Origin of the sequence: uncultured Desulfovibrio sp., from assembly GCF_944324525.1 — a bacterium.
In the GTDB taxonomy this organism is placed as follows: domain Bacteria; phylum Desulfobacterota; class Desulfovibrionia; order Desulfovibrionales; family Desulfovibrionaceae; genus Desulfovibrio.
Map to the genome: position 1 here is coordinate 1 of NZ_CALUWS010000015.1, position 54,142 is coordinate 54,142.

At 63.5% G+C, this 54,142-nt stretch carries 50 protein-coding genes and 3 tRNA genes; 33 read left to right on the forward strand and 20 right to left on the reverse strand.

Annotated features, from left to right (window positions below; genetic code table 11):
- Positions 1–162: 162 nt before the first annotated feature.
- A complete protein-coding gene (locus Q0K12_RS05515) occupies positions 163–1,683 on the reverse strand; it encodes a lytic transglycosylase domain-containing protein (protein WP_297260815.1) in 1,521 nt (506 codons plus the stop codon).
- Positions 1,684–1,904: 221 nt separating this feature from the next.
- On the opposite strand from Q0K12_RS05515, the gene Q0K12_RS05520 reads away from it, so the two are divergent.
- Entirely contained in the window at positions 1,905–2,687 is a 783-nt protein-coding gene (locus tag Q0K12_RS05520) for an RNA methyltransferase (RefSeq protein ID WP_297260818.1), read from the forward strand.
- A gap of 464 nt (positions 2,688–3,151) precedes the next feature.
- Here Q0K12_RS05520 and Q0K12_RS05525 read toward each other — a convergent pair whose 3' ends face one another.
- The 4 genes from Q0K12_RS05525 to flgF all read right to left on the reverse strand — a co-directional run bounded on the left by Q0K12_RS05525 (position 3,152) and on the right by flgF (position 6,890).
- Positions 3,152–3,850, reverse strand: coding sequence for a flagellar basal body L-ring protein FlgH (locus tag Q0K12_RS05525; RefSeq protein WP_297260820.1), 699 nt, complete (start codon positions 3,848–3,850; stop codon positions 3,152–3,154).
- Between the two features lie 13 nt (positions 3,851–3,863).
- Positions 3,864–5,087: a flagellar basal body P-ring formation chaperone FlgA gene (gene flgA / locus Q0K12_RS05530; RefSeq protein WP_297260822.1), complete on the reverse strand. Its 1,224-nt coding sequence runs from the start codon at positions 5,085–5,087 to the stop codon at positions 3,864–3,866.
- Positions 5,088–5,167: 80 nt separating this feature from the next.
- Complete coding sequence (gene flgG, locus Q0K12_RS05535; protein ID WP_297260824.1) at positions 5,168–5,953, reverse strand: flagellar basal-body rod protein FlgG; 786 nt, start codon at positions 5,951–5,953, stop codon at positions 5,168–5,170.
- A gap of 142 nt (positions 5,954–6,095) precedes the next feature.
- Positions 6,096–6,890 (reverse strand): flagellar basal-body rod protein FlgF, encoded by a 795-nt coding sequence (gene flgF, locus Q0K12_RS05540; protein WP_297260826.1) that lies wholly within the window; start codon positions 6,888–6,890, stop codon positions 6,096–6,098.
- 274 nt (positions 6,891–7,164) lie between these two features.
- On the opposite strand from flgF, the gene Q0K12_RS05545 reads away from it, so the two are divergent.
- Positions 7,165–8,532: a sodium:alanine symporter family protein gene (locus Q0K12_RS05545; RefSeq protein ID WP_297260828.1), complete on the forward strand. Its 1,368-nt coding sequence runs from the start codon at positions 7,165–7,167 to the stop codon at positions 8,530–8,532.
- 73 nt (positions 8,533–8,605) lie between these two features.
- Here Q0K12_RS05545 and Q0K12_RS05550 read toward each other — a convergent pair whose 3' ends face one another.
- The 4 genes from Q0K12_RS05550 to Q0K12_RS05565 all read right to left on the reverse strand — a co-directional run bounded on the left by Q0K12_RS05550 (position 8,606) and on the right by Q0K12_RS05565 (position 13,674).
- Positions 8,606–10,153, reverse strand: coding sequence for a hypothetical protein (locus Q0K12_RS05550; protein WP_297260830.1), 1,548 nt, complete (start codon positions 10,151–10,153; stop codon positions 8,606–8,608).
- A gap of 275 nt (positions 10,154–10,428) precedes the next feature.
- Positions 10,429–11,010: an indolepyruvate oxidoreductase subunit beta gene (locus tag Q0K12_RS05555; RefSeq protein ID WP_297260832.1), complete on the reverse strand. Its 582-nt coding sequence runs from the start codon at positions 11,008–11,010 to the stop codon at positions 10,429–10,431.
- A gap of 53 nt (positions 11,011–11,063) precedes the next feature.
- A complete protein-coding gene (iorA, locus tag Q0K12_RS05560; RefSeq protein WP_297260834.1) occupies positions 11,064–12,920 on the reverse strand; it encodes an indolepyruvate ferredoxin oxidoreductase subunit alpha in 1,857 nt (618 codons plus the stop codon).
- 40 nt (positions 12,921–12,960) lie between these two features.
- Positions 12,961–13,674, reverse strand: a complete 714-nt coding sequence (locus tag Q0K12_RS05565) for a hypothetical protein (RefSeq protein WP_297260836.1) — start codon at positions 13,672–13,674, stop codon at positions 12,961–12,963.
- A gap of 185 nt (positions 13,675–13,859) precedes the next feature.
- On the opposite strand from Q0K12_RS05565, the gene Q0K12_RS05570 reads away from it, so the two are divergent.
- From Q0K12_RS05570 to Q0K12_RS05635, 14 genes are all read left to right on the forward strand, one after another.
- On the forward strand, positions 13,860–15,119 hold the full coding sequence (locus tag Q0K12_RS05570) for a glutamate-5-semialdehyde dehydrogenase (protein ID WP_297260839.1): 1,260 nt from the start codon (positions 13,860–13,862) through the stop codon (positions 15,117–15,119).
- Position 15,120: 1 nt separating this feature from the next.
- Positions 15,121–15,837 (forward strand): nicotinate (nicotinamide) nucleotide adenylyltransferase, encoded by a 717-nt coding sequence (gene nadD / locus Q0K12_RS05575; protein ID WP_297260841.1) that lies wholly within the window; start codon positions 15,121–15,123, stop codon positions 15,835–15,837.
- The gene (locus Q0K12_RS05580) at positions 15,831–16,646 is read left to right on the forward strand and encodes a hypothetical protein (RefSeq protein WP_297260843.1); all 816 of its coding nucleotides are present in this window, start codon (positions 15,831–15,833) and stop codon (positions 16,644–16,646) included. The genes nadD and Q0K12_RS05580 overlap by 7 nt, the downstream gene beginning before the upstream one ends.
- A gap of 93 nt (positions 16,647–16,739) precedes the next feature.
- Positions 16,740–16,834, forward strand: a tRNA-Ser gene (locus tag Q0K12_RS05585).
- Positions 16,835–17,023: 189 nt separating this feature from the next.
- Positions 17,024–18,166 (forward strand): tyrosine-type recombinase/integrase, encoded by a 1,143-nt coding sequence (locus Q0K12_RS05590; RefSeq protein ID WP_297260845.1) that lies wholly within the window; start codon positions 17,024–17,026, stop codon positions 18,164–18,166.
- A 456-nt stretch (positions 18,167–18,622) separates the two neighbouring features.
- Positions 18,623–18,841 carry an AlpA family phage regulatory protein gene (locus tag Q0K12_RS05595; protein ID WP_297260846.1) on the forward strand — a complete coding sequence of 73 codons (219 nt, stop codon included), beginning with the start codon at positions 18,623–18,625 and terminating at the stop codon, positions 18,839–18,841.
- Positions 18,834–19,235, forward strand: coding sequence for a hypothetical protein (locus Q0K12_RS05600; protein ID WP_297260849.1), 402 nt, complete (start codon positions 18,834–18,836; stop codon positions 19,233–19,235). Before Q0K12_RS05595 ends, Q0K12_RS05600 begins: the two co-directional genes overlap by 8 nt.
- Positions 19,228–19,548 carry a hypothetical protein gene (locus Q0K12_RS05605; protein WP_297260852.1) on the forward strand — a complete coding sequence of 107 codons (321 nt, stop codon included), beginning with the start codon at positions 19,228–19,230 and terminating at the stop codon, positions 19,546–19,548. The genes Q0K12_RS05600 and Q0K12_RS05605 overlap by 8 nt, the downstream gene beginning before the upstream one ends.
- Positions 19,541–22,147, forward strand: coding sequence for a DUF927 domain-containing protein (locus Q0K12_RS05610; RefSeq protein WP_297260854.1), 2,607 nt, complete (start codon positions 19,541–19,543; stop codon positions 22,145–22,147). The genes Q0K12_RS05605 and Q0K12_RS05610 overlap by 8 nt, the downstream gene beginning before the upstream one ends.
- Before the next feature lie 500 nt (positions 22,148–22,647).
- A complete protein-coding gene (locus Q0K12_RS05615) occupies positions 22,648–23,001 on the forward strand; it encodes a hypothetical protein (RefSeq protein ID WP_297260856.1) in 354 nt (117 codons plus the stop codon).
- Positions 22,998–23,474: an ERCC4 domain-containing protein gene (locus Q0K12_RS05620; RefSeq protein WP_297260858.1), complete on the forward strand. Its 477-nt coding sequence runs from the start codon at positions 22,998–23,000 to the stop codon at positions 23,472–23,474. Before Q0K12_RS05615 ends, Q0K12_RS05620 begins: the two co-directional genes overlap by 4 nt.
- A 21-nt stretch (positions 23,475–23,495) precedes the next feature.
- Positions 23,496–23,762 (forward strand): hypothetical protein, encoded by a 267-nt coding sequence (locus Q0K12_RS05625; RefSeq protein WP_297260860.1) that lies wholly within the window; start codon positions 23,496–23,498, stop codon positions 23,760–23,762.
- Between the two features lie 624 nt (positions 23,763–24,386).
- Complete coding sequence (locus Q0K12_RS05630) at positions 24,387–24,584, forward strand: type II toxin-antitoxin system HicA family toxin (RefSeq protein WP_297260862.1); 198 nt, start codon at positions 24,387–24,389, stop codon at positions 24,582–24,584.
- Positions 24,581–24,991, forward strand: a complete 411-nt coding sequence (locus Q0K12_RS05635; protein ID WP_297260864.1) for a type II toxin-antitoxin system HicB family antitoxin — start codon at positions 24,581–24,583, stop codon at positions 24,989–24,991. The genes Q0K12_RS05630 and Q0K12_RS05635 overlap by 4 nt, the downstream gene beginning before the upstream one ends.
- A gap of 549 nt (positions 24,992–25,540) precedes the next feature.
- On the opposite strand, the gene tnpA is transcribed toward Q0K12_RS05635, so the two are convergent.
- The 3 genes from tnpA to Q0K12_RS05650 all read right to left on the reverse strand — a co-directional run bounded on the left by tnpA (position 25,541) and on the right by Q0K12_RS05650 (position 28,027).
- Positions 25,541–25,999 (reverse strand): IS200/IS605 family transposase, encoded by a 459-nt coding sequence (gene tnpA, locus Q0K12_RS05640; protein ID WP_297260867.1) that lies wholly within the window; start codon positions 25,997–25,999, stop codon positions 25,541–25,543.
- Positions 26,000–26,180: 181 nt separating this feature from the next.
- A tRNA-Lys gene (locus Q0K12_RS05645) sits at positions 26,181–26,256 on the reverse strand.
- Between the two features lie 52 nt (positions 26,257–26,308).
- A complete protein-coding gene (locus tag Q0K12_RS05650) occupies positions 26,309–28,027 on the reverse strand; it encodes a glutamine--tRNA ligase/YqeY domain fusion protein (protein ID WP_297260869.1) in 1,719 nt (572 codons plus the stop codon).
- A gap of 161 nt (positions 28,028–28,188) precedes the next feature.
- Between Q0K12_RS05650 and Q0K12_RS05655 the strand changes: the two genes are divergently transcribed.
- Positions 28,189–28,283: transfer RNA gene (locus tag Q0K12_RS05655), tRNA-Ser, on the forward strand.
- Here Q0K12_RS05655 and Q0K12_RS05660 read toward each other — a convergent pair.
- From Q0K12_RS05660 to modA, 7 genes are all read right to left on the reverse strand, one after another.
- Positions 28,262–28,477, reverse strand: coding sequence for a hypothetical protein (locus tag Q0K12_RS05660; protein ID WP_297260871.1), 216 nt, complete (start codon positions 28,475–28,477; stop codon positions 28,262–28,264). The two genes, Q0K12_RS05655 and Q0K12_RS05660, sit on opposite strands and share 22 nt — an antisense overlap.
- Before the next feature lie 105 nt (positions 28,478–28,582).
- A complete protein-coding gene (locus Q0K12_RS05665; RefSeq protein WP_297260873.1) occupies positions 28,583–29,881 on the reverse strand; it encodes a hypothetical protein in 1,299 nt (432 codons plus the stop codon).
- Positions 29,882–30,123: 242 nt separating this feature from the next.
- On the reverse strand, positions 30,124–30,960 hold the full coding sequence (gene phnX / locus Q0K12_RS05670; RefSeq protein WP_297260875.1) for a phosphonoacetaldehyde hydrolase: 837 nt from the start codon (positions 30,958–30,960) through the stop codon (positions 30,124–30,126).
- Between the two features lie 312 nt (positions 30,961–31,272).
- A complete protein-coding gene (gene xsc, locus Q0K12_RS05675) occupies positions 31,273–33,015 on the reverse strand; it encodes a sulfoacetaldehyde acetyltransferase (RefSeq protein ID WP_297260878.1) in 1,743 nt (580 codons plus the stop codon).
- 306 nt (positions 33,016–33,321) lie between these two features.
- A complete protein-coding gene (locus Q0K12_RS05680) occupies positions 33,322–34,083 on the reverse strand; it encodes an ATP-binding cassette domain-containing protein (protein ID WP_297260880.1) in 762 nt (253 codons plus the stop codon).
- On the reverse strand, positions 34,077–34,853 hold the full coding sequence (gene modB / locus Q0K12_RS05685) for a molybdate ABC transporter permease subunit (RefSeq protein ID WP_297260882.1): 777 nt from the start codon (positions 34,851–34,853) through the stop codon (positions 34,077–34,079). Before modB ends, Q0K12_RS05680 begins: the two co-directional genes overlap by 7 nt.
- Before the next feature lie 88 nt (positions 34,854–34,941).
- Positions 34,942–35,682, reverse strand: coding sequence for a molybdate ABC transporter substrate-binding protein (gene modA, locus Q0K12_RS05690; RefSeq protein ID WP_297260917.1), 741 nt, complete (start codon positions 35,680–35,682; stop codon positions 34,942–34,944).
- A gap of 190 nt (positions 35,683–35,872) precedes the next feature.
- On the opposite strand from modA, the gene Q0K12_RS05695 reads away from it, so the two are divergent.
- Complete coding sequence (locus tag Q0K12_RS05695) at positions 35,873–36,958, forward strand: TOBE domain-containing protein (protein ID WP_297260884.1); 1,086 nt, start codon at positions 35,873–35,875, stop codon at positions 36,956–36,958.
- A 408-nt stretch (positions 36,959–37,366) separates the two neighbouring features.
- Positions 37,367–39,061, forward strand: coding sequence for a 3-phosphoshikimate 1-carboxyvinyltransferase (locus tag Q0K12_RS05700; RefSeq protein ID WP_297260887.1), 1,695 nt, complete (start codon positions 37,367–37,369; stop codon positions 39,059–39,061).
- Positions 39,062–39,610: 549 nt separating this feature from the next.
- Here Q0K12_RS05700 and Q0K12_RS05705 read toward each other — a convergent pair.
- Entirely contained in the window at positions 39,611–40,051 is a 441-nt protein-coding gene (locus tag Q0K12_RS05705; protein ID WP_297260889.1) for an MbtF, read from the reverse strand.
- 90 nt (positions 40,052–40,141) lie between these two features.
- Here Q0K12_RS05705 and Q0K12_RS05710 point away from each other — a divergent pair, with 90 nt between their 5' ends.
- The 14 genes from Q0K12_RS05710 to Q0K12_RS05775 all read left to right on the forward strand — a co-directional run bounded on the left by Q0K12_RS05710 (position 40,142) and on the right by Q0K12_RS05775 (position 54,070).
- Complete coding sequence (locus Q0K12_RS05710) at positions 40,142–41,329, forward strand: pyridoxal phosphate-dependent aminotransferase (RefSeq protein ID WP_297260891.1); 1,188 nt, start codon at positions 40,142–40,144, stop codon at positions 41,327–41,329.
- Between the two features lie 8 nt (positions 41,330–41,337).
- Positions 41,338–41,754: a rhodanese-like domain-containing protein gene (locus Q0K12_RS05715; protein ID WP_297260893.1), complete on the forward strand. Its 417-nt coding sequence runs from the start codon at positions 41,338–41,340 to the stop codon at positions 41,752–41,754.
- A gap of 118 nt (positions 41,755–41,872) precedes the next feature.
- Entirely contained in the window at positions 41,873–43,420 is a 1,548-nt protein-coding gene (locus tag Q0K12_RS05720) for a flagellar hook-basal body complex protein (protein WP_297260895.1), read from the forward strand.
- A 201-nt stretch (positions 43,421–43,621) separates the two neighbouring features.
- Positions 43,622–44,476 (forward strand): shikimate dehydrogenase, encoded by an 855-nt coding sequence (gene aroE / locus Q0K12_RS05725; protein ID WP_297260897.1) that lies wholly within the window; start codon positions 43,622–43,624, stop codon positions 44,474–44,476.
- A 5-nt stretch (positions 44,477–44,481) separates the two neighbouring features.
- Positions 44,482–44,925: a type II 3-dehydroquinate dehydratase gene (gene aroQ / locus Q0K12_RS05730; RefSeq protein ID WP_297260899.1), complete on the forward strand. Its 444-nt coding sequence runs from the start codon at positions 44,482–44,484 to the stop codon at positions 44,923–44,925.
- Between the two features lie 142 nt (positions 44,926–45,067).
- Positions 45,068–45,652, forward strand: coding sequence for a 4Fe-4S dicluster domain-containing protein (locus tag Q0K12_RS05735; protein ID WP_297260901.1), 585 nt, complete (start codon positions 45,068–45,070; stop codon positions 45,650–45,652).
- Positions 45,649–46,557 (forward strand): CoB--CoM heterodisulfide reductase iron-sulfur subunit B family protein, encoded by a 909-nt coding sequence (locus tag Q0K12_RS05740; protein ID WP_297260903.1) that lies wholly within the window; start codon positions 45,649–45,651, stop codon positions 46,555–46,557. The genes Q0K12_RS05735 and Q0K12_RS05740 overlap by 4 nt, the downstream gene beginning before the upstream one ends.
- Positions 46,554–48,515, forward strand: a complete 1,962-nt coding sequence (locus Q0K12_RS05745) for a CoB--CoM heterodisulfide reductase iron-sulfur subunit A family protein (RefSeq protein ID WP_297260905.1) — start codon at positions 46,554–46,556, stop codon at positions 48,513–48,515. The genes Q0K12_RS05740 and Q0K12_RS05745 overlap by 4 nt, the downstream gene beginning before the upstream one ends.
- Entirely contained in the window at positions 48,503–49,951 is a 1,449-nt protein-coding gene (locus tag Q0K12_RS05750) for a hydrogenase iron-sulfur subunit (protein WP_297260907.1), read from the forward strand. The genes Q0K12_RS05745 and Q0K12_RS05750 overlap by 13 nt, the downstream gene beginning before the upstream one ends.
- On the forward strand, positions 49,948–51,015 hold the full coding sequence (locus Q0K12_RS05755) for a 4Fe-4S dicluster domain-containing protein (RefSeq protein ID WP_297260910.1): 1,068 nt from the start codon (positions 49,948–49,950) through the stop codon (positions 51,013–51,015). The genes Q0K12_RS05750 and Q0K12_RS05755 overlap by 4 nt, the downstream gene beginning before the upstream one ends.
- 37 nt (positions 51,016–51,052) lie before the next feature.
- On the forward strand, positions 51,053–51,913 hold the full coding sequence (locus tag Q0K12_RS05760; RefSeq protein WP_297227615.1) for an FAD/NAD(P)-binding protein: 861 nt from the start codon (positions 51,053–51,055) through the stop codon (positions 51,911–51,913).
- Positions 51,914–52,237: 324 nt separating this feature from the next.
- The gene (locus Q0K12_RS05765) at positions 52,238–52,528 is read left to right on the forward strand and encodes a DUF503 domain-containing protein (RefSeq protein WP_297260919.1); all 291 of its coding nucleotides are present in this window, start codon (positions 52,238–52,240) and stop codon (positions 52,526–52,528) included.
- Positions 52,515–53,513 carry a bifunctional oligoribonuclease/PAP phosphatase NrnA gene (locus Q0K12_RS05770; protein WP_297260912.1) on the forward strand — a complete coding sequence of 333 codons (999 nt, stop codon included), beginning with the start codon at positions 52,515–52,517 and terminating at the stop codon, positions 53,511–53,513. Before Q0K12_RS05765 ends, Q0K12_RS05770 begins: the two co-directional genes overlap by 14 nt.
- A 50-nt stretch (positions 53,514–53,563) precedes the next feature.
- A complete protein-coding gene (locus Q0K12_RS05775) occupies positions 53,564–54,070 on the forward strand; it encodes a hypothetical protein (protein ID WP_297260914.1) in 507 nt (168 codons plus the stop codon).
- The last annotated feature ends 72 nt before the right edge of the window (positions 54,071–54,142 follow it).

Here is a 54,142-nt window from a genome sequence, read left to right on the forward strand (position 1 = left end):
CGGCGTTCGCTTTCTGCAACCGCCCGGCGCGAGAAGCGTTTATGGACTCTTTCCCGACAAAGGTCAAGAAGTTTTTTTTCAAAATGTGACAAAAAAAGAAGCAGCCCTGTGGAAAGAGGGCTGCTTCTTTTTTGTTTCAGGAAGTTACGAGATCAGCTCATGTTAGCGTGAGCTGACCACCAGCGTGTCGCCTACCCGCAGGCTGCGCTCATCCACGTCGTTCCAGCGCTTGAGGTCATCCACGCTGACGTTGTGGCGGCGGGCGATGTTCCACAGGCTGTCGTTGGCTTTGACGACATAGGTGGACGTGCCGCCCCCCTTGCGCTTGCCGATGCTGCCGCTGGGATTCTTGCCGCCCGCGGCCTGCGCCACCACACGGCCCCCGGCCTGCTGCCCGCCGGGGATGCGCAGCTTCTGCCCCACACGGATCTTGCCCGGATCATCGATGTCATTGGCGGCCTGCAGCTCACCGACGCTGACGCCGTATTTGCGCGCCACGCCATAGAGCGTTTCGCCGGAGGCCAGCACATGCACGCCGGCCGGAGCGCCCTGGCCGCCACGGCTCCCGCGGACAGGCTTTTCGGACGAGCGGGACGAGCTTCGGCCGTTGGCGGCCGCCACCGCACGCTCGCTCATATCCGCACTGCGGGGCACGAGCACGGTCTCCCCACGATAGATCTTCGACTTGCCGCCATTGGCCGCGCGGAGCTGGGCCACGCTCACGCCGCTACGACGGGCGATCTTGTCCCAGCTGTCGGCGCTGGTGGCCACCTTGGCGGGCCGCCAGTTGGCGTACGTCCCGCTGGAGCGCTGCAGGAAGGCCTGGGCCTTGGCCGACTGCAACCGGGGAACATAGACGAAGGTCGAGCGCTCGGTGGAGGAAATGGGCTGGAGGTGGTGCATGTTGTAGGACTGGAAGTCCGACCAGCTCATGCCGGAGGCTTTGCTGAGGGCCATGAGATCCGTCCCGGGACGTGCGGTCAGGCGTTCCACCTGGGGCATGGCGTCATGATTGACCGGGGCAAAGCCCAAGGTGCCGAGATTGCGCATGATCTTGCTGATGGCCACGAAGCGCGGCACATACTGCATGGTCTCGGGGCGAAGCTGCGCCTTGTCGTCAAGGCGGGCATTCCGCTCGCAGACCTCGTAAAAGTTGCGGGCGCCCGTCCCCTCCTTGGCACGGCGCATTTTGCCTTCGCCGGCATTATAGGCGGCGATGGCGGTCGGCCAGTCGCGGAAATCGCCATAGAGCTTTTGCAGATAGTCGGCGGCGGCTTCGGTGGCCTTGTAGGGATCGAGGCGTTCGTCCATCCACCAGTCCTGGGTAAGGCCGTACTTCATGCCGGTGTAGGGCATGAACTGCCACGCCCCCGCCGCACCGGCGCGGGATTTGGCGTCAGCGCGATAGCCGCTTTCCACGATGGCGAGATAAGCCAGCTCTTCCGGCATGCCGCGCGAACGGAAGACGCGCCGGGCGTAACCAAGATAATTGCCGGACCGCTGCGAGAAGATCTCCATGGTCCGGCGGCCCTTGTGCAGGAAGTGCTTGTACTGGGCCGTCACGGCGGGCATGGCCGAAGCAGGCACGTTGCGGTCGATCTGGCCGGTGCTTTTGAGCGCGGCCATCTCCGATGCGGTGAGCGGTTCGCTGTCCTCGTTTTCGGGAATGAGCAGCGTCGGCATATCGGACTGTCCGCTCCCCTGGCGCGAAGAGCACGCGCTCAAAAGCAGCGTTGCCAGCAGCGCGCATAGCAGCAAGATATGTCCCGAAACCTTTTTCCCGCACAAAACCTTCATGGATGCCTCCCCGATACCGCAGCTTGCCTTTGCCCGTGAAGCTGCGTAGACACGAATTTCTACGGCTTGGACGCCGTCTCACCTTCAGCCGCCTGTCGGAGGCCGTAATGAAAGATGCCGTTTCCGCCCCGCTCCTGCCGGGCATCAAACCTGTTCTGGAGCTTCTGCGCGATGCGCCGCAGCGCATCGATCTCGTTTACTGCCGCAAAGGACTGCGCAGCCGCGAGGCGCAGCAGATCCAGGAGCTTTGCCGGGCGAACCACCTGCGCTACTCCCTGGTGGAGGGAGCCGCTCTTGACCGGCTGTGCCGCGGCGCGCAGCAGGGACAGACGGAACATGTCAACCATCAGGGGGTGGTCGCCCGCCTTGCCGTCGCGGAATTCCAGCCGCTGGAAGCGGTGTTCGATGCCGTGCGAGAAGCGCCCCTGCCCCTGATCCTTGCCCTTGACCAGGTACAGGATCCGGGCAATCTCGGGACGCTCTGCCGCAGCCTCTACGCGCTGGGGGGAGCCGGGGTGCTGCTGCCGCGCCATAACAGCGCCTATCTCGGGCCTGCCGCGCAGCGTGCGGCGGCGGGAGCGCTGGAGCGGCTCCCCATCGCCCGCGTGGACAATCTGGGCCATGCGCTGGATAGTGCGGAAGAAGCGGGGCTGACCATCTACGGCGCGGGCTGCGGCGGCGCCTCCTCTGTCAGCGCCTTTGACGAAAGCCTGCGCCTGCCCGCCGTGCTGGTGCTCGGCAATGAAGACAAGGGCCTTCGTCCCGGAGTGGCCAAGCGCTGCTCGCGCATGCTGCATATCCCGCTGGCCCGTCCCTTTGACTCGCTCAATGTGGCGCAGGCCGGAGCCATCCTGCTGGGACTGGCGGCGCAACAGTTGCGCCGGGCCTGAAGAATGCATGCCTGCCGCGCCCCCTACCGGCTTCCCGGCAGAGCTGCCGCTCCCGGCGGACAGCGCAGACATGACGTTCGGCAATGACAGCATCCCACCTTCTCTCCATTTCCTTTCACCATAGCTGAAATTTTTCTTTTGGCGAGAAAAATAAGTCTAGAAAAAGATTAGCAAATCATTATATAAAATGTATAAGGGCGCATCTTGATTGAAGATGCGCCCTTATTTCATATAAAGACAATGGACAGCCAAAAAATGTTTTTGAATTTTATATGTGTTTTGTCTGCAAAAAATTTTAATATCATGAAAATAACATTCATGATACAGTAAAAATATATTCTACTCCCTGCAGAAGAAGAAAGCTTCTTCCTCTTCTCCGCGCAACAAAAAAGGGGCGGGAAGATCCCGCCCCTTGCATGTCCGTTTGCCGTCAGCCCATTAGAGCATTTTCCGGTTGAAACGCTTTAGAAGGGCCAGATATTGTCCATGAGCCGCGTGAACCAGCCGGGCTTCTGCTTGTCGGAGAGCACGCCCTTGCCGTAGTACTCGATGCTCGCGTCCGCGATCTGCGTGGAGAGGACGCTGTTGTCGGCATCCACATCCTTGGTCCGGATAAGCCCGCGCACCACCATGTACTCCGTTTCTTCGTTGACGCGGATCTCGCGCGCGCCTTCGATCTGGAGCATGCCGCCCGGCAGCACGCGGATGACGCGGGCCGCCATGGAGGTGGTCACATAGTTCTCACGCTTGGTCTTGCCCGTGCCGGTAAGGTCGCTGACGGAATTGGTATTCAGCGTAGGCGTCCCCACGGGGATGACGCCGGCGATCTTGGGCACATTGAAGAAGGCGTTGACGGCGTAATTGTTGTTGCTGTCCTTGTCGGCCGTCGTTTCGACCTTGTTCTGGGCCTTGGTGTTTTCCACCAGTTTGACGACCACGATATCCCCCACGCGGCGCGCGCGGGCATCGGAAAAGAGCGTGTCGCCGTCACTGGCGGCAAACAGGGAGCCGGGATTGTTGGCCCCGCTGGTTTCCTGCGGATATTCCTGCGGCGGACCGACAGGATTCTGCAACCCCGGACGGCGATGCGCACCGCCGTTGCCGCAGGCGCTGCAGAACATGAAGACGAGCCCCAGGGCCAGAATGCCAAAACGAGTCTTCATACCGTGTTCTCCTCTACTCGATGATCACAGTGCCGCCGTCCTTGACCTTGGCGTACACCTGTTTCTTGGATTGCAAATTCCGCACCGCGATGGTGGCGCCGGGCTCGCCATCGCTCAGGGCCTCCGCCTGCGTGGTCATGCGCAGGTTGCCGCGGGCGTAGATGAGGGTGACCACATCGCCGCGCCGCACCATGAGCTGACTTTGCAGATCGCTCTGCAAAATGGGTTCCCCGGCGGAAAGACCTCTGGCCAGCCGCCACGGCCCGCCCTGTCCATCCCACGGCATGTCCTTGAGCGTGGCCGCATTGACCCGCATGAAGGTGACCGCGTCGGGGGTCAGGTTCTCCCCCTTGCTCATGATGCGCATGGCGGCGGGCACCGTGACCCAGAGCTGCAGATTGACCGTCCCCGCCACACGCCGCAGGATGGCGCCGTCCGCCTCCTTGACCGCGAAACGCAGGGTGATGCGGCCAGGGGCCAGTTTGCCGGGTTCCAGCTGGATCTGCTGCTGGGCATGCTCCAGAAAAATGTATTCCGGCAACCGGAACTCCGTCAGCTGCGCCTCGCCCGGCATGGCCGACAGCTGCGGCGTCAAACTCTTGACCACATAATCCCGCAGCACATCCTCCCGAAAGACCAGCCCGCCCCGCTGGATGACCAGCGATGTCGGCAGGATGCAGCGCCCGGCCACATCCTTGCCCAAGGCCTGCCGCAGGGCCTGCGAAAGGCGCGAGCGGTTGACCTGCATGGGTTTGCCCTCCTGTTCGGGCGCCGCCCAGAGGGCCCGGCGGCTCAGATCCTGCCAGAGGGCCTCGTCCATATGCCCCAGCGGCGTGGCGATATCCCCCAGAAAGACGGAATCATTGAGCGCCACCGCCGCGCTTTCGATCTTCAGCCGCCAGTCGTTCTGCCCCAGCATCCGCAGATCCGAGGCCTCGGCCGGCGGAGCCGGGGCCTGGGCGATCTGCGAACGGACGCGGGCAGCCCGTGCGGTCTGTTCCCCGTCAAGGGAAGCCTCCTCGGCCCCGCTGCCGACCCGGCCCGTCTCGGCCAGCGGCAGGCGGGCCGCCCGCACCTCGGGCGAACGCAGCTGGCGCATGATCTGGCTGGGCGACCGGCGATGGTTTCGGTCGTTATCCTGCCAGACGGCTTCGGGAAGGCCAGCGGCAAGGCATACGGAGCCAAGGACGATATGCCAGACGAACACGAGGCAGAGGGCTCCCGCCAGTGCGGCCATGCCGCCCCGCAACGCCTTGCCCCTTCCGCCAGGCCATTTCCCTGACCACCAGCTCACGCGCGTCATCCCTCCGAAAAACCTTAGCTACGCTTGAGCTGCACCGCCGTTCCCAGCATGGAGTCGGAGGTCTGGATGGCCTTGGAGTTCACTTCATAGGCGCGCTGGCCCACGATCATGTTCACCATTTCGTCCACCACTTCCACGTTGGACATTTCGAGGAAGCCCTGCGCCAGAGTCCCGACGTTGTCCGTGCCGGGCACGCCTTCCACTTCGTCGCCGGAAGCTTCCGTGGGGGTGTAGAGGTTGCGGCCGCGCGCATCCAGACCCGCCGGGTTGATGAAGGTATAGAGCGGGATTTCCGCCGCGGCGATCTCCTGGCCTTCGGCGTCCAGGGCCGCGATGTGCCCGGAAGCGGAGATGGAGATGTTCTTGGTCTCCGCCGGGACGGCAAATTCCGGCTGCAGGATGTAGCCGTTGGCCGTCACCACGGTACCGTCCTGATTGAGCTTGAAGGAGCCGGCGCGGGTGTACATGAGCTCGCCGTTGACGTCCACCTGGAAGAAGCCGTCGCCTTCGATGGCCACGTCCAGCGCGTTGCCGGTGTTCTGGAAGTCCCCCTGGGTGAAGAACTTGTGCACGGCCGTGGGCCGGACGCCCATACCCACCTGGATGCCCACGGGCAGGGTGTTGTCCCCTTCCGTGATGGAGCCGGCGATCTTCATGTTCTGATACATGAGGTCTTCAAACTCGGCGCGGCTCTTCTTGAAGCCCGTGGTGTTCACGTTGGCGAGGTTGTTGGAAATGACGTCGATATTCAGCTGCTGCGCCACCATACCGCTGGCGCCCGTCCACAATGAACGCATCATAAGGCCATCGCTCCTTTCGCACGCATGCGTGTTGTTGTCTTCATCATCAGTACGCCTGCCCGCACGGGGAGCCCTCCCCGGCAGGGCGCAGCCCCGGAGCCCATCCGCCCCGCGGCCGGCGCTTCATCAGTCCCGAGCGGGCTTAGCCGTTACGCTTGCCCACCTGCTGGTAGGCCTGTCTGTCCAGGGCATCCGTGGACTGCATGACCTTCTGGTAGGCTTCAAACTGCCGCTGCACTTCGATCATGTTCACCATTTCGGTGACCACGTCCACGTTGGCGGCCTCGATGTAGCCCTGCTCCACCGTTGCGCCCTGCGCGTAGGCATCCTGCTCCTGCACCTGCACGTTTTCGTACGGCTGGTAGAGGTTTCGCCCCAGCTTCTGCAGATTCTGCGGATTGTCCACCTGGACCAGCGCGATCTGGCCCACCACGTCGCCGTCGGCGGAGACCGTGCCGTCACTGGCAATGGCGATATTGCGCGTCCCTTCCGGGATGACGATGTTCCCCCCGATGCCCTGCAAGGGCCAGCCCTGGGGCGTCATGATCGTCCCGTCGCCGGACAGGACGAAGTGGCCGCTGCGCGTCAAATTGTTGCCATTGGGGGTCGCCACACGGAAAAAGGCATTTTCGCCGGCGATGCCCAGGTCGAGCGGATCCCCGGTAAAGCGCATGGACCCCTGCGTAAAGTCGATCTTCGACACGGCGATACGCGGCCGCACCATATTCTTGGGCTCGGGAAAGAGCGGATCGCTTTTGAGATTCATGAGCGGCTCACGGATCTCATCATGCGCGAAGGACGCCATGGTATCCTTGAACGCCAGCTTGGTCTGCTTGTAACCCGAGGTATTCACGTTCGCCAAATTATTGGCGATGAAACTCATGCGGTGCTCGGTGGTCAGCGCCCCGAAAAGGCTGCTAAACATTGCATCTTGCATGACAACTCCTTGGTTGACGTCTCCTGTCGCCCGCATGCCGGGCAAGCCCCCGACGATCGGACAACACTATCGGGAGGGGGATAGCAAAAAGCGGGCCAAGCTCTGCTCCCCCTCCTTCGTCATGCGAAAAGGACATTTCGGCATCTTTTCAGCGCGCACGCCTTGCGTTACAAAAAACCACCCGTCCGCTGCACGGCCCTTCGCCGCCCGGCGGGCCATGTCGTCAACCTTCAACGGGAACGGCGCTGCGCCGTCGCCCTTCTGCGAGAACCTCATGGATGCACTCACCCAGTTGGTCAAAGACATCAATTCCTTTCTCTGGGGGCCGTACTGTCTCATCCCCCTGCTCTGCGGCACCGGCCTCTATTATACCTTGCGCCTGCGGGCCGTGCAGGTGCGCAAGTTCGGCGCCTGCGTGCGGCATGTCTGCGGCGGTTTCTCCCTGCGCGGCGAAAAAGCCTCCGGTCAGGGCATGAGCTCCTTCCAGGCGTTGGCCACGGCCGTTGCCGCCCAGGTAGGCACCGGCAACATGGTCGGCATGGCCACCGCTCTGGTGATGGGCGGGCCGGGAGCCGTCTTCTGGATGTGGGTCGCGGCCTTTTTCGGCATGGCGACCATCTTCGCTGAGGCGATCCTTGCCATCACCTTCAAGGACCGCGACGAAGCCGACCACGTGGTGGGCGGGCCCGCCTACTACATCCGCAAGGGCATCGGCAGCAAGACGCTGGCCGCCTTCTTTGCCGTGGCCATCATCATCGCGCTGGGCTGCGTGGGGAACATGGTGCAGGCCAACTCCATCGCGGGCGCCTTCGCGACGGCCTTTTCCGTCCCCGCGCCCGTGGTGGGCGCCGTGGTGGCCGTGCTGGCCGGGACCGTCTTTTTCGGTGGGATAGGACGGCTGGCGGCCGTCACCGAAAAGCTCGTGCCGGTCATGGCCGCCCTGTATCTTGTGGGGGGCGTCTATATCCTGGCCACGCACGGCGGGGCCTTCCTCCAGTGCCTCAAGGATATTTTCCATTATGCCTTTTCGGCTGAAGCCGCTGTGGGCGGGGTGGCGGGAGCCACCGTGCAGGAGGCCATGCGCTACGGCATAGCCCGCGGCCTCTTCTCCAATGAGGCGGGCATGGGCTCCACACCGCACGCCCACGCCGTGAGCAAGGTGCTCCATCCGGTCATGCAGGGCTTTGCCGCCATCATGGGCGTGTTCATCACGGTCATCATCTGTTCGCTGTCGGCCTTTGTGGTGCTGTCCACCGGCGTCATGAGCGGCGGGGAGAACGGCGTGGTGCTGACGCAGCGGGCCTTCAGTGCCGCACTGGGCGGCTTCGGTAATGCCTATGTGGCCATCATCCTCTTTTTCTTCGCCTTCTCCACCATCATCGGGTGGTATTTCTTCGGTGAACAGAACATCAAGTATCTGTTCGGGCGCAAGGCGCTGACGCCGTACCGTCTGGTGGTCATGGGCTTCATCGTGCTCGGCGCGACGCTCAAGGTCACCCTGGTCTGGGAGCTGGCCGACATGTTCAACGGCCTCATGGTGCTGCCCAACCTCGTCGCCCTCATCGGACTGGCCAAGGTCGTCTCCAGGTCGCTGGACGATTACGAAAACCGCTTCATCAAGCGCTATCCCGAACTGGAATGAGGCGCACGCATCGCCAAGGAGACATGCTGCACGATCGCATAAAAAAAGGGGCCCTTTTTACGGGCCCCTTTTTTCATGCAGGAGGACATCCCCCCTCGCAGTAACGCGCATACATTTTCTCTAATGCAATCATGCCCCGCAAGTTTCTGCTCCGCAAGCTTTCCAGGAAAGCCGTCTTCACGATGCCGACGCAATACGCCTTCAAATCAGAAAGATTCTTTACTTCGCCCTTGCCCGTACGGCGGGCGAGATCCTCCCAGAAAGGCGCGTCAAGCGGCCCGTCCCCTGCTTCCTCCAGGCGTTTCAGACAGCATACCGCTTTCAAGAGGCTGCTTTCCGTATGGATATCCCGGGCAAACGTCATCAGCGTTTGCCAGGAGGCCTGATCGCACGCAAGCAGCTTGTAGATGGCATGCGCCTCCCCGTCCTTTTCTTCTTCAAGATTTCTGGGGATGCACACCCATGTGTTCCGATCATCCAGGGGCGCATTGTCCATAAACCTCTCCAGAAGGAGCCCGAAGTCGGAAAAAGCCGTTTCAGGCGGGAATACCACCCTGTCCCTGGCCGCCCGTATCCTTGCCGACCATGCGCTCTCCTCGTTGAGCATTTGCCGAATGCTTGTGACCAGACTGGTGAAATCCGTTATGAGAGCCCCGTATGGAGCCTTGGCGACAGACTTCTCCCTTATCCAGGGACGGAAGGAAATGGCGGGCCTGAGCGTTGTGAAGGCAAAGGAAAAAAGGACATGACTGACGTCCGAGACCAGTACGGCGCTGCGCGCAAACGTCTGCAGCCGTTCAAGCGAGGTATCGACATGGAAATTGGGGAAGGCGGCAAACGAGGCGGAGAGCTCCCGGATATCTTCATCCACTTCCGCATACGGGGCCGGCCGAAAGATGATCTGATGATCCGGGAAATTCGTCAGCAGGGTACGCAGGATCTTCTTTGCGTACAATGCTATCCTGTCCCCGCCCTGCTCTTTTGCCAGGCCCCGCGCCATCGGCGCATAGCAGATGGCGTCTCGCCGGGCGCGCAATTCCCGCATATTTTCCTGCAATGCGGCGGACCTGAGATAACCGCACGCCAGGATGTCGAAACGATCTCCCTTCCTCCGGAACATCTTCCGGGGGAGAAGGCCTGTCCACAGTTCCCTGATTTGCTGTGCGCTGTTCCCCAGACGGCAGTTCACGAGATACCCGTCAAATTTCGTCTGATGGCCGGCCGCATGCAGAAATACTGAGGAATCATTATACATGAAGGCATGCGCCACAGCCAGCACCCGGCAGCTCTCGGGAAAATCCCCCTCGTCGTCATCCGTCGCCGCCACAAGACAGTCGAGGGATTCCAACCGCCGCAACTGATCCGCCGCAATGACAAAATGCGGGATATATATATATATATCGAGCTTGCAATATCCGTCGAGAGGATATGCGGAAAGAAAGATCGGGAAGTGCGCGCCCACGCCAAGGCTTCGTACAAAAGGAACGATCCATTCCCAGGGGGAGAATCTGGGCGATGAGCTCCAAAAGGCTATGGTGCGCTTGTTTTCGGTCTTGGCTTTTTTAAGGACGGCATTGATCTGTTCATGCACAGGAGAACCCGTCATATCGCTTTCACTCACTCCTCACGCCTCCCATCGCACAAGGGCCCTCGTAAAGACTCGCCCAACGGACAACAGTCTCTCCGGCAGGCGCCGGCATGTCATACAAAAGCGGCCCATTCAGAAAAACGCACACCACGCCCCAAGCCGGAAAACCGACAGCCCGCAGGGGCGAAACATATGGCTCCGCGGCCGCGGGCCTTCTCAACAAAAAAGGAGAGAACTTCCCTGCAGAGAAGATCTCTCCTTCGGCATGTTCACAAACGACATTCCTTGCCAGGCACACAGGCCTTCGGCTAGATCCGCAGCGCCGCCATGCCCAGCTCCAGGGCCTTCAGGTTGGAGGCCTGCAGCTTGGGCGGCAGATATTTGCCGATGGCCGCCTCCAGCGCGTCCACCCCGAAGGGCAGGATGCCGGAAGCGCAGGCCACGCTGAGCAGCACCGTATTGCCCGCCTGCGCGGAACCGGCCTTGAGCCCCAGCTCACGGCAGGGCACGAAATGACACTGACCGGCCACCCGGCGCGTCTGGGCCTCCACTTCTTCCATGGAAGGATATTGCGCGCCCCCCAGGGAAACGCTCAGGGGCGGCAGGGGATCGGCGCTGGAAAAGACGGCGCCGCCGGCCCGCAGATAGGGCAGCCCGCGCAGCGTCTCCAGCGGTTCAAAGCCCAGCAGCACGTCCGCCTCGCCAAAATCCAGCTTGGGGGAACGCCAGCCGCCGAGCAGGAGGACGGACTCCACCACGCCGCCACGCTGGGCCATGCCGTGCACCTCGCCGGCCACCACGTCAAGACCGGCATCCATCGCCGTGCGCGCCAGCAGCGTCGTGGCCGTCAGCGTACCCTGTCCGCCCACACCGGTAAAATAGATGCGCATTCTTTTCTGCTTGTCTGTACTCATGGGAAACCTCGCGTTGGACAAGGGCGGGACTAGACGTCGCGACGTCTGGCCTTGAAGGACTTGGGGCCGACCTGCAGGCAGACCATGCAGCCGGTGCAGAGACTTTCATCAACGGCAAGCGCCTCGCCGTCCCGATAGAAGGCGGGACAGGCCAGCGTTTCCAGACAGTGCGCGGCATCCGGGCCCTGTTCCTTCACCATGGCCACCTGCGGCTGCGTCTTCTTGAGCTGACGGCGGGCATAGAGGGCGCAAGGCTCCTCGGCGATGAGCACACGCACGCCCGTCTGCGCGCGCATCTCCTCCAGCGCCGAAGTGACGGCCTTGAGGTTGAAGGCCCTGACCTTGCGGCAGGAGCTCACGCCCATGGCGCGCACGATGGCCTCGATGTCCAGATGGGCGGCGTTCTCGCCCAGCATGTCCTGCACCATGCCCGGATTGGGCTGATGCCCGGTCATGGCGGTCGTGCCGTTATCAAGGATGACCACGATGATGTCGTGCCGGTTGAAGACCGCATTGGCCAGACCGGTCATGCCGGAGTGGAAGAACGTGGAGTCCCCGATGAAGGCCACCACCGTCTTGCCCGAGGCCCGGGCAAAACCGCTGCCCGCCGAGATGGAGGAGCCCATGCAGACCAGGAAGTCCGCGCACTTGAGCGGCGGCAGCATGCCAAGCGTGTAGCAGCCGATATCGCTGGAATAGTAGGCGTCGTCGCCGAAGAGCTGACGCACGGCATGGAAGACCGCCCGGTGCGAGCAGCCCGCGCAGAGGTTCGGCGGACGGCCGGGCAGCTCCAGAGCCTGCGCGTTGCCGCCCTTGACCGGGCAGGGGCAGTCCAGGAACTCGGCCAGACGACGCAGCAGCAATGTGGTGGAGAGCTCGCCCAGTTCCGTAAGGCTGTCGGTCTTGCCCTCCAGGCGGGTCTTGCAGCCTTCGCGCTGGGCAAGGGCGCGCACGTCGCGCTCCAGCAGGGCAGGCCCCTCTTCCAGCACCAGCACGCGGTCACACTGCTCAAGGAAGGCCACGAGACGCTTTTCCGGCAGAGGCCAGGTCATGCCGAGCTCCAGCACCCGCACCTTGTCATCCCAGCCGCCGGCCGTCAGGGCGTCGGCAAGGTAATTGCGCGCCACGCCGCTGGCGATGATCCCCAGTCGCGTGGCGGCATTGCCGGCGCGCTCGGTGTTGAAGCGGCTGCTTTCGGCCAGGGCGCGGGCCTGCTCCATGATGTCCAGCACGGCGGCGTGCCGCTTGCGGGCCACGGCGGGGACAGGCACGAAGCGTCCCGGGTTGCGCTCGAACGGCACCAGCGGCTGCGCCGCGGGCAAATCGTCGAATTCCACCGGCCCGCGCATATGGTTGACGCGGGTGGTCGTCCGCAGCAGCACGGGCTGCTGCAGTTCCCGCGCCAGCCGGAAGGCCTCGCGGGTCATGTCGTGCGCCTCCTGTGCGGAGACCGGCTCCAGACAGGGCAGCATGGCGGCACGGGCATAGGCGCGGTTGTCCTGCTCGTTCTGGCTGGAGTGACAGCCCGGGTCGTCGGCGCTCAGCACCACCAGCCCGCCCGGCATGCCGGTATAGGCCGCGGTGAACAGCGGGTCCGCCGCCACGTTGAGCCCCACATGCTTCATGGTCACAAGGCTCATGGCGCCGCCCAGCGCGCCGCCGGCCGCCACCTCGAAGGCGACCTTCTCGTTGACGGAATATTCCAGACGATAACGCCCCTCGCCGCCAAGGCGGCGGAAGGTGTCCGGCACCTCGGACGAGGGCGTGCCCGGATAACAGGAAATCATGTGCACGCCGGCTTCCAGCGCGCCACGGACAATGGCCTCATTGCCAAGCAACAAATGCCGCTCGCCGCGGCGCCCGTCCAGCAAGGGATTTTTGCTCATGGCCTCTCCTTGAAAGGAATGATGTCGGAAATGGGTACGGCTAGTCCGCCGCCCCGGGGGCAGCCGCGGCTTCCGTCCCGCGCAGCTGACCGGCGCGGAAGCTGTAATAGGCCTGATCGTCCTTGTCCCCGTCCTGGGCCAGCGTGTCGAAAGCGGCGGCGGCCACATCCTTGCGCCCGGCGGCCAGAGCGGCTTCAGCCTGCATGCGCAGAAGCGCCCCCTGCTGGGAGGCCTCCACGCGGCCGGTCAGGGCCTGCAGCACGGCCAGCGCCTCGGAGGCGCTTTCGGGCGTGCCGGCATTCATGAGCGCACCGCACTGGGCGAACAGGGCCGCCTGCCCCAGGCTGCCTTCACTGTCCAGCCGGGCCGCGTCGCCGTAAAGGCGGGCCGCCTGCGCCCAGTCCTGCGATTCCACGGCGCTCTGGGCCTGCGCGAGCAGCACGGCAAAGCGCATGCCTTCGGGCGCCCGAGCGGCCAGCTCGCTCAGAGCCTTGGTGCGCTCTTCCCCCTTGAGGGTCAGGGAAAGACGCGCAAGCTCGGCCTGCGCCTCTTCCCGGGCGACATCATTACGCCAGCTCCAGATGCCGGCGCCGGCCAGCACGAGCACGAACAGCCCGACGCCGCAGGCGATGAGGCCGGCATGCCGCAGGATGAACTGCAGCAGCGGGGCGCTCTCGGCGCCGACTTCGGCACGCAGATCGGTAAGCAGGGTCGGGGAAGGCGTGGGACCGGGCTTGGTGAGAGTAGGTTGCATCAACGGGCTCCTTTGGCGCAAAATACAGGCGTGCCGGCTCCTGCGGGGCGGACGCCAAGGAATTGAAGATAGGTCACAAGGCCTGACCTGTCAAAATAATTTGCGCGTGCGCAATGACTTGCCCTTGGTTCGCGCTACGAGTATATTGAACAAATTCGTTCGTTACCGATGCAAGGGAGATGACGATGACGCTTGCGGAAGAAATGGCCCGGTTGGGCGAACGGGCCCGCGCGGCCTCGCGAGTGGTGGGCAGCGCCGCCCCCGCCGCCAAGGTGGCGGCCCTGGAGGAGCTTGCCCGCCTGCTGGAAGAGCGGGCAGACACCCTGCTGGCCGCCAATGCCCGTGATGTGGAAGCGGCCCGCGCCAGAGGCCTGGACGCTCCGCGCCTGGACCGCCTGACGCTGACGCCCGCCATCCTTGCCGACATGGCCCACGCCTGCCGCCATGTGGCCGCCCTGCCGGATCCGGTGGGCGCGCTGGACAGCCAGTGGCAGCGCCCCAACGGGCTGCTGGTCGGCAAGATGCGCGTGCCGCTGGGCGTCATCGCCATGATCTACGAAGCCCGCCCCAACGTCACCATCGATGCGGCCATCCTCTGCCTCAAGGCGGGGAATGCCGTCATCCTGCGGGGAGGCAGCGAGGCCATCCATTCCAACACCGCTTTGGCGCAGATCTTGCAAGAATCTTTGGCGGCAGCCGGATTGCCGCCGGACGCCGCCCAGCTGGTCACCAGCACGGATCATGCCGCCGTAACGGCCTTGTGCAAGCTTGACCGCTATATAGACGTCATGATCCCGCGTGGCGGGGAAAATCTGGTCCGTGCCGTCACCGAGGCCGCCACCATGCCGGTGCTCAAGCACTTCAAAGGGGTGTGCCATGTTTTTGTCGATGCCTCGGCCTCGCTTGACGCGGCGGAGGATATCGTCTTCAACGGCAAGGTGCAGCGGCCCGGCGTCTGCAATGCGCTGGAGTGTCTGTTGGTGCACAAGGATGTGGCGGAGTCTTTCCTGCCGCGCATCGCCCGGCGTCTGGGCGGCGCCGGCGTGGAATTTCGCGCCTGTCCGCAGTCCCTCCCCTTGCTCGGGCCCACGGCGGTCCCCCAGCGGGAAGAGGATCTGGGACAGGAATTCCATGCGCTGGTGCTGGCGGTACGGGTGGTGGACTCGCTGGATGCGGCCCTTGACCATATCGCCCGCTATGGTTCGCAGCACACGGAAGTGATTTGCACCAACGACCATGCCCATGCCATGCGCTTCGTGCGGGAGGCGGACGCTTCCATGGTCGGCGTCAATGCGTCGACACGCTTCAACGACGGCGGCCAGCTGGGACTGGGGGCGGAGATCGGCATTTCCACGTCCAAACTGCACGCGTACGGCCCCATGGGCGTGCAGGAACTGACGACGACGAAATTCATGGTGCTGGGGCAGGGACAGGTACGCGCATAGCATGCTCGACAGCCCGGAACAGCGTCCGCCGGGACGTGCGCTGCTGGGCGGCAGCTTCAATCCGCCGCACATCGGGCACTTGCGCCTTGCCATAGAAGTGCGCGAAGCGCTCGGCGAGCTGGTGGACTCGCTGGTGCTCATACCGTGCGGCAATCCGCCGCACAAGCGGGCGGGCAGCCTCCTGCCCTTTGCCCTGCGCGCGGAGATGACCCGCGCCGCCGTACGCGGATTGCCCGGTATCAGCGTCAGCGAGGAAGAAGGCGAACGGCAGGGATATTCCTACACCTGGGATACCCTGTCCCGCTACCGGGAGCGTCTGCCGGGACGCGAACTGTATTTTGTCATCGGGACGCCGGACTTCGCCCTGCTGCACACCTGGCACCGGGGCCCCGAGCTGCCGAAGCTCTGTCAGTTTGTCGTCGTGGCCCGCGGCGAGCAGACGGAAGAGCCCTTCGTGGAGGCGGCCCGCCGCCTCTGGCCGGGCGTCCGCGGCGTCGCCCCCGTGCTGCCGGACAGTCTCTGCATGGAGCTGCCCGGCGGCGGTCGCGTCCACTACCTGCCCCTGCCGTGGCTGGCGGTGAGCGCATCCCGTATCCGGGAACGCTGGCTCAGGCAGCGGAATGTGGATTTTCTGATTCCCCGCGCGGTGGACGAACTGCTGCGCGTCCGTCACGCGGAAGTGGCGGAACATTGGAAAGGTGATGGTATGTCATGCTGAACACGCCCCCAAAGGAACTGCGCGAAAATATCGCCCGCGCCAAGGGCTATCTGCGTCGCGATGAGCTGCCCCGCTCCCTGCAGGCCATGGCCACAGCCATGCGCCAGTATTCAGAGGTCAGGCTCACGCGTTCCGCACGCGCCGAGATCGACATTCAGCTGGGGGAATTCCTCAATACGCTCATTCGACATCAGGGCATGCAGCACCTCCTTGATCCTAATCACACGGGGAAACCACGCAAGATCCCCTACCAGCAGGGCAAGGAACTCATGCTCGCCACGGTGCTCGAAGGGCTGGCGCGCATCCTGCGTCAGGAAGTGGAAGACAAGAGTAGGCAGGAAAAGGAAGCCCGCCTGGAGCGCAAGAAATCCCTGCTCAACAGCGGGGTCAAACTCTTGCAGGAAGGCCAGTTCGGCAAGGGCCGCGCCTATCTCAAGCGGGCCGCCGAAGAATTCAGCGAGGACCCCGACATCCTCGTCCAGGTGGGGCAGCTCCTCCAGACCGCCAAGCAGTATGCGGATGCCGGCGAAATATTCGAGGAATCCATCGCCAAGCATCCCCGGGACGTGCGGGCCTATGTGGGGGCCGTCAACAGCTATACGGCCATCAACGAATTCGAGAAGTGCGAGCTTATCTACAATACCATCCTGCGCACGTTCGGCGGCCACCCCAACACCTTCGGACGCATGGCCCTCATGTACCTGCGCTGGGGGAAACGCCTCAAGGCCGAAGAGATGGCCACCCGGGCCCTGCAAGGCAACGCCAAGCAGCCCGAAGCCCTGCAGGTCATGGAAGTCATCGGGCACTGATGCCGGGAGGCAGTCCAAAACAGCACTTGTCAACATTGCCGATTTAGGCTAAAGAATATCTTCGGCCTGTGGCTCTGCCACATACATACGAGCGGAGAGGTAGCGAAGTTGGCCGTAACGCGCTCGACTCGAAATCGAGTTATCGGTTAATAGCCGGTACGTGGGTTCGAATCCCACCCTCTCCGCCACAAAGCACTTTTCACACCTTCTCAAAACGCCTCAAAAGCCCTCTAAGAAGCCGAAAACACAGGTATTCTCAGAGGGCTTTCTTGTTTCATATCTTCTCACAAGTGCTTTTGCCTTCTCCCGCTTTTGCGGGTATGTTTCCGGGAACGGCGCAATGGGCGTCGGGAATCATACCCACAAAGGGCGAAAACATGGCCTTGACTGACACCAAGATTCGCAACCTGAAGGCCCCGCAAGCGGGCGTTGCCAAGTATGCCGACGGGCACGGTCTTACCCTGCTGGTCACGCATACCGGAACCAAGACCTTTTACCTGCGGACTCGCGTCGGCGGGCGGGAACAAATGTTCCGGGTGGGGGCCTATGGCGAAATTTCCCTTGCCGAAGCCCGACGCCTTGCCGAAGAGATGCGCCAGCGCCTGCGGCGGGGCCAGCCTGCAAAGGCGGAGAACGTGCCTTCCCTTGCCGAAGTCGCCAAGGACTGGTTGACCGTGCGCCAAAGCGAGATCACGCCCACCCATGCGGCGGACATCGGCAGGCGGCTGGAAAAGGACGTGTTCCCCCGGCTGGGGAATCTGCCCCTGCCGGACATCACGGCCCCCATGATTCTGGAAACGCTGCGGCCCGTTTCGGATCGTGCGCCGGAGACCGCCAAGCGTCTTCGCCAATACCTGTCCGCCATTTTCCGCCACGGGGCCGCCTGCGGTATCGTCACGGCTGACCCTGCCGCCTTTGTGGGGCAGGCGCTGCGCCGCCCCGCCAGAAAGCACTTTCCCGCCATTGTCGAACCCGCCGCCTTTGCCGGGCTGATGGAGTCCATCCGGGGATACTGGGGAGCGCCGGACGTGCGCCGCGCCCTGCTCTTTCTGGTCGCTACGGCTGCCCGGCCCGGGAATGTGCGGGCGGCAACATGGGAAGAAATCGACCTGCAAAACAGGACGTGGACGATACCCGCCGCCAAGATGAAGAGCAGGCGGCAGCACGTTGTGCCCCTGAACAGCGTTGCGTGTGCCGTGCTAGCGGAAATCGAGCGGGAACGCCCCGAAAAGGCGGGATTCCTCTTCCCCGGGCGCACGGGCCGCCCCCTGAGTGAAAACACGCTCAACGCGGCACTGAAGAGCCTTGGCTATGCCGGACGGCACACAAGCCACGGCTTCCGCAGCACCCTTTCCAGCCTGGCCAATGAAGCCGGGATTGCCCGGCCTGACGTGATCGAGGCGGCCCTTGCCCACGCGGAAAAGGATGAAGTGCGCGCGGCCTACAACCGGGCGGACTATGAAAAGGAAAAGCGCCTGCTGTTTGACTGGTGGGGAGAGATATTGCGGGGTTTCGGATAGTTTTGGCAGGTTTTTGGGGGAGTTTTGGCAGGGTTTTGAGCATTTTTGACAAATGTCAAATTATTCAAGCGAAATAGATAGTTAGCGTTCTTTTTTGTGAACACTCAAAAATATAAATTTAAAAATTACAAGATGATATGGCATTGGCATTTTTTTTATCTATTGACAATCTGTGAGAAAAAAAATTTTAGGATAAAAAAAACGGGGACGCCCCTTTGGCGAGAGGCAGCCCCGAAGGAAAACGGCCCGGCCCTGTTGGCGCAGGGCGGCCCAAATGTCAGCGCCATTTCGTGTGTGGTTTTTCCCTCACCCCATACCTCGGCGCCAACCCCAAACCAGCCCGCACGGATGCGGGAAGGAATACTCTTGTACTATTCTCACTCCCTCCCAAAATCAAGAGTCAAGAGGTTGGACAAGGTATTTCCCCCCGACGCCGTGGGCTGAAAGGAGGACTCCATGTCCAATCAATTCTCCCAATCCCCCGATCGTCTTGTCCGCCTGCCGGAACTGAAAGCCTTGTTGGGCGGCGTCAGCACGGCCAGCATTTACCGTTGGTTGTCGCGCGGCATTCTGCCCAAGCCGCAGCGTATCGGCGTTCGCGGCGTCGGCTGGCGGCTCTCCGAAATTGAGCAATTGATACGAAACGGCTTCCCGAAGGGGGGCCGTCATGCGTAGTCAGCTTGAACCCCTCTCCCCCTGCCCCGCGCTGAATACCGCCGGCACTACCGCCGCCGCCTGCCGCCGCGTCTTCCGGCGCAAGAACGCCCTGCATGCCGATGCCCTGGCCGCGCGTGATGCGCTGCAAAGGGCGGCGGCGGGGCTGACCGCTTACCGGCAGGCCCTGGCTAACCTGCGGCGGGTGGGCGACGCCCTGCTGCCGCGCATATGCGGCCCGGAGGGCTACGCCTCCGCGAACGCGAGGCCATTCCTCTGGGATGCCTTGAGCGCCAAGCTGTACGACATTGAACGGCTGTTGTTCGATGCTCACGACACCGCCACGGGGCAGGCGTCGGCTTTCGTGCGGCTGGCCCGCGAGCTGGAAAATGCGGGGGAGGTGCGCCATGCGTAAGCCCGCCGCCGCTTCCGTGCGTCTGTCCAGCGTGCCGCGCTGCCTGCGGCATTTCCACCCCAACACCGCCCTTGAGGAGGCCGAATGTCTCGCCGCCTTCCTGCAAAATGTCGTCGGCTCCCTGCTGATTGAGGGCGACGGCCTGCCCGTCAAGGACGGCAGCGACATGGGCCTTTCCCTCTGTTTCGACCTGTTGCGGGACAAGATCGCCATTGCGTCCGGGGAACTGCCCTTTCCGACCTGCGGCCTGCCGCATGAAGAGGATTTGCCGCCGCTCTGGACGCCACCCGAAGCAGGGGGTGCCCATGAGTAGCGCGGACGCTCTGAGCGTTTTTGCCGAGGCCCTGGCCGCCGCCGGTCTGGTGGTGGAGGGGTTGCCCGTGGCTGACGGGGCCTTGCATCGTTGCGGCGTGGCAGGCAATCCGCGCGGCAAGGATGGGGCCTACCGTATTCACCCTGACGCCCCGGCCTGCTGCTGGTGGCGCAACTGGGGCACGGGGGATACCGGCACACGGACGCTTGCGCCGGAAAAGGAGATGAGCGCCGCCGAACGCAAGGCCCTGCGGGAGCGCATCGCCGCCGCTCGCAAGGCCGCTGAGGAGGAGCAGAGCAAGCGCCATGCCGCCGCCGCGAAACTGGCCCGCGTCCTCTGGGAACGGGCCACGCCCGCGCCGGACAGCCACGCTTACCTTGTGCGCAAGCAGGTTCCCGCCCTGGGCCTGCGGCAGGACGCGCAGGGGCGGCTTGTGGTTCCCGTGCGGGACGCGGACGGGGGGCTTGTCAGCCTGCAATTCATCTTGCCGGAAAAGCCGGTCAACGGCCCGGACAAGCTCTTTCTCAAGGGCGGCAGGACGGCGGGCGGCTGGTTCGCCATCCCGGCGCGGAACGGCGGCCACGACGGCCCCCTGTGCATAGCCGAGGGCTACGCCACGGCCGCGAGCATCCACCTTGCCACGGGCCACGCCTGCCTTGCGGCCTTCAATGCCGGGAACCTCGAAGCCGTGGCCCGCATGGCGCGGAAACGGTACCCCGACCGGGAGATCATCCTGTGCGCGGACAACGACGTGCGCACCGACGACCGGCCCAATACGGGCGTGGAGGCGGCAACGAAGGCGGCGCAAGCCGTGGGCGGCAAGCTGGCCGTCTGCCCGGCGCATGAAGGGCGGCCCACGGATTTCAACGACCTGCATTGCCTGCGCTCCCTCGAGGCCGTCGCGGCGGCGGTGGAGAAGGCCCGCAAGGAAGGGGCCGCCGTCCACCTGCCGGAGGGCTTTTTCATTCGGGAGACCGGCAAGAATCCGGGCCTGTTCAAGGTGGAGGAAAAAGGAGACGCGACCTTCGACCTGCGCCTGGGGCCGCCGCTGCGTATCATCGGCAAGACCTTTGATGACGTGTCGGAAAACTGGGGAACACTCCTCAGTTGGAAAGACCCCGCCGGCACGGAACACCGCTGGGCGCTTCCTGATGACCTGTTGCAGGGGCAAGGCAGGGAATATGCGCAAATACTCGCGCGGGGCGGCTACTCCATCGCGCCGGGACAGGCCGCGAAATTCGCCACGTTCATCCAGGGCGTGCGCACGGAACGCTTTGTAACGTGCGTCCAGCGCATCGGCTGGCACGCGGCGGCCTATGTCATGCCGGATACGGCTTACGGCGTCCCCGCGGATACCGTCGTACTCCAGTCGGCACGGCATGCGAAGATGTTCCGCGCGGGCGGCACGCTGGACGGCTGGCGGGAAATCCCCGGCCTGTGCGCGGGCAACTCCCGCCTTGTCTTCGCGCTGTGCCTCGCCTTTGCCGGTCCGCTGCTGCGGCTGTCCGGGCTGGAGGGGGGCGGCTTCTCTTTCGAGGGGTGCAGCTCTTCCGGCAAGACGACGGGGCTGCAGGTGGCGGCGTCCGTCTGGGGCGGGCCGGAGCATGTGCGCTCATGGCGAACCACGGACAACGCGCTTGAAGGCGTGGCGGCACTCCACAACGACAATCTGCTTATCCTTGACGAGGTGGGGCAGGTGGGGGCGGCGGCGCTGTCCGAGGCGGCCTATATGCTGGCAAACGGACAGTCCAAGGGGCGCGCGCTGCGGGACGGTAGCCCCCGTGCCCCGCTGACGTGGCGGCTGCTCTTCCTCTCCAGTGGGGAGCTGGGGCTTGCCGACAAGCTGGCGGAAAGCGGCCTGAAATCCAGAGGGGGGCAGGAGGTGCGCTTTGTGGGGCTGCCCGTGGACAAGGCCATGTTGTCCGACCTTCACGGCCTGCCGGACGCCGGGGCCGTGGCCGACCGCCTCAAGATGCTGTGTGCCGAGCACTACGGCCATGCCGGGCGGGCGTTCCTGCAATGGCTCTGCCCCCGGCAAGATGAGGTGGGGAAGGACATCCGGAAGAACCTGCCCGCGCTGGTGGACAGGCTGTGCCCACCTGACGCCACGGAACAGGTGCGACGGGTGGCGAAACGCTTTGCCCTTGTCCTTGCCGGAGGGCTGGCCGCGCAAAGGGCCGGACTGCTGCCGGATGACATGGACGTTCGGCCGGCGGTCCAACGCTGTTTCACCGACTGGCTGGAGGCCAGAGGCGGAACCGGGCCAGCCGAAGACGCGGCCATACTGGCGCAAGTGCGCCTGTTCATTGAGCGGCACGGGGCAAGCCGCTTTCAGGACATGGACACCGAACAGGGCACATGCATCAACCGCGTGGGCTTCAGACAGAAGAGGCCGGACGGCAGGACGGAATACCTCATCCTGCCGGAAAGCTTCGGGGCCGAGGTGGTCAAGGGCCATTCGCCACGTCGGGCGGCCGCCGTGCTGCGTGATGCCGGATGGTTGCGCAGGAACGACGGGAAAAATGCGGCGGTCTGCTCGCTTCCCGGGATGGGAAAGAAACGTGTCTATGCCGTTTCCTTGCCGGATGACACCGCATAGCCCAAGTTTGACCGTTTTTTGGGTGTAACTCGTGTAACATGTGTAACTCCCCTACAGCCACAAGGGTTTGCGGGGTTACACCAAAGGAAAATGTCATGTGTGCGTTCGTGTAACGTGTAACCGTACCCGCGCTGAATGGTTACACGTTACACGAGTGGGAAAACGTGTAACGGCTTCGTGTATCCCCGAAAAGCCTTGAATATCAACGGTTGTTACACCGTTACACATGTTACACGTTCAAAACGGCCAAACTTGCGTGGAAGGAGAAACAACGATGTGCGACACTCACGAGACCATATATCCGGGGCAGGAATTTTTCCGCATCAGCCATGCCGGGGAACGGGCCGGACTGTACAGGGTGGAGGTTCTGCCGACGGGCGAGGAAGCGGAAACGCGGCTGGGGGGACCGCTGCGGGCAAGCGTCATCACGGGGGACGGCGGCGGATGTTCCGGCGCTTCCTTGTGGCGGTGTGGAACGCGGTATGTCGGGAGGGCTGAACATGGGCAAGGGCCTTTTCGACAGCGTGCTTGACGGCTGGCCGGAGGGAACCGGCAAAGAAGTGTCCCCGCATCCGTGGCCGGTGCTGCACACCCTGAACCGGAAGCACCATTGCGCCGCCTGGCCGGAGGATGACGGCGGCGGGCTGGTGCTCTACCCGGATGCCGGATTGCTGGCCTCGGAGAAGACCGCCGCCCTGCGCTTTGCTCAAGACAACCTGCCCGCCCTGCTGCGGGACATGTGCCTTGACCACCTGCCGCGCCGGGTACGGCTGGCCCGCAAGGGGGAAAGCCCGGAGTCGGGTTCAAGCAAGACGCCAGCAAGAAAAAAGGCTTGTAAAATGGGGGCGGCATGACGATTGTCGTTGATAGCCGGGAGCAGGCCCCGTTTCCCTTCCGTGGGCCGCGCTATGAAGGGGTATCCGTCGAGGTGGGCGCGCTGGGCACGGGGGATTACTCCCTTGCCGGGCTGACCGACAAGGTGGCCGTGGAACGCAAGGAACTTGCCGACCTCGTGGCCTGCCTCGGGCGGGAGCGGGAACGCTTTGAACGGGAGATGCAACGGGCCGCGGCGCTGGACGCCTTCGCCGTGGTGGTGGAGGCGAGTTGGCAGGACTTGGCGGCAGGGAACTACCGTAGCCGCCTGAATCCGCATGCGGCCTGCCAGAGCGTCCTTGCCTTTGCCGGGCGCTACCGTGTGCCCTTCCTCTTTGCCGGGAGCCGGGCCGCGGCGGAGTACATGGCCTGGGGCTTCCTGCGGCAGTATCTGGAAGGGGCGCGGCGGCGGTGGGCGTCCATCGTCAAGGCGCATGGCGACAACGCGGCATGACCGCAAGGGAGGAATAAGGCCATGAAAGACGAACAGGTGAAGGTAGTCGGCACGGTGGAAGACGTTGCGCGGGCCGCGTATGTGCAGGGCTTTTGCGAGGGATACGATGCGGCGCGGCTGGTGGTCGAGGTGCTGGCCAATGAGGAAAGGCGCGGCGGCCTCTACGGGGCCGAGGGCATCCTGAAGGCGCTGGACATGAGCCGGGACAAGGCCGTTGAGATGATGGGCACACCAAAGCTTGTACTGGAACGTGTCTCCGTTACGCCGGGTCCGGACACGACGAACTGAGGCGGCGGCACACCTGTCGACGCGCGAGGCCGGGGGAAACTCCGGCCTCTTCCTTTGGGGCGGCACAGGGCGCGGTGCGGGGAACCGTGACGGCTTTCCGGCAGGGGCAAACGCAAGCCCCCTGTCGGAGAAAGGACCTGTCGTTGCTGGCTTTCAAGGTTGGCGACCGGCAAACGCAAGGGCGGAATGCAAGGGCGACGGGAGACGTTGCGGGGGTGGTTGCAGGGTGCAACCATAAAAAAAGCCACAGGGATCCACAACGGATGTGACCCTCCGGCCATCGTGCCCGGCAGGGGGAAAGTTAACGGCTTGGTTAACGGTGTAAACCACAAAAAAAAAAGGGGGCTATTCCGTCCAGCCCCCCGGCCCGTGGCAACGCGCTCAATTTTGAGCTGGTTACCTACAAGGACGCCAAGGTCAATGGCATGGTCAACACCGTTGACCACAAAAAAAGGAAGGCGTTGACCGGCAAAGGGCAGCAAATGAACTGCGACCCTTGGCGTTGACCGGAATCTGATTCCGGCTCTTCACCAACAGCGCCACGGGGAGGGCACTGCATATTGCCGTAGCTGAATTTATTGACTTTTGATTGCGCTCTACACAAAAAATGTGTAAAGTACGTCCATGAACAGCCGGGAAGTCATAAGGAAACTGCTTGACGATGGATGGTTCCATGTTTCGACAGAGGGTGACCATTGGCATTTCAAGCACCCCACGAAAAGCGGAAAAACGACGGTTCCCCACCCCAAGAAAGAGCTGGGGATATTCGTCATCAAATCCATTGAGCGGCAATCCGGCGTCATGCTGAGGAACACGAAATGAAGACCTATTTTGCGGCATTTATTCCTGACGGGGAAACGTGGTCGGTGCTTTTTGCGGACTTTGAGCTGGCAACGCAGGGGGATAGCTTGTGCGCGGCCTTTTCCGCCGCTTCGGAGGCCCTTTCCGGCAGGGTGAAAGCCATGCGTGAGGACGGGGAACCGTTGCCGGAACCGTCGGACGCGGCACACGCCCGGGCGGCCATTGCCCAATGGTGCAAGGAGGAAGGGCTTGCCCTGCCGGAGGGGACATTGTTGCAGCTTGTCCCGTGCGACGAGGAAACCGAGCGCCTTGTGCGCGTCAACGTCTCTTTTCCCGAACACGTCCTGAAGCGGATCGACAGCAAGGCCCGCGCCCACGGTATGACCCGCAGCGGCTTTCTTGCGGCGGCGGCGCAAGCCTACGCCTGATACCCCCTTTCTCCTGCCATATCACGCCGCCTCGAATGGGGCGGCTTTTTCGTTGCCCGGCAATCAGGACACGGCAATTCTGGGAATAATGGGGAGGTATGTTCAATCCTGAAAACTACGCGGAGGCGGCTGCCCCCCTGCCGGAAAAATAACCCCATGAACGTGCCATGCCGAAGCCGCGGGCATTGCCTCCGACCTGATCGCCGTGTACTGTCAAACCGTCAAAAAGGCCCCTCACCCAAAAGGGGGACATTTTTTGTTTTGTGGGTATATTTGTGGGGATGATGATTTTTTAACGTGAATTTTATCCATTAAAATAAGTATGTTGCAAAAAGCATTCGATGGTCACCCTCTCCGCCATACGACATCCTGCCCGTCGGATTTTCCGGCGGGCTTTTTTTGTGCCGCGCCGGCCCCGCCCCGGCCTGCGCTTTGCCAAAAGAAAAAGGGACCCACCGGCAAAGCCGGTGGTTCTTCATATGCGCCTATAAGGCTTTTTTACCAGCTGCGCCCTAACAGGCGCATAACGGTCTGACATCTGCATATTTGTTACTTGCGGCCCGTAAACGGGCTACCCGCATACGGAAGACTGAGCTGTGTCCCCAGCTTGTCTTCTTCTAGTTGCTTGCGGATATATTCACGGATTTTTGTCGCATTTTTACCAACTGTATCCACATAATACCCACGGCACCAAAACTCACGATTGCGATACTTGAATTTCAGATCTCCGAATTGTTCATATATCATTAAGCTACTTTTCCCCTTCAAATATCCCATGAATCCAGAGACACTCATTTTCGGCGGAATTTCAAGCAACATGTGGATATGGTCAGGACAACATTCTGCCTCAATGATATTAACTCCCTTCCATTCGCACAGCTTACGCAAAATTTCACCGATTGCTCGCTTTTTCTCTCCATAGAAAACCTGGCGGCGATATTTGGGAGCAAAGACTACATGATATTTGCAGTTCCATTTGGTATGCGCTAAACTTTTGGTGTCACCCATTGTGACCTCCTTTTGATTTGCTTCATTGTTGCAGTTGCCAGACCGCAACGTGATACTAGCAAATCAAAAGGAGTTTTTATAACACACGCAAAGCTTTAAGCTTTTTTGAACCTCCCGCCTAGCGGGAGGTTTTCTTCATACAAAAAGGCTCTTGCGCCTGAACGCAAGAGCCTGATGCTCATGGTGGGTCGTGCGGGGATCGAACCTGCGACTCTCTGCTTAAAAGGCAGATACTCTACCTACTGAGTTAACGACCCGTTGAGAGTTGTTGTGTACGCTGCCGGGGCTTTCTTGTCAAGCCCTTAGCGCTCAGGCCTTCTTTTCCATCTTGGCCCAGCTGTCGCGCAGGCCCACCGTCCGGTTGAAGACCGGGCGCGTATCCGTGCTGTCCGCGTCCTTGCAGAAGTAGCCCAGGCGCTCGAACTGCACGGTCTGCCCCACGGGCAGCCCGGCCAAAGCGGGCTCCAGCATGGCGGTCACTTCCCGCAGGGAATCGGGATTGAGCGCATCCAGGAAGGTCTGGCCTTCCGGCATGGCGTTGGGGTTCTCCGCGGCAAACAGATGGTCGTAGAGGCGCACCGTGGCCGGCAGCGCATGGGCAGCGCTGACCCAGTGGATGGTGCCCTTGACCTTGCGGCCGTCCGGGCTCTGCCCGCCCCGGCTTTCGGGATCATAGGTGCAGCGCAGCTCCTTGAGCACGCCGTCCGCATCGTACACCGCCTCGCGGCAGGTGATGAAATAGGCGTAACGCAGGCGCACCTCGGCCCCGGGCGCAAGGCGGAAATACTTCTTGGGCGGGTCCTGCCGGAAGTCGTCCCGCTCGATCCAGAGTTCCCGCGAGAAGGGCACCTGCCGCGATCCGTAGGCGGGATCTTCGGGATGATAGGGCATGTCGAAGGATTCTTCCTGCCCTTCGGGATAGTTCTCGATGACCACCTTCACCGGATCGAGCACCGCCATGACCCGCGCCGTATGCGCGTTGAGGTATTCGCGAATGCAGAATTCCAGCAGGGAATACTCCACGGTGGAGTCCGCGCGGGCCAGACCGATGCGGCGGCAGAAGTCGTGCAGGGCTTCCGGGGGCACGCCACGACGGCGCAGGCCGCAAAGCGTGGGCATGCGCGGGTCGTCCCAGCCGCGCACATGGCCTTCCTGCACGAGCTGGATGAGCTTGCGCTTGGACAGGACGGTATGCGTGAGGCTCAGACGGGCAAATTCCATCTGCTGCGGATGGTACAGGCCCAGCGTATCCAGCACCCAGTCGTACAGTTCGCGGTTGTTGACGAATTCCAGCGTGCAGAGGGAATGCGTGATGCCCTCGATGGAATCCGACAGACAGTGCGTGAAGTCGTACATGGGGTAGATGCACCAGGCATCGCCCGTACGGTGATGATGGGCATGACGGATGCGGTACAGCGTGGGGTCCCGCATGACGAGGTTGGGCGAGGCCATATCGATCTTGGCCCGCAGCACATGCTCGCCGTCGGCAAATTCCCCGGCGCGCATCCGGCGGAAGAGATCCAGATTCACTTCCACGCTGCGATTACGGCAGGGGCTTTCCTTGCCGGGGCGGGTCAGCGTGCCGCGATACTCGCGGATCTCGTCGGCGCTCAAGTCGTCCACATAGGCCTTGCCCATCTTGATCAGCTCCTCGGCATAGCCGTAAAGCTGCTCAAAATAGTTGGAAGCGTAGAACTCCCTGTCCTGCCAGTCCCCGCCCAGCCAGCGCACATCCTCGCGGATGGCGTCCACATATTCGGTATCTTCCTTGGTGGGGTTGGTATCGTCAAAACGCAGATTGCACAGCCCGCCGAATTCGCGGGCCACGCCGAAATTCAGGCAGATGGACTTGGCATGACCCAGGTGCAGGTAGCCGTTGGGCTCGGGAGGAAAGCGCGTGTGCACTTTGCCGCCGAAACGACCGGAGGCATTGTCATCCATAATGGCGGCGCGAACAAAGTCCACACCGGACCGGGTGGCGGCTTCGCCCTCTTCCGGGGCATTCACAGAAAGGCTTGTTTCGCTCATGGCATTCCTCGCAATAGATGAGCGGCCAATATACGCAAGGCCGACAAAGGGGTCAACGCATGCGGCAGAGGCCGCCCGGCTGCACATTGGCTCAGGAAAATGGCTTGACAATCTTGCCGCCAAAGGATAGGGTACTTTTCGCAATGTGTTTCGTCACATTGGGAGAGGTGTCCGAGTCGGCCGAAGGAGCTCGCCTGCTAAGCGAGTATACGGGCTTAAACCTGTATCGAGGGTTCAAATCCCTCCCTCTCCGCCAGCAGGAAACAAGGCAGTTGGTTTTGACCAACTGCCTTTTTTCGTATCTTCCGGCGGACACCCCAACGGCGGATAGAGCGTTTTACCCTTGAAAAAGGAAGAACGCGAGGCGGCGGCATAGCGACGTCGGGCCGAAACCAAGCGGAAAAAGCGCGTTTTTTCCCGCGAAACGCCAAGCCGCATGGTTTGACGCACGATGCCATCCAAAGGGAAATCATTCCATGACAAGCAGGCCGCAACATGCCGGACGACATGTGAGCGGCCTGCCTGATTTGACTGCAATACCCTTTAGCGAAGCGGCTAGCGCAGGGGCGTCATTTGTTCAAGCCGGGAAATCACCTGCGGCGTGCCGTTATAGGTATATTCGGCACATTGCGCCGACAGCAAGATGAATCCCCACGAAAATGCCGCCAGCCAGACGACCGCCATAAACAGTTGCGTGAAACAACGTTGCATCCGGCTCCGGGTCAGTTTGAGCAGGGCATCTTCCTCTTCCGACAACTCGCCCCGATCGCCAAGACGTTGTATGATGTCGATCTCCGCCTGCCGAACATCCCACTCAATCTGTTTTCCGCGGCACAGACAGCCGGCCACGACTCCCACCAATGCGACGCCCACGGCCAAGAGAACATTGATAAGGGAAAACTCAAACAATTTTACGATATTCAAGGAAATGGGCACCCCCAATAACTCAGCGACCCTGAACCCCAGAGTGGAGACGGTGGACAGCCACGCCGCGCTCAACACCGCAAAGCCGGGTTCTTTGGCAAAAAACAAGCCGAAGAGCAAAGCGCACAACAGCAACGGATTGTTTACGGCCAGCGCGCAGACGACATCCATTTCCATCTGTTCAAGCCGGCCATACGGCAGAGCGGCGTCCATCTGGCTGTGCAGGCTTTCCGTCACCACAGCTTCCGCCGTTTCGAGATCGCCGCGTACCGCACGCTGAGCAAAGAAAAACAGGGGGATGCCCTCATACGCTGTGGTGACCGCCCAGGCCTGCACCATCTCCCGGCCGCTCCCCGGTTCCGCCACCTTCGCCAGCCATATGCGACGCTGCAGCGCGTCATCGGATTCGTCCGAGATCGCGGTCACAGCGGCAGGCTTCCACTGTCGCCGCAAAAGCAGCTCCACCGCCACACAAAAAGCATCCCAGTCGCTTTCGCTCACCACCCGGCCCAGCCAGAGATCCAGCGGCCCGGGCCCGGCAAGTGTGCCCTCGTCGCTGACGTCCGGCGGGGTATCCCGCCAGCGAAAGCCCACCGTCTCCCCCGCTACCAGCAGAGGCAGCGGCGATTTCACGTTCACCTGCCGCGCATCCACTCGGAGCCAGGAGGCGTCCGCTTCCGCTGATGTCGCGACGGTACCTGACGCTGCGGACGCTTCGTGTCGCAAAACGGAAAGCAGCTCTCCACGAAAACGCTTCGCCTCACGGAGCTCTCTGACGTAGGGCTCCGGCTCGGAACGCAACTGCACATGCTGCAGGACAGACAACAGGGCCGCTGCGAAAAATAAAAGAAGTGCGATCGCCTCCGTCGAAAGATAAAAGGTCAGACTCCTTATACTCCAGAAGCGATAGTAGCGAAGCGAACAGGCCATACGAACTCCATGTCGGACAACAAGATTGATGCTTTTCTTACATAAAGCATTTTCCGCTTGGAACGCTTCACGCTCCAAACCCTGCGGCCTGGCGTTTCGCGGAAAAACACGCTGTTACCGCTCACTTTTGGCCGGGCGGCCCTGTGCGACCGCTCGTCTTTTGCCTTTTTCCAAGACAAAATACGCTAAAACGCGGGCGGAAGCCTGTCTCAAGCTTCCGCCCGCACCGTTCCCTGTCACGCTTACCAGGGCCGCTCAGCCGCTTTGAGACGCGCCTCGATCACAGGCACGAGATCCGGCAGGTCGGCCACGCTGTGCAAAACATAATGCGCCCCGGCCTTGCGCAGCACCTCGGCAAAGGCTTCTTCCTTGGCCGCCAGCTCGGCAGCCGGCATGGCGGCGGCCTCTTCTTCCGTCAGGCCGAGAGCATTGCTGGTGCGCGTCACGCCCACGACCCACATCCCGGCGTTGATGCCTTCCTCGATGTCGGCCACCGTGTCGCCCACCTTGATGCAGGACTCCAGCGGGTGTACGCCCAACCGCTGGCAGTTGAGATAGGCCATCCAGGGCCAGGGACGGCCCACGGGCACTTCATCCGAGGTCACGAAAGCGTCCGGCACATAGCCCAGAGCGGCGGCGCGAGGTTCCAGCCGCACGACCATGTCCCGCGTATAGCCCGTGCAGGACCCGATCTTGATGCCGCGGGCTTTCAGCGCGTTGCAGGCCTCCACCCAGCCCGGCACCGGCGTGGCGTAGTCGGCCAGCGTTTCCGGCATGAGTTCCTGCACCCGCGCGTAGATCTTGTCGGTCACGGATTCATCCGGCAGCGCGCCGTGCTCTACCTTCCAGAGGGCGGCGATACGATCCATATGCAGCATGCACTGCACATGCTCGCGCTTGTCCTTGCCCATGGGGCCGCGCACTTCCTCCACCGTGGGGACGATGCCGTACTGCTCGAACGCGCGCGAAAACACGGCGACCGGCCCGCGGCAGCCGTGATCCACAGTGGTTCCTGCCCAGTCAAGGATAATGGCCTGTACCGGCCCGGTATAGGGTTCGCGCTTCAGAAAGGGCTTCATGGAAAAACCTCCTCGCTGACAAGGCCTCCGCCACAGGGGCTCCTGCCGGAGCGGCCATGCGGAAACAGCGTTCTCTATATGGTGTCGATCCCATCGCGGCAGGACGCAGGGTCCCGCCACAAAAGCATACCTCCCGGCCTCACGCCGGCAATGATCACACATGAAGGGACACCGCTGGTGTGCCTTCTGGCCGGTATGCCCTGCCCCCTCACGCGGCGAGGCGAACCGGCAAGATAAAAAAAGGGCGGGAAAGCCTTCCCGCCCTGAGGGGCGACCCCGCCCGGGGCGGGGTCGCTTGCAGTCGCAATTCGCTTACTTCGCGAAGTGCTTCTTGTCCAGGTGTTCGTACTTGGGCAGGAAGCGGGTGGGCAGAGCCAGAGCGTCGCGGCGGAAGGGCGGGGCCAGACGGGTACCGTCGGTCATGATTTCGATCACGGCAGGACGACGGTTCTTCTTGGCGGCCTCGAGGGCTTCGGCCAGATCCTTCTGGGTGTTGACGGTGTAGCCGTCGGCGCCCATGGCTTCGGCGATTTTCGCGTAGGACTTGGACCAGATGTCCGCGCCCACGAAGCGGTTGTTGTAGAAGTCCACCTGGTTCTTCTTTTCCGCGCACCAGGCACCGTTGTTGTACACGGTGGCGATGACGGGCAGGTTGAACTGGCAAGCGGTGGGCACTTCGAAGAGGCTCATGCCCCAAGCGCCGTCGCCGGCGATGGAGAGCACGGTGTCTTCGGGGCAAGCCAGCTGGGCGCCCAGGGCAGCCTGGTAAGCGAAGCCGGTGTTACCGAAGGTCAGGGTAGCGATGTGGCGTTTCGGATTCTTGAAACGCAGATAGCTGTTGGCGGTGGAGGAGGTGTTGCCGATGTCGGTGGTGGCAATCACGTTGTTGTCGGTCACGAACTTGCCGACCACTTCCAGGGCCTTGCGGGGATGCATACGGCCTTCGATGGTGGGCTCGTTGGCGATCTCGTCGATTTCCTTGAACCACACTTCCAGTTCGGACTTCACGCGGTTGTACACGGAGGTCAGATCGGCGCAGGGCTTGGTGGCTTCACGCAGCTGCTTCAGCAGTTCCACGGAAGCGTCGCCGGCGTCGGCGCACAGGCCCACGGTGATCGGGTGGGTCTTGGCGATGTGCAGCGGGTTGATGTCGATCTGCACGATCTTGGCGGTCTTCGGGAAGTAGTTGATGCCGTCCTGGGGCAGGGTGCCGAAGTAGGACAGACGGGTACCGATGGCCAGGATGACGTCGGCGTCCTGCATGATGCGCATGGCGGCATGGGAACCCATGTAGCCGATGGGGCCCGTCCACAGCGGATGGTCGCAGGGGAAGGCGTCGTTGTGCAGGTAGGTGCAGGCAACCGGGGCGCCGAGGTGTTCGGCCAGGGCTTTCACGGTTTCCACGCAGTCGGCGTCAACCACGCCGCGGCCGGCCACGATCACGGGCTTCTTGGCGGCCTTCAGCACTTCCACAGCGTGCTTGAACTGTTCCGGGTTGCCGATGCCGCCGGGGGCGACGCGGTACTGGCTGGGCTTCAGGATTTCTTCATCCAGTTCGCCGTAGAAGTAGTCACGCGGCACGTCCACGAGCACCGGGCCACGCAGGGCGTAGGCGCTACGGAAAGCGGTGCGCAGCACGTCGGCGGCGCGCTTGGGATGAGGCACGCGCAGGGAAGCCTTGGTCACGGGTTTGAACAGGTTCCACGTGTCGCATTCCTGGAAGCCGTCCCAACCGATGGAAGCGGAACCGGCGCTGGGGGAGATGATGACCATCGGGGTGTGAGCCATGTTGGCAGTGGCCACGGCGGTCACGTAGTTGGTGATGCCAGGGCCGTTCTGGCCGATCACCACACCGGCTTTGCCGGTCAGACGGCAGAAAGCGTCTTCCATGTGGCCAGCGGTCTGCTCATGACGCACGGAGATGAAGTCGATGCCGGCGGCGGGGAACAGGTCCAGCAGGTCCATGTAAGCGGAACCGAGGATACCGCTGACGTGTTTGACGCCTTCTTCCACCAGGACTTCGGCCATCGCCTCACTGGGAGTCATCTTAGGCATAATTAAACTCCTTATGCACACTGTTTATTGTGAACACAACCACGCTTGCAGGGGCAAGCCCGCCGCGTGCGTGGAACCCGAACTCTTCGTTCGTCCCTGACCGGCACAGGGCGTACCGGTCGTACTCCCACCGGGTGGGAGCGTGGATGACTCTTCATACGACGGAAGCGCGGAACATGTCAACCATCGTGCTCAAAAATGGCTTCAGCTTCTCGTAATTACATATAAAATTTTTTTTCACAGATTTTCCGGACAGCTCACGGCACGTGACGAGGCCGCCATCCCGCCGGAAAAATTGAGCATATTTCAAATATCCTGCCGCTCGCCCGCGTCGGCGAGCAGCGCGGTAAGGCAGGCGCGCGTATCGGCGAAGCCCCGTCGTGTGGCGGCATAGTCCGCAAAGACCTGCGCCCTCCCCCCGGCGTAGACGACCAGCGACGACGCGAAGACCTCCACATCCAGCGGGTCGTGCGTGATCATGAGCAGCGGGATGCCCGCTTCCCGCAGGCGCTCGGCCAGCTCGGCGCGCAGACGCTCGCGCAGCAGCGGGTCCAGCGCGGAAAAGGGCTCGTCCAGCAGCAAGAGGCGCGGGCGCGAGAACAGGGCGCGGGCCAGGGCCACGCGCTGCCGCTGGCCGCCCGATATCTCCCCCGGCTTGCGCTCGGCCAGATGGGCCAGCCCGAGCCGCTCCAGCGTCCGCAAGGCCTCCTCCCGCAAGTCGGGATCGGGCCGCCATACGCGCCGGCCGCTGCGGGCATAGGCCACGTTGGCCAGCACGGACAGGTGCGGGAACAGGGCATATTCCTGGAACATGTAGCCCAGGCGGCGGTCCCGCGCCGGCAGCCAGATATTTTGTGAAGAATCGAACAAGACGTCGCCCTGCAGGCAGATACGCCCGCTGTCCGGCCGTACGAGCCCGGCCAGACATTGCAGGGTCAGGGATTTCCCCGAGCCGGATGCTCCGAAGAGGACGACAGGCCCCTGCCGCAGGGACAGGCTGTAGTCCACATCAAGGCAAAAACGGCTGCCGCCGCCCGTCAATTCAAGGAAAAGACGAAGATCTAGCATGCCGGCCGCCGCTCGCGGAGCACGTTCGCCTGCCTGGCCCCGCGGACGTTCCGCCGCAGCGGACAGCCTTCCCGCCGCGGCCGTGCCGTCCGCGCGGCGCTCCGGCGGCGGCGCAGCCGGACCAGCAGTTCCGCTCCGGCGAGCAGGCCCATGCAGAGCCCCGACGTGACCAGCACGAGCAGCGTGGCCCGAGCGTCGTTGCCGGCCTGGAAAGCGTCGTAGATGGCCAGCGCCAGCGTCTGCGTCCTGCCGGGGATATTGCCGGCCAGCATGAGCGTGGCCCCGAACTCGCCCATGCCGCGGGCAAAGGCCAGCATGAGGCCGGCAAATATGCCGCGCCAGGCCAGCGGCAGCGAGATGCTCAGCAAGATGCGCCACTCCCCCGCCCCCAGCGTGCGGGCGGCATTCTCCAGACGGCTGTCCACCTGTTCCAGCGCGGCCCGTGCCGATTTGTAGATCAGGGGAAAGACCACCACCGTGGCGGCCACCACCGCCCCCTGCCAGGAAAAGATGAGGCTTATGCCCGCCTCGGCCAGCCACTGCCCCATGAGGCCGCGCCGCCCCAGCAATAATATAAGGTAATAGCCCACGACCGTGGGCGGCAGCACCAGCGGCAGGGCGCAGAAGGCATCCAGCAGAGCGGGCAGCGGGCCGCGCCGCCGGGAGAGCTTCCAGGCCAGCAGCAGCGCGCCGAGAGAAGAAAAGAAGGTCGCCAGCGCCGCTACGCGCAGCGAGAGCAGTAAAGGATCCAGCAAAGAGAAGTCATCCATGCGACATCACGCCATGCGGCGGGGAGACATCCCTGAGGCAAGGATGCCGCCCCGCGTGATCCGCCGTCAGGCCGGCGTACGGAAGAGGCTAGGGCCGGGAAAAGCCGTACCGGGCCAGGACCTCGCCCGCTTCCGAAGACAGCAGGAAGTCCACAAAGGCCTTGCCCTGCGCGGCGTTCTTGCCGGTGGTCGCCACGGCCACGGGATAGAGCACGGGCTTGTGGCCTTCCGCCACGAGCACCACCTCCACCTTGTCGGCCATCTGCCGGGCGTCTGTCGCGTAGACGAATCCGGCGTCCACCTCGCCGCGCGCCACATAATCCAGCACCTGACGCACGCTGTTGCCCATGATGAGCTTGGGGGCAAGCGCCTCCCACAGCCCGGCCTGGGTCAGGGATTCCCGGGCATAGCGGCCGGCGGGAACGGAGTCGGGATTCCCCACCGCTATGCGCCGGCACCCCGAAAGTTCGGCCATGCCGGCCGGCTTCTTGCCCCCCTTGGGGACGATAAGCACCAGCTTGTTGCAAACGAAGTCCCGCCGCGTCGCAGGATCGATGAGCCCGGCCTTCTCGGCCTTGTCCATGGTCTCCTGATCCGCCGAGGCGAAGACATCCACCGGAGCGCCTTCCTGCATCTGCTTGAGCAACGGGTTGGAGGCCGCATAGTTCGTATGCACCGTCAGCCCGGGATGCCGCTTTTCAAACAGGGTCTTGAGCTCGCCAAAGGCATTGGTCAGACTGGCCGCGCCCGAGACGACCATTTCCCCGGCCTGGGCCGCCGTCGCGCCAGCCGCCAGCCAGAGGCCGAGCAGCCAGGCCGCCAGACGCATCTTCCCCGAAAACACGAAACCTGTCCCGCGCATCGCAACGCTCCTTGAGGTGAAAAATGCCGCTGTCCCGCAGCGTAGGCCTACCTTGCCCGTCAGGCCGCATTTTGGCAAACCCCTCACGATCCCACAAAAAAGCGTGACAATATCTATTCTTGCATCTCATCGATTTTCCATGCTAACATCTTAGCTTATGAAACAATCTCCGCGTGATCGTGAGCGCCTGGAAGATCTCTGGCGCTCCCTGAGCCTTCAGGACAGGGAATGGCTGCGCCGCCGGCTGCTGCCCGCCGATGACGGCCATGCGGATGCGCGCGCTCCGCTGTCCGTCGCGGAATGCCGCGCGGCGGAACAGTGGTTCGAGGACCGCTGCGCCGGGGCCCGGACCGTACGCGACCGGCAGGCCCGGCTGCGGCTCTGGTATCTTTTCCTGCTGTTGCGCTACGGCGGCCTGCGGCTGGTGGAGGCGTTCTCCCTGCGGCCGGACGACTGGGACTGGTCCCGGGGCTGCCTGCGTGTGCGCGGACGGCCGGACCGCCTCGTCCCCCTGCCGCTGCCCCTTGTCCGCACGCTGCACGACCGGCTGGCGGATCCCGCCTTTCTGGGCGCGTTGGCTTCCCTGTCCTGCGACAGCAGCCTCATGCGCCGCACCTTTGCCCAGTGCGGCCGGGCCTGCGGCTTCCCCGCCGGTCTGCTGTCCGCCCGCAGCCTGCGGCACAATCGGGCGCGGGAGTTGCGGCGGCACGGCCTCTCCCCGGCGCTGGTGGACGCCTTTCTGGGACGCGGACAGCAGGCGGCCGCCCCCCTTCCGCCCGGCATGACGGCGCTCCTGCAGCAACGGATACAGGGCGAGGACAACACGCCCCGCAGCAGCGCCCGCAACACCTTTTCCGGACGGGTACTGTGCTGCGCCCCCTGCGGCCTGGCCTGCCGCGTGGAACTGCTCACGCCCGGCGGCCTGCTCCTGACGGCCATCATCACCGAGACCAGCCGCCAGCAGCTCGACATCCGCGAGGGCTGCCGCCTTGCCGCGCATGTCAAGGCGCCGCAGGTGCATCTTGCCGGGGACGGCTGCCCGCCGCCGCCCGACGCCACCCATTTCCACGGCGAGGTGGAACAACTCCGCAGCGATCCGCGCTGGCGGGAGATCCTGCTGCGCCTTGCGGACGGGACCCGCGTCTGCATCCTGCAGGAAGACGTCCACCTGCCGGCCCTTGCGCCCGGCATGGAAGCGCAAGCCTGGTTCGGCGCGCTCTCGGTCATCCTCTCGGCGGGCTAGGCCTGTCAACGCTCTTTGCCCATCGTTTTGGGGGAAGAGTCTAGGCCACAAGGCAAGCCCGCCGCAAAAGGCAAGCGGAGCGCGTTCAGCATGCCTGACTTATCTGGTGAAGTCATTTGCAAAACATGTGTCGACAGGCCCTGGGCGTCAACGCAGATTTTTACGCTCTTCCACGAAGAGAGGCACATTTGGCGCGCCGCGCCCTGCCCGTTGCCGCAAGAACGTTTTGCCCATGAAAAAGGCAAAACGGGAGGCGCGCGGGGAAAGAAGATGGGACCGGAGAGGAAAGGAGCCCCCCGTGCCGCGTATGGCTTGCCAGCCGGGAAATTTCAGGCTAGAGAAACGGGCGCGACCCTGCGGCACGGCCAGCCTGCCGTCCGCCAGCCATCCCTTCCTCAAGGAACCATCATGAGCGAGCACGCTACCGAGAACCGTCCCCGCAAGAGCCTGCGGGAATCCGTTTGCGAGATTGACCGCGATATCCTGCGCCTGCTCATGCGCCGTCACAACCTGCTGCGGCGCATGCATACCGCCAAGGGGCATCTTGACCCCGCGGAAGAAAAATTCCTGCGTGAAGCCTGGGAAGCCGCGGCCTCACGCGTCAGCCGCGATCCCCGTTTGAGCAGCCGCCTCTTCACGCTCATGCAGGAAGTGGAGTTCCTCCCCCGTCCCGAGGATGAGCCTGCCGACAAGCGCCCGGCCTTCAACCTTGCCCCGGCCACGGCCCCGGTCAACCTCGCCATGCGCGCGCCGCTGGCCTGCCGCGAAACGCGGGCCTGGCTCTATCTGGCGGCGGCGGCCGGGCGGCCCCTGCGCCTCGAACCCTGCCTGATGAACGATCCCATCGTGGATTGCGTCAAGATGCTCAACCAGCTCGGCGCCGCGCTCACCCGCGAGAACGACGGCGTGAGCGTCATGACGGCCGCGCCCCTGGCCGCGCCCGACAAGGTGGTGCATGTGGGGTGCAGCGCCTGGAATTTCTATCTGGCATTGGGACATTACCTTGGCCGCCCCTCGCGCGCCAAGTTCGTGGGGGATGCCGACCTCCGGCTGGCGGATTTCTCCGTGGCCCGGCGATTTGCGGGACAGATGGGGGCCCGGCTGATCCAGGCCGTACCCAAGTCCGACGGGCTGCCCGTCCGTCTGGAATGCTCCGGCGTGCTGCCGGACGTGGTGCGCCTGCCCGCCGACGCGCCGGTGGAACTGGCGGAAGGCATCCTGCTGGCGGCGCCCTTCTATGCTCAACCGCTGCGCCTGAACCTTGCCGACATGACCGCGCGGGCCGTCGTCTTTGCCCGTACCCTGCCCATCCTTGAGCAGGCCGGAGCCGACGTCCTCCGCGAAGGAGACAGCATCCGCGTGACGCCGGGCCTTACTGCCCTGCCCGAGCGGCCCCGCCTGCCCGTGGAGGCGGAGCTTGCCCTGCTGCTGTTGGCGCTGGCCCCCTCGCTGGGCGGTACGGTACGCCTGGAAGGCGTCTGGCCGCAGACGCCGGCCGCCCTGGCCGGCTGGGAGCTGCTGCGCCGCGCCGGCTGCGCCCCACGCGCGGAAACGGGAGAAAAGCCCGCCATCGAACTGACGCTGTCCTCCCCGCTGGATATGCCCGCCGGGGGGATCACGCTGCCCGACGATTTCCCGGCCGAATGGCTGCCGCTGCCGCTGGCCCTGCTGGCGCAGACCGCCCTGCGGCACGGTTCCGCTCCGCTGCCGCCGGAATGGTTCGCCCGGGCCGGCGAAGAGTTCCGCACCGACATGGCCAGTTTCTGCACGGCGCTCCATCTCTGTGTGGAGGATGGCGTGCTCCGGCCGCAAAACGACGAGGAATCCGCCCAGGCCGTCACCGGCCGCGGCTGGAATGCGCCTACCCCGGTCTGGGCGCTGGCGCTGGCGCTGGCCGCCTGCGCCCGGGACAAGCGGCAGGTCCGGCTCGGCAATCCCGGCGTCATCACCACGCTGTATCCGGCCTTCTGGACGCTCTATAACGGCCTGCCCGCCCCGAAGATGGAGCGGGAGCCCGCCCCGGCCGCTCCCGCGCAGCGGCAGCGGCGGCGCATCATCACCAGCGCCCTGGCCGATATCCCCGACCTGCCGGAAGAATATTAGCCGCTGTCCACCGGCGTCATATCGCCGACGCCTTGCCAGGGCCTGTCAACACTATTTGCTGCTCGTTTGGGGGAAGGGGAACCCCTCGCCTGCGCGGGAGGTGTTCCCCTTCCCCCAAAGCCCCCGTCCCTTTCCCAGCGCGCTTTTACCATGGGAAGAGTCGGAACACGAGGTAAGCCCGCCCCCAAAGGCACACGGGGCATGTACAGCTTGCTTTTGCTTATCCAGTGAACTTGTTTATAAAATTTGTGTAACAGACCCGAGAACATTTTGCCTTTGGAAAAGCAAAATGCGAGGCGGCGACACCGTGCCGCCCGGCCGGGGCCAGGCGGAAAAACCGTGTTTTTTTTCCACGAAGCGACAGGCCGTATGCTTTGAAACGCGAAGCGTTTCAAACGGAAAACACGCCAACAGACACGCCGCGCTTTCGGGGCCGTTCGCACAGCGGACGGCCCTTTTTTTGCGGGAAAGCCCCGGGCGAGGCCGCAAAAAAACAGCGGGGACCCGTCGGGGCCGCCCGCTGTCTTTCATGCTCTCAGCAAGGGGAAATTATTCGCCTTCCACGAGGATCTCCGTCGTCCGCACGCTCAGGGGCTGCCCCCCGCCGAAGGGCATGGCGGAAACGACATAGGAATAGCGGCGCTCCACGCCCTTCGGGGGGCAGGGGCCGGAGTACAGCTTGGTCAGACCGCCCTCGGCGATCTTGCCGGAGCCGTCGTTGCTCCATGTGCCGCCCCCGAGCAGGCGCTCCACGGGCTCCATCTCCACGAGACGCACGTCAAAATAGGACGTCCCTTTCGGCACGCCACGTACCTGTATGGCCGGGGAAAGCCGCGAACAGCGATGCACGGGGAGGAAGTCCACCTCCACGGTCATGCCCTGCGGCGCCGTCTCGGGAACATCCTGTTTGCCGCCGCACCCGGCAAGTCCGCTCATGCACAGAAGAGCGCCGGCAGCCAGTCCCCATCGGCCCAAGGTAAATTTCCGCATGACGTCCTCCCTTATAGGAATTGCAAAACATCGCATTTCCACGGTATAACCAATCCCCCACAGATTGACAACTTGTTTAGGAGTTCCATCATGTCCATCCTTGCCGATAGTGTTGCCGGCTACCTTGAGCACGCCTCCTGGATCCGCCGCATGTTCGAGGCCGGGGGTCAGCTCAAGGCCAAATACGGCGCTGACAACGTGTATGACTTCAGTCTGGGCAATCCCGATCTGCCCGCCCCGCCTGCCGTGGGCAAGGGGCTGCGGGACTTTGCCGAACATGCCGGCGAGCCCTTTGCCTTCGGCTACATGGCCAATGCCGGTTTTCCCTGGGCCCGGCAGCGTCTGGCCGAGCACCTCTCGCAGGAACAGGGCTGTACGCTCGACGGCGATCATGTGCTGCTGAGCTGCGGCGCCGCCGGCGGTCTCAACGCCTTTTTGCGGGCCGTCATCAATCCCGGCGAGGAGATGCTGACCTTTGCGCCCTACTTCGTGGAGTACGGCTTCTACGTCGCCAATCATGGCGGCAGCCTGCGGGCCGTGAAGAGCCTGCCCGACACCTTCGCCCCGGACATGGACGCCCTCGAGGCCGCCATCAGCGAAAAGACGCGCGTCCTGCTCATCAATTCGCCGCATAACCCCACCGGGGTCGTCTATACCCGCAGCCAGATCGAGGCCATCACCAGCCTGCTGGAGCGCAAGAGCCGCGAATACGGCAAGCCCATCTGGCTCATCGCCGACGAGCCCTACCGTTTCCTGGCCTATGACGGGGTGGAAGTGCCTTCCGTCCTGCCGCTGTATCCCCATGCCGTGGTCATCAGCTCCTTCTCCAAGAGCCTGTCCCTGCCCGGCGAACGCGTGGGCTATGTGGCCGTCTCGCCGCTGCTGCAGGAACACGCCACGCTCATGGCGGCTCTCACGCTCACCAACCGCATCCTCGGCTTCGTCAATCCGCCCGTGGTGGGGCAGCACATCATGGCGGCCGCGCTGGGCAGCCAGGTGGATCTTTCCGTGTACGCGGCACGACGCAAGGCCATGAGCGAAGTGCTCGACGCCGCCGGCTACAGCTACCAGATGCCGGCCGGGGCCTTCTACTTCTTCCCCAAGGCGCCGGGCGGCGACGACGTGGCCTTCGTGAACCGCCTGCTGGAAGAACGGGTGCTCGCCGTGCCGGGCAGCGGTTTCGGCTATCCCGGCCACTTCCGTCTGGCCTTTTGCGTGGATGAAAAGGTCATCCGCCGTGCCGCCGACGGCTTCGCCGCGGCGCGGGCGGCTTTTTAGGAGGACGTATGCGCGTTTTTCCGCGAGCGCCCCTTTTCCTCACCCTGTTGCTCACGCTGGTCTGCCTTATGCCTCTGGAAGCCCTTGCCTACAAGGATGTCAGCAGCGCCGAGGCCAGGGAGCTCATCGCCTCCCCGCCCGAGGGCCTGATCATCCTTGACATCCGCACGCCTGACGAATACCGCGCGGGGCACATCGCCAATGCGCGCAATCTGGACTTCTTCAGCCCGCGCTTTGAATTCCATCTGGCCGAGCTGCCCAAGAACACGCCCATCCTGCTGTACTGCCGCTCCGGCAACCGCTCCTCGCAGGCGCTGGAATACTTCGAGGACGCCGGCCTTGGCCCGCTGTATCACCTCAACAAGGGGTTCAAACAGTGGCAGCAGGACGGTATGCCGGTCACCGAGCCGGAACCTGCCCAGTAAAGGGCATGCATCTTGCATGACATAACGTACCGGGAGGAAAATTTTTCCTCCCGGCGTTCTCGTACAGCGGCCGGACGGATGATGCCGGCGGGAGAACGGAAAAAGGAAGGAGTTGCCTGTGAATTCTGCTCTTTATATAGGCGCTACCGGCATGAAGGCCCTGAGTACGGGCATGCAGGTGGTCAGCAACAATATCGCCAATACCAGCACCATTGGCTATAAGCAGCAAAGCATCCTGTTTTCCGACATCATGTACACCACCCAGGCCGGTATGGGCGGCTGGTGGGACAATCAGGAAGACTCCAAGGTGGCGCTGGGGCAGACCGGTCACGGCGTGCAGGTGGACACCATCCGCACCATCCTCACCCAGGGGAATTTTGAGACTTCCAATACGGTGACGGACCTCGCCCTCAACGGCAAGGGCTATTTCCAGGTGGTGGACGACACCACGGGCGTCGCCTATTACACCCGCGCCGGGGACTTCATCACCGACAACGAGGGCTATCTGCGCAACCCGCAGGGCTACTCCGTCAGCGGCTACCGCTATGACGCGCAGGGCAACCTTTCCAATGCCGTGGAGCCCATCCAGATGAGCGCCTTCCAGGTGCTCACGGCCAAGCCCACCAGCCAGATCGAATGGCAGTTCAATCTTGGCTTCGATACGGACAAGGCCGTCAGCGAGGAAAACCCCTACTTTGCCCTGCAGCAGTCCTACAACGCCACGGCCAACCCGCCCATCAGCAATACCGGCGCCAGCTACCAGATGCCCATCACCCTGTATGACGCCGAAGGCAATCCGGTGGAAGTGACCGCCTATTTCGACCGCGCGCCTTCCGACGCCAACGAGACCATCGTGGAATTCGTGCTGGCCAGCTCCACCGTAGTGGATCAGATGAAGGAAGCCATCGAGGACGCCAACCGCGAAGATCCCGACAACCCGCAGACCCTGCCCGACGGCGCCGGCCTGCTCATGAGCGGCACCCTGCACTTCAACAGTGACGGCACGCTCAAGAGCATGTCCGCTTTCACCCCCACCGAGGCCGGGAACAAGGATCTCACCACCTGGACGCCGGCAAATATTGCCGGTGGCGTACCGCAGTTCACGCTCAACGGCCAGTCCGTGGGCGTCAATTTCGGCATCACCTCGGGAGGCTGGACCAATGCGCCGGCCTCGGCCGCCGAAGTGGGCGCCGACGACTCCCTGCTGCCCGGCATGGGGGCCGATGCCGTGGTCAGCAATCGCGCCACCACGGCTTTCGCGGGCAACTCCTATCAGTCCCGCGCCTCGCAGGACGGCTACACCTCGGGCCGCCTGACGACCTTCGACATCACCACTGAAGGCGATATCGTGGGCTATTATTCCAACGGACAGAACGTCAAGCTCTGGGAGATCCCCGTCTGCCGCTTCACGGCCGAGGACAACCTCTACCGCGAGGGCAACAACCTCTTCAGCGCCACGGAAGAATGCGGCCAGATGGAGATGGGGCGCGCCGGCACGGAGAACTACGGCACCATCCACGCCTACAATATCGAAGGCTCCAACGTGGACCTCTCCACGGAGATGGTGAACATGATCATCACCCAGCGCGGTTTCCAGTCCAACAGCAAGGCCGTCACCACGGCGGACGCCATGCTGCAGAAGGCCATGGAGATCAAGCGGTCGTAGCGGCAGCTCCCCGCGTTTTTGGCAAGCGCCTTTTCCCGCCGGAAAAGGCGCTTTTTTTTTGGGGGGCCACGCCGAAAAGCACGCGCCCGGCGTCCGCGGCATCCGCCTCCCGATCCCGCGCCGTTCGTCCCTCTCTCGGAGCGGGCATTGCGCCCTGCGGCGGAATGAGGTATACTGCCCTCCTGTCCGCGGAGTGTAGTCATGCAACAAACCCCCTTTCTTCCCGCCGAGCTCTACGGCGTCATCGGCTGGCCGCTGGGCCAGAGCCTGAGCCCGCTCATCCACAATACGGCCTTTCAGACGCTGGGGCGCGATGCCGTCTACATGCGCTGGGAGATCGCCCCGGAACGGCTGGCGGCCTTTGTGGACAGCTTCCGCCTGCTGCGCATGCGCGGCTGCTCGGTCACCATCCCGCACAAGGTGGCCGTCATGCCGCACCTGGACAGGATCAGCGAGGCGGCGCAGGCCGTGGGCGCGGTCAACACCCTCTACTGGCGGGACGACTGCCTGTGCGGCGAGAATACCGACGTGACGGGCTTCATGGCCCCCCTGCTGGCCCGGGATCTGCCCCGAGACCTGCCCGTGCTGCTGCTGGGCGCCGGCGGCGCGGCCCGTGCGGCTGCAGCCGGATTGCGCGCGCACGGCTTCAGCCGCTGCAGCATCTGCACGCCCTCGGACCGGACGCACCTTGCCTTGGCGCAGGCCTTCGGCATGCAGCCCGTCGCCTGGCAGGATCGCCATGCCGTCCCCGCCCGTCTGATCATCAACGCCACGCCCCTGGGCATGCACGGCAAGGCCGAAGGAGAAAGCCCCTACGAATTTGCCGGGGCCCGCACGAAAGGTCGCACGGGGCTGGCCTACGACATCGTGTACAATCCTCTGCGGACGCGCTTCCTGGTCGAGGCGGAGGCGGCGGGCTGGCAGCCCCTGGGCGGACTGGAGATGTTCCATGCCCAGGCGGATGCGCAGTTCCTGCTCTGGACGGGGAGCCATCTGCCCGCCACGGCCCGGCAGGCGCTGGAGGCGGCCCTGCGCGACGGCGAGGAACGGAGGTGAACGGCATGCACGACTATCTGATCCTGCACGGCGTCAACCTCAACATGTTCGGCCGCCGCGACCCTACCCAGTACGGCACGAGCACCCTTGCCGAGATCGACGCCGCGCTGCACGCGCTGGCCGCGGAGCTCGGCGTGCGCCTGGACATCTTCCAGACCAACCATGAAGGCCGGATGGTGGAGCGCATCCACCAGGCCCTGGACGACGGCACCCGCGGCATCGTCATCAATGCCGGAGCCTGGACGCACTACAGCTACGCCATCATGGACGCGCTGGGCATGCTGACCATCCCCGTGGTGGAGGTGCACATGTCCAACGTGCATGCGCGCGAAAGTTTCCGGCACGAATCGGTGCTGGCCCGGGTGAGCGCGGGCAGCATCGCCGGATTCGGGCCGCAGAGCTACCTGCTCGGCCTGCGGGCGGCGCATGCGCTGGCCTCCTCCCGCTGAGGGGCCGCGCCGGGCAGACATATTTCCTCGTGAAAAAAATGGCAGAGGCGGGCAGAAGGCTGGATTTTTTCCTGTCCTTGCGTTAGGACAACCTAAATTTGGCTACGCCCCGGTCCTTCAGACTTTAACCCTGTGAGATCCCATGAACGACGCCATTGAACTAAGCCGGATGCGCGATACCGACTTCACGGCGGCAGTGGACGCCCAGAGCGGTCAGAGGATTTCCACCTGTTACCAGTGCGGCAATTGCACTGCCGGTTGCCCCGCAGGCTTCGTCTACGACCTGCAGGTCAATCAGGTCATGCGCGGCGTGCAGCTGGGCCTGAAAAACAAGGTGTTGAATTCCCGTTCCATCTGGATGTGCCTTTCCTGTTCCACCTGTAGTCAGCGCTGCCCCAACAACATCGACGTTGCCGGCGTGATGGAGACCCTGCGGCACATGGCCCGCAAGGAAGGCATTGTGACCGTGCCCAAGGTGGACAAATTCTGGACTTCCTTCCTTGCCACGGTGCGCAAGTACGGCCGCACCTACGAGATCGGCACCATGGTGCTCTACATGCTGCGCTCCATGCGTGTGTTCACCGACGTGGACCTTGCCCCCGCCGCTCTGGCCAAGGGCAAGCTCGGCTTCAAGCCCCACAAGACGCCTGAAGAGGGAGCCGAAGCCGTGGGCCGCATCTTCAAGCGGTATCAGGAACGCGCCAATCGTCAGGGGGTACGCGCATGAAGATAGCCTACTATCCCGGCTGTTCGGCGACGGGATCGTCCGCCGATTACGAAAAGTCCACGCAGGCCGTCTGCGCCGCGCTGGGCATGCAGATGGAAGAAATCCGCGGCTGGAGCTGCTGCGGCTCCACCCCCGCCCATGCTGTGGACACCCAGCTTTCCGGGGCCCTGAGCGCGCGCAACCTCGACCTGGCCGCCCGCCAGAAAGCCGACATGGTGCTGACGCCCTGCCCGAGCTGCCTGTCCAACCTGCGCCATGCGGCCAAGCGGCTGGAGAACCCCGAGTTCCGCGCCGGCGTGAACGAGCTGCTGGACGAGCCGCTGTCCGAAAACCTGCCCGAAACTCTTTCGGTCATGCAGGGCATCGCCCGCGCCTATGACACGGACGCCATCGCCGCGCGCGTGCGCAAGCCCCTGGCCGGCCTGAAACTGGCCGCCTACTACGGCTGCCTCATGAGCCGTCCGCACGAGGTCATGGAATTCGGCGATCCCGAGAACCCCACCCTCATGGAAAGCCTGCTCACCGCCTGCGGCGCGGAAATGGTGGACTTCCCCCTCAAGACCGAATGCTGCGGCGCCTCCTACGGCATCCCCGAGCGCGCCATGACGGCCCGCCTGACCGGCCGCATCCTCAACCTGGCCACCATGCTGGGCGTGGATGCCGTGGTCGTGGCCTGCCCGCTCTGCCAGATGAACCTCGACCTGCGCCAGCAGCAGGCGGCCAAGGAAGCGGGCGTCGCCTTCAGCATGCCGGTGCTCTACTACACCCAGCTCATGGGCATCGCCTTCGGCCTCGCGCCCAGCGCGCTCGGGCTGGATAAACTGTGCGTCAGCGCCGACAATCTGCTGCGCAAGCTGGATCAGCCTGCTGCCTACAGCAAGGCTCCCGAAGGAGACAAGGCATGAGAATAGGCGTCTTCATCTGCCATTGCGGCAGCAATATCGCCGGCACCGTGGACTGCGCCAAGGTGGCCGAGAATGCGCGGATGTTCCCTGATGTGGTGCTGGCCCAGGACATCATGTATACCTGCGCCGAGCCGGGACAGGCGGCCATCGAGGCGGCCATCCACGAGCACAAGCTCGACGGCGTGGTCGTCGCCTCCTGCAGCCCCCGCATCCATGAGCCGACCTTCCGCCGCACGGTGGAACGCGCCGGCCTGAACCGCTACATGTTCGAAATGGCCAACATCCGCGAGCATGTCTCCTGGATCGGCAAGGACAAGGAAGCCAACACCAACAAGGCGACCGAACTCGTCCAGATCGCCGTGGCCAAGCTGCGCAACGACAAGCCCCTCAAGGCCAAGTCCTTCGACATCAACAAGCGCGTGCTGATCATCGGCGCGGGCGTGGCCGGCATCCAGGCCGCCCTTGACTGCGCCGAAGGCGGCATCCAGGTGGTGCTCGTCGAGCGCGAGGCCACCATCGGCGGCAAGATGGCCAAGCTGGACAAGACCTTCCCCACCGTGGACTGCTCGGCCTGCATCCTCGGCCCGAAGATGGTGGACGTGGCCCAGCATCCCAACATCACGCTGTACGCCAAGTCCGAGGTGGAAGACATCTCCGGCTACGTGGGCAACTTCAACATCAAGATCCGCAAGCGCGCCACCTATGTGGACTGGGACAAGTGCACCGGCTGCGGCGCCTGTACGGAAAAGTGTCCGGCCAAGAAGACCCCGGATACCTTCAACGAGCTGGTGGGCCCCACCACGGCCATCAACATCGCCTTCCCGCAGGCCATCCCGAAGAAGGCCGTCATCAATCCCGAACACTGCCGCCAGCTCACCAAGGGCAAATGCGGCGTGTGCGCCAAGGTCTGCCCCACCGGCGCCATCAACTACGAACAGCAGGATGAGATCATCACCGAGGAAGTGGGCTGCATCGTGGCCGCCACCGGTTACGACCTCATGGACTGGACGGTCTATGAAGAATACGGCGGCGGACGCTACCCCGACGTGGTGACTTCCCTGCAGTACGAACGCCTGCTCTCGGCCTCCGGCCCCACCGAAGGGCACATCAAGCGTCCTTCCGACGGCAAGGAGCCCAAGAACATCGTGTTCATCCAGTGCGTGGGTTCGCGTGACCGCTCCATCGGCCGTCCGTACTGCTCCGGCTTCTGCTGCATGTACACCGCCAAGCAGGCCATCCTGACCAAGGACCACATCCCGGATTCCAAATCCTTCGTCTTCTACATGGACATCCGCGCCAACGGAAAGATCTACGACGAGTTCACCCGCCGCGCCATGGAAGAATACGGCACGGAATACATCCGCGGCCGCGTCTCCAAGATCTATCCTGACGGCGAAGGCCACCTCATCGTCCGCGGCGTGGACACGCTGCTCGGCGAAGGCGTGGAGATCAAGGCCGACCTCGTGGTGCTGGCCGTGGGCGTGGAAGCCGCCAAGGGTTCGCCCAAGCTGGCCGAAAAGCTGCGCATCTCCTACGACAGCTACGGTTTCTTCCTGGAAAGCCACGTCAAGCTGAAGCCTGTGGAGACCAATACCGCCGGCGTGTATCTGGCGGGCGTCTGCCAGGGCGTCAAGGACATCCCGGCCTCCGTGGCCCAGGGTTCCGCCGCCGCCGCCAAGGTGCTGGGCCTCTTCTCCAAGGACAAGCTGGAGAACGACCCGCAGATCGCCAGCGTGGACATGAAGCGCTGCGTGGACTGCGGCAAGTGCATCCGCTGCTGCCCCTTCGGCGCCATCAAGGAAGTGGAGTTCCGCGGCAAGATGTACGCTCAGGTCATCGAAACCGTCTGCCAGGGCTGCGGCCTCTGCACCTCCACCTGCCCGCAGGGCGCCATCCAGCTCTCCCACGCCACCGACAACCAGATTCTTGCGGAGGTTAACACGCTATGCCAGTGCTGAACGGCAAAGAACTGCGAATTGTGGGTTTTCTCTGCAACTGGTGTTCCTACGGCGGTGCCGACACCGCCGGTACGGCCCGTGCGGGACAGCCTACCGACCTGCGTATCATCCGCGTCCCCTGTTCGGGCCGCATCGATCCGCTCTTCATCGTGAAGGCCCTGCTCAACGGCGCCGACGGCGTGCTGGTCTCCGGCTGCCATCCGCGCGACTGCCACTATGCCGCGGGCAACTTCTATGCCCGCCGCCGCCTGGAAGTGCTGAAGCAGTTCCTGCCCGTGCTCGGCATCGACGACCGTCGCTTCGAGTACACCTGGGTGTCCGCTTCCGAAGGCCAGCGCTGGCAGCATGTGGTGCAGACCTTCACCAAGCGTATCCACGACCTCGGCCCCGCGCCGAAGCTGGAAGACCCGGAACCGCTGCTCAAGGTCGTGGACATGGCCCTGACCTCGCTGCGTCCTCTGGGCACCGGCCAGAAAAACAAGCTGGACGAGCTCAAGGCCGCCATCAAGGCCAAGCTGCCCGAACTCGATGTGGTCATCGGCTGGCAGCAGGGCTACGACGCCGCCCGCACCGTGCCGCTCTTCATGCGTACGCCTGAAGACGTGGACAAGCTGGTGTGGGGTCCCTTCAACGTGAACAACCCCGCCGTCTACCTGCCCCAGTACAAGGGCAAGAAGGTGGGTATCGTGGTGAAGGGCTGCGACGCCAAGTCCGTGGTGGAACTGCTGCAGGAAAACCTGATCAACCGTGAGGACGTGACCATCTTCGCCATGCCCTGCGAGGGCACGCTGGATATGGCCCGCGTCAATCAGGAACTGGGCCGCTACACCACCATCGACAAGGTGGAGTATGACGAAGCCGGCGTGACCATCACCGCCGACGGCAAGGAACACCGCTTCTGCATGAACGACTTCGCGCAGGGCAAGTGCTACGGCTGCACCATGCCCACCGCGGTGCTCTCCGACACTCTCATCGGCACGCCCACCGAAGTGAAGCCCGGCCCCTACACCCCGCCGGAGCTGGCCCTGCTCGACTCCATGAGCCTGGACGAGCGCCTTGCCTTCTGGCGCGGCCAGATGGAACGCTGCATCCGCTGCTATGCCTGCCGCAACGCCTGCCCCATGTGCGTCTGCCGCGACTACTGCATTGCGGAAAGCCGCGAACCCCACTGGATCTCGCAGGAAGACAGCACCCGCGACAAACTCTTCTTCCAGACCATCCATGCCATGCACCTGGCCGGCCGCTGCACCGGCTGCGGCGAATGCCAGCGCGCCTGCCCCGTGGGCATCCCGATCCTGGCCCTGCGTCAGCAGATCGCCCGCGCCGTGGCTCAGCTCTTCGACGGCTACAAGTCCGGCGTCGATCCCGAGGCCGTGCCGCCGCTCCTGGGCTACGAAGTGGAAGAAAAGAACATTCATGAGAGGGAGTGGAAATGAGCATCACCCGATTTGTAAAGCCTGAGGGCCTCCCGGCGTTTCTGGCTCACCTCTCCAAGGACGCCCGTGTGCTGGCCCCTGTGGTGAAGCCCGCCGACAAGCGTTCCGTGGTTTTCGAACCGTGGAAGGAAGGCAAGGAATTCACGCTGGAAAAGGCCACCGTGCCCGCCAAGGCTGCGGTGCTGCCCCAGTGCGAGACCCTTGTCAGCTACCGCAAGGTCAAGGACAAGGCCAACCCGCAGAACGTCAAGCTGGAACTGGACGACACCCCGCAGGCCGAGACCACCGTGGTCTTTGCCGCCCGTCCCTGCGACGCCCGCGGCTACGTCACGCTGGACCGTCCCTACCTCAAGGGCCCCATCGCCGACCCCTACTACAAGGCCCGGCGCGAAAAGCTGACCGTCATCACCCTGACCTGCAACAGCGGCTGCAACACCTGCTTCTGCCACTGGGTCGGCGGCGGTCCTTCCTCCCCGGAAGGCTCCGACATCCTGATGACCGAGCTCAAGGACGGCTACATCCTGCAGGGCATCACCCCCAAGGGCGACGCGCTGCTGGAAGGCAGCGGCCTTGATGACGGCGCGGATCGCTTCAAGGAGATGGAAGACGTGCGCAAGGCCGCGTGGGCCACGCTGGTCAAGGCTCCCAACCTCAAGGAAGCGCAGGCCAAGGTCGCGGCCAAGTTCACCGATGTGGACTTCTGGACCCGCGAGACCGACCGCTGCCTCTCCTGCGGGGCCTGCACCTACTTCTGCCCCACCTGCTACTGCTTCAACATCACGGACGAAGGCGAACCCACCAGCGAAAAGGGCGGCCGCCGTCTGCGGACTTGGGACAACTGCATGTCGCCCCTGTTCACCCGTGAAGCCAGCGGGCACAATACGCGTATGGAAAAGGCCCTGCGCATGCGCAACCGCGTTTCGCACAAGTTCTCCACCTATCCGGAGAACTGGGGGACCTTCTCCTGCAACGGCTGCGGCCGCTGCATCAGCAACTGCCCCGTGAGCCTGGACATCCGTCAGATCGTGCTGGATGCCATCAACGCCGACAAGGCCGCTAAGTAGAGGTTAAGACATGGCGACTCAAAGCAAAAAGGAAGGGATGCTGCGCGAGCTGACCCCCCGTCCGCTCCCGCAGGGCAATCCCTACAAGCCCATGGCGGCCACTGTGGTGGAAACCATTCAGGAAACGGGCAACATCAAGACCATCCGTGTGGTCATTGACGATCCCGAGCAGATGGCCAACTTCAAGTACGAACCCGGCCAGGTGGGCCAGCTCTCGGTCTTCGGCGCCGGCGAATCCACCTTCGTCATCAATTCGCCGCCGTCCATGAAGGATTACCTCCAGTTCTCCGTCATGCAGGCCGGTGAAGTGACCTCCACCATCCATCGTCTCTCCGCCGGGGACAAGGTGGGCGTGCGCGCTCCCCTTGGCAACTTCTTCCCCTACGAGGACTGGAAGGGCAAAAACATCTTCTTCGTGGGCGGCGGCATCGGTATGGCTCCTATCCGTACCATCATGCTGCACATCCTCGAACGCAAGAAGGATTACGGCAAGGTCAGCCTGCTCTACGGCGCCAAGAGCCCCAGCGACATGGCTTTCAGCTATGAGCTGCAGGGCTGGCTGGACAATCCCGACCTGGATTGCCACCTCTGCATCGACAATCCGGCCGAAGGCTGGCAGCACAAGGTGGGTCTCATCCCCAACGTGCTGACCGAGATCGGCCCCAAGCCGGACAACTGCGTGGCCGTGCTCTGCGGCCCGCCGATCATGATCAAGTTCACGCTGCAGGCTCTGGAAAAGCTGGGCTTCCAGCATGAAAACATCGTGACCACGCTGGAAAAGCGCATGAAGTGCGGCATCGGCATCTGCGGCCGCTGCAACATCGGCAGCCACTATGTCTGCATCGATGGCCCCGTCTTCACGCTGAAGCAGCTGAACGGTCTGCCGCCGGAACTCTAATCCCGCGGCGCAACGCCTCACATATGGCGGTGGAGCCTGGCTCCACCGCCTTTTTTCGTGCCTGCGGACGCGTGCGGTCTCTCCGCCCGGGCCCGGAGGATCCCTGTCCTCTTGAGCATTTCCAGTGTGAAACGCGTTGCGTTTCACACCATACAGTCTGGCGTTTCGCGGAAAAACGCGGTTTTTCCGCTTGATTTCGGCCGGGCGGCGCTGTGCCGCCGTCCCGCGTTTCACCTTTTTCAAAGGTGAAACGCTCTTGCGGGAACGGGAGCATTTGGGCATAGTCGCGTCAGATACGCAAAAGAGAGAGGCGGCATGTCAACGATGTTCATGGCGGTCCTGACCGTGGAATTTGCCCTGCACGGCAACGACAACCTCAAGGCCAAGCGCCGCGTGGCCAACAGTCTCAAACAGAAGGTGCGCAACCGCTTCAATGTGGCCGTGGCCGAAGCCGGTACCGAAGACAGCCTTACCCGCCTGCGCCTGGCCGTGGTGTCCCTGTCCAACAGCGAAAGCCACCTGCGCAGCCGCATGGACAAATGCGCCCTGATGATGGAGGCCGTCTGTCCCGAAGAAATGACCGAGAGCGAGGTGGAAATCTATGCAGCCGACTGATCTGATCCCCGAAGCCTGGCGCGCTCCGGCCGCCCGCATGGCCGAGGCGCTGCGCGGGCTGGACCGCGTCATCATCGCCGGACACGTCAATCCGGACGGCGACGCGCTCGGCTCCGTGGCGGCCGCGGGCTGCCTGCTGCAAGGCCTCGGCAAGGAATGCGTGCTCTACAGCAAAAGCGGCGTCCCGCCGTACCTCGGCTTCCTCCCCCTGCCCGGCAGCATGCACGACACCTTGCAGCGCCTGCCCTTCCGCCCCGCCGCCGCGCTGCTGCTGGATTGCGGCGAACCGCACCGCCTCGGCGACGAGCTGGAAAAAGCCCTGCCCGGCCTGATCAGCGTCAACATCGACCATCACCTGGGCAGCGACGGCATGGGCACCCTGGACAACTGGATCGAACCGCAGGCCGCCGCCACGGCCCAGCTGGTGGCCTATGTGGCCATCAGCGCCGGTCTGCCGCTGACGGGCAAGCTCGCTCAGGCGCTGGCCCTCGGCCTCATCACGGACACGGGAGGCTTTGCCCACGGCAACACCAGCGCGGCCGTGCTGCATCTGGCGGCCCATCTGGTCGAAAACGGCTGCGACATCGCCCTGTTGCGCCAGCAGCTGGAAAATTGCTGGAGCATGGGCCGCATGCGCCTTTGGGCGCGGCTGATGGAGCGCATCCAACTTTTGGCCAACGGAACGCTTGCCTTTTGTGCCGTTCGGTTGGATGATTTACAGAGCAGCGGAGCAACGAAGGAAGATCTGGAAGGCTTTGTGGAACAGATACGCCGCCTCGCCGGAGTACGGGCCGCCGCTCTGCTGCGTGAAGACGCGCCCGGCGTCCACAAGTTCAGCCTGCGTTCCTTCGGCGAAACGGACGTGCGGGCTGCCGCCGCCGCACTGGGAGGCGGCGGGCACCGCAATGCGGCAGGAGGGACCTTGCGCATGGAGGCCGCCCAGGCGGCCGAGACCCTTCTCAAGGCTGTCACTGCCGTTCTTTGACAGCATGGCTGACAGGAAAACTCAGCAATGCTCCATGACAGGAGGGAATCATGAACGAGCATGGACGAGTGCAGAACACTGTCGATGAACCGGAACGGACGCCGACTGCGCGACGCCGTTTCCTGCTGGGCCTGGTGGCCGCGGGCCTGGCCTACGTCACCCCCACGCTGCTGGGGCTGGATGAAGCCGAGGCTGAGCCGTGGAAGCATTCAAACAGGCGGCGCACCAGACGGACCCGGCCCAGCAACCGACGCCGGACGCGGCGTACCCGGCCCAGCAGACGCCGTCCCGACCGCACGCGGCCCAGCAGACGCCGTCCCAACCGCACGCGGCCCAGCAGACGGCCCGGTGCGCCCCATCCGGGCAGACCGGAACCGCGCGACGGCTACAGGACCAGACGTACCCGCCGCGACGACTACAGAACCAGGCGTTCCCGCCGCGACGACTACAGAACCAGGCGTTCCCGCCGCGACGGCAGGCCCGGCCTCAATAACGGAGGCTTCAACGGCCCCGGCGATGTCCACAGGAGAGCGGACGGTCTGCGCCGCGACATCTAGATGTAGAGTGTCAACACGTTGTTCACCCTCCGTTCAGACATGAAGCTGGAGGTTTTCTGCCAAGAGCCGAAT

Excerpts from the sequence above, each read along its gene's own strand:
- Q0K12_RS05515 (WP_297260815.1), bottom strand. The coding sequence starts at position 1,683 with ATGCCGACGCTGCTCATTCCCGAAAACGAGGACAGCGAACCGCTCACC.
- Q0K12_RS05520 (WP_297260818.1), top strand. The coding sequence starts at position 1,905 with ATGAAAGATGCCGTTTCCGCCCCGCTCCTGCCGGGCATCAAACCTGTT.
- Q0K12_RS05525 (WP_297260820.1), bottom strand. The coding sequence starts at position 3,850 with ATGAAGACTCGTTTTGGCATTCTGGCCCTGGGGCTCGTCTTCATGTTC.
- flgA (WP_297260822.1), bottom strand. The coding sequence starts at position 5,087 with ATGGCCGCACTGGCGGGAGCCCTCTGCCTCGTGTTCGTCTGGCATATC.
- flgG (WP_297260824.1), bottom strand. The coding sequence starts at position 5,953 with ATGATGCGTTCATTGTGGACGGGCGCCAGCGGTATGGTGGCGCAGCAG.
- flgF (WP_297260826.1), bottom strand. The coding sequence starts at position 6,890 with ATGCAAGATGCAATGTTTAGCAGCCTTTTCGGGGCGCTGACCACCGAG.
- Q0K12_RS05545 (WP_297260828.1), top strand. The coding sequence starts at position 7,165 with ATGGATGCACTCACCCAGTTGGTCAAAGACATCAATTCCTTTCTCTGG.
- Q0K12_RS05555 (WP_297260832.1), bottom strand. The coding sequence starts at position 11,010 with ATGCGCATCTATTTTACCGGTGTGGGCGGACAGGGTACGCTGACGGCC.
- iorA (WP_297260834.1), bottom strand. The coding sequence starts at position 12,920 with ATGAGCAAAAATCCCTTGCTGGACGGGCGCCGCGGCGAGCGGCATTTG.
- Q0K12_RS05565 (WP_297260836.1), bottom strand. The coding sequence starts at position 13,674 with ATGCAACCTACTCTCACCAAGCCCGGTCCCACGCCTTCCCCGACCCTG.
- Q0K12_RS05570 (WP_297260839.1), top strand. The coding sequence starts at position 13,860 with ATGACGCTTGCGGAAGAAATGGCCCGGTTGGGCGAACGGGCCCGCGCG.
- nadD (WP_297260841.1), top strand. The coding sequence starts at position 15,121 with ATGCTCGACAGCCCGGAACAGCGTCCGCCGGGACGTGCGCTGCTGGGC.
- Q0K12_RS05580 (WP_297260843.1), top strand. The coding sequence starts at position 15,831 with ATGCTGAACACGCCCCCAAAGGAACTGCGCGAAAATATCGCCCGCGCC.
- Q0K12_RS05590 (WP_297260845.1), top strand. The coding sequence starts at position 17,024 with ATGGCCTTGACTGACACCAAGATTCGCAACCTGAAGGCCCCGCAAGCG.
- Q0K12_RS05595 (WP_297260846.1), top strand. The coding sequence starts at position 18,623 with ATGTCCAATCAATTCTCCCAATCCCCCGATCGTCTTGTCCGCCTGCCG.
- Q0K12_RS05600 (WP_297260849.1), top strand. The coding sequence starts at position 18,834 with ATGCGTAGTCAGCTTGAACCCCTCTCCCCCTGCCCCGCGCTGAATACC.
- Q0K12_RS05605 (WP_297260852.1), top strand. The coding sequence starts at position 19,228 with ATGCGTAAGCCCGCCGCCGCTTCCGTGCGTCTGTCCAGCGTGCCGCGC.
- Q0K12_RS05610 (WP_297260854.1), top strand. The coding sequence starts at position 19,541 with ATGAGTAGCGCGGACGCTCTGAGCGTTTTTGCCGAGGCCCTGGCCGCC.
- Q0K12_RS05615 (WP_297260856.1), top strand. The coding sequence starts at position 22,648 with ATGGGCAAGGGCCTTTTCGACAGCGTGCTTGACGGCTGGCCGGAGGGA.
- Q0K12_RS05620 (WP_297260858.1), top strand. The coding sequence starts at position 22,998 with ATGACGATTGTCGTTGATAGCCGGGAGCAGGCCCCGTTTCCCTTCCGT.
- Q0K12_RS05625 (WP_297260860.1), top strand. The coding sequence starts at position 23,496 with ATGAAAGACGAACAGGTGAAGGTAGTCGGCACGGTGGAAGACGTTGCG.
- Q0K12_RS05630 (WP_297260862.1), top strand. The coding sequence starts at position 24,387 with ATGAACAGCCGGGAAGTCATAAGGAAACTGCTTGACGATGGATGGTTC.
- Q0K12_RS05635 (WP_297260864.1), top strand. The coding sequence starts at position 24,581 with ATGAAGACCTATTTTGCGGCATTTATTCCTGACGGGGAAACGTGGTCG.
- tnpA (WP_297260867.1), bottom strand. The coding sequence starts at position 25,999 with ATGGGTGACACCAAAAGTTTAGCGCATACCAAATGGAACTGCAAATAT.
- Q0K12_RS05650 (WP_297260869.1), bottom strand. The coding sequence starts at position 28,027 with ATGAGCGAAACAAGCCTTTCTGTGAATGCCCCGGAAGAGGGCGAAGCC.
- Q0K12_RS05665 (WP_297260873.1), bottom strand. The coding sequence starts at position 29,881 with ATGGCCTGTTCGCTTCGCTACTATCGCTTCTGGAGTATAAGGAGTCTG.
- phnX (WP_297260875.1), bottom strand. The coding sequence starts at position 30,960 with ATGAAGCCCTTTCTGAAGCGCGAACCCTATACCGGGCCGGTACAGGCC.
- xsc (WP_297260878.1), bottom strand. The coding sequence starts at position 33,015 with ATGCCTAAGATGACTCCCAGTGAGGCGATGGCCGAAGTCCTGGTGGAA.
- Q0K12_RS05680 (WP_297260880.1), bottom strand. The coding sequence starts at position 34,083 with ATGCTAGATCTTCGTCTTTTCCTTGAATTGACGGGCGGCGGCAGCCGT.
- modB (WP_297260882.1), bottom strand. The coding sequence starts at position 34,853 with ATGGATGACTTCTCTTTGCTGGATCCTTTACTGCTCTCGCTGCGCGTA.
- modA (WP_297260917.1), bottom strand. The coding sequence starts at position 35,682 with ATGCGTCTGGCGGCCTGGCTGCTCGGCCTCTGGCTGGCGGCTGGCGCG.
- Q0K12_RS05695 (WP_297260884.1), top strand. The coding sequence starts at position 35,873 with ATGAAACAATCTCCGCGTGATCGTGAGCGCCTGGAAGATCTCTGGCGC.
- Q0K12_RS05700 (WP_297260887.1), top strand. The coding sequence starts at position 37,367 with ATGAGCGAGCACGCTACCGAGAACCGTCCCCGCAAGAGCCTGCGGGAA.
- Q0K12_RS05705 (WP_297260889.1), bottom strand. The coding sequence starts at position 40,051 with ATGCGGAAATTTACCTTGGGCCGATGGGGACTGGCTGCCGGCGCTCTT.
- Q0K12_RS05710 (WP_297260891.1), top strand. The coding sequence starts at position 40,142 with ATGTCCATCCTTGCCGATAGTGTTGCCGGCTACCTTGAGCACGCCTCC.
- Q0K12_RS05715 (WP_297260893.1), top strand. The coding sequence starts at position 41,338 with ATGCGCGTTTTTCCGCGAGCGCCCCTTTTCCTCACCCTGTTGCTCACG.
- aroE (WP_297260897.1), top strand. The coding sequence starts at position 43,622 with ATGCAACAAACCCCCTTTCTTCCCGCCGAGCTCTACGGCGTCATCGGC.
- aroQ (WP_297260899.1), top strand. The coding sequence starts at position 44,482 with ATGCACGACTATCTGATCCTGCACGGCGTCAACCTCAACATGTTCGGC.
- Q0K12_RS05735 (WP_297260901.1), top strand. The coding sequence starts at position 45,068 with ATGAACGACGCCATTGAACTAAGCCGGATGCGCGATACCGACTTCACG.
- Q0K12_RS05740 (WP_297260903.1), top strand. The coding sequence starts at position 45,649 with ATGAAGATAGCCTACTATCCCGGCTGTTCGGCGACGGGATCGTCCGCC.
- Q0K12_RS05745 (WP_297260905.1), top strand. The coding sequence starts at position 46,554 with ATGAGAATAGGCGTCTTCATCTGCCATTGCGGCAGCAATATCGCCGGC.
- Q0K12_RS05750 (WP_297260907.1), top strand. The coding sequence starts at position 48,503 with ATGCCAGTGCTGAACGGCAAAGAACTGCGAATTGTGGGTTTTCTCTGC.
- Q0K12_RS05755 (WP_297260910.1), top strand. The coding sequence starts at position 49,948 with ATGAGCATCACCCGATTTGTAAAGCCTGAGGGCCTCCCGGCGTTTCTG.
- Q0K12_RS05760 (WP_297227615.1), top strand. The coding sequence starts at position 51,053 with ATGCTGCGCGAGCTGACCCCCCGTCCGCTCCCGCAGGGCAATCCCTAC.
- Q0K12_RS05765 (WP_297260919.1), top strand. The coding sequence starts at position 52,238 with ATGTTCATGGCGGTCCTGACCGTGGAATTTGCCCTGCACGGCAACGAC.
- Q0K12_RS05770 (WP_297260912.1), top strand. The coding sequence starts at position 52,515 with ATGCAGCCGACTGATCTGATCCCCGAAGCCTGGCGCGCTCCGGCCGCC.
- Q0K12_RS05775 (WP_297260914.1), top strand. The coding sequence starts at position 53,564 with ATGAACGAGCATGGACGAGTGCAGAACACTGTCGATGAACCGGAACGG.